Source organism: Clostridium sp. (genome assembly GCF_036643715.1).
Classification (GTDB): domain Bacteria; phylum Bacillota; class Clostridia; order Clostridiales; family Clostridiaceae; genus Clostridium.
Window position 1 is genome coordinate 1 of the sequence record NZ_JAVXRL010000013.1, and the last position, 56,402, is coordinate 56,402.

Below are 56,402 nucleotides of genomic sequence, written 5' to 3' on the forward strand. Positions count from 1 at the left end.
AAAGATACGGATTTTAAAAACTTAGAATTAAAAGAATCAATAAATTATTTAAGAAAAGATTATAAAATAGTTATAACACTATACTACATTATGGGATTTAGTATAAAAGAAATAAGTATGACATTAAATGAAAAAGAAGGAACAGTAAAATCAAGGTTAAGTAGAGCGAGAAATGAACTTAGAGACTATTATTCAATTACTAAGGGGGTAAAATAATTATGGATAATATAGAAAATAAATTATTAGAATTAAAAGACGATAATAATAAAGTTCCAGAAGTTGTTTTAAATAAAGTTAATGAAGCATTTAATGAAATTAGAAATGACAAATCAAAGGATAGTAATAGTAAGAAAATATTTCCTAAGAAATATTTTGCAGTAGCTGCAGGAATTATACTAATTACAACAATAGGATTCGGAAAGCCTGCAATAGGAGCAATGAAAAGTTTTATATTTAATTTTGGTAACAAAAGTATAGAAAGTGCGGTTAATAACAATTATGTTCAAAGCATAACTGATAAAAAAGTCAGTACTGAAAAATTTAATTTAGAACTAAAAAATGTTTTAGTTGATCAAAGCAATATAGCATTAGACTTTAATTTAGATATAAAAGACAATTCAATGACGAAGTGGGAAGAAATTGAGAATAATGATATTACTATGAATATCGCCTTTTTAAATGAGGATGGCAGTGTAAATAACAATATTAAAGAAAATATTAGTACTACATCATATGAAATTGATAAAAGTAATTTAAGTAACAATAAATTAGGTATAAAAGTTTTATTTCATTCATCTACTAATGAATTTCAGAAGATGAAAAATTTAAATGTTAAAATATCAAATATAACATTTTTAAAGTTAAAGACTGATGTAATATCAACAACTGATTTTGATTTTAATGTAAAATTAGATTTAAATGATAAATTATCTAATCCAACTACTATTAATTATAAGTCTAGTAGTGGATTAAAAAATATAATAATTAATAAAGCAACATTAAATCCTACAGGACTATTTGTGGATTTAAATTATAAAGGAATAGGATATGATGAAAATATTGTTATTCATACAAATTTAGTTGACACAAAAGGGAATAAATATAAAATGGAAGAGGCTTCATTAGGAACAACAATTGAGGGGTATTATCACGTATCAGGTTCATTCAAAGGAGTTAGTTCATTTGATAATATAGACACATTTATTTTGGAAATAGAAAATCCAGATGGAACAACAATAGATAGAATAAAATTAACAAAGTAGACTCTATAGTACAAGCGTTAACATTAGATTAACATAGCTTCTGATAATATGAAAATATAATTAATTATGAGGAGGCAAATTATGAAGGGTGAAAAAAATTACAAAGCTCCAAAGGGGACACTTATACTGAATATATTAGCAACTTTAATGGGAGCGTGCGCAGTATTTAATATATATACTTCAAATATATATATTAATAATTTAATTAAACAAGGATTAGATGTAAGTAAACAGTTAACTGATGTTATTAGTTATTACTTAAATGCTGTAACACCATATATTGTTTACTGCATATGTTTTGTAGCATTAGGCTACATAATAAATAAAGTTGTATATTTAACAGAAATAAAAGAGGTTAATGCAATATTAGAAAAATCTTTAGATAATAAATCATTAGAAGATGATGAAGGTGAAATAGATATACTTTTTGAAGGAATAGAAGAAAAATAATAGTAAAGAACTTGGTAATTTAAATATTAATTACCGAGTTTTTTTGTTTATAAATAAGCAAGTGTATAATTAAATTAATAAAAGTATGAAAGGTTATTAATTTAATTACGATTATAATAATGAGGGGATATAGATTAATAGAAGAAAGGGGGAAGAACATTGTCACACATATGTAAAAATAACTATATAAATGCTTTAAAGGAAAAAGATATAGATGGGCTTATTTTTATAATAGATTTATATTCTAATTTAATATTTAAAGTAGCATTTAATGTTTTAAATTCTAGAGAACTTTCGGAAGAGTGTATAAATGATGTTTTTCTAAAGGTATGGAACAATATAGATAGGTTTAATAAGGAAGATGATAAATTTAAAAATTGGATATGTACTATAACTAAGTATACTGCAATTGATATGTTAAGAAGTGAAAAGAAACATAATAATAATTTAAATATAGAGGATGATAGCATAACGGCAAGTGGAGAGATAGAGAAAGATTTTCAAAATGACAATGATTTAGAAATTATTAAAAAAGAAATTAATTCGATGGATATAAAAGATAGGGAAATATTCATAAGGAAATTTTATTATGGGGAAAAGATAAAAGATATAAGTAAAGCATTAGATATTACAGAAAATGCAGTGAATTTAAGAATACTAAGAGGAAGAAAAAGATTAAGTGAAAAAGTTGGAGAAAGGGGGGCTTAAAATGAATAAAGATTATTTTGATAAAATCGAAGAGTTTGATGAGGGGAATCTTCCAGATGTAGAAATGAGTATTGAAGAAGTAAATAGAGTGAAAAATAATGTAATTAAAATTGTAAAGTCATTAAAAGATAAAAATAAAAGATTAGATTTCAATATAACTTTAGAAGGAGCTTTAAAGCTAAAAAATGAATTAGGCGATAATGCAGATAAAGCAATATATGGTACAAAAAGCGCATTGCTTATGAGATCTATTATGTTAAAAACTATTGAAGAGAAAGAAGGCCTTAAGAAAGAAGAAATAGTTGATGAACTATTTAGAAATGTCCATGCTCCAACTTGGTGGTGGGGAGCTGCAGTTTGCTATAAAATGTTTTTAATAAAAGATAAGCTTATAATATATTCTTTTGATTCACACTATAAAATATTTAGTCATTATAAAGTAAATATAGATGAAGTAATAGAAGCTGGTAGAGCTGGTAAAGGAAAATGTATTATGGATGAAGATGAACAAATAATTGTATTAAAAGATACAAAAATAGTTTTAAGACCAGATTATGGTGGGAGCAAAGATGATTTACTACGATTTATGGAATCCTTAAGGACAATGGGAGTAAAAGATGTTGATAGAAGCGGATTTCCATGGCAAGATACTGTAATGAAAATTATGTGGGTTTTAGTAGCAATAGTAATTATATGTTTGATTATGACTTTAGTTAAATTTTAAATAGAAAAGTTACGCATACTAATTATAAAATGATCGTAGGTGGTAATGATGATGAAGAAAATGCTAATACCAGTAAGAGCGAGAATTAAGCCAAATGATGTAAGAGAGGAAATAGCTAAATTTGAATCAATAAATAAAAGTCCATACAGTGAAAGTTACTATAATACTGACGAAATAGATTGGAACTATAAGCCAGAAGGAAGCCTTAGAATATCAGACCATTGGAATTTTATGTCTCATGGAGAGAAGCATTGTATGCTAGATTATACTGAAGAAAAGATAGATAATAATTGGATATTAGCTAAATATATTCAAGGTAAGTATCATGTTATAAAAGAGTTTGGAGAAGGTGATTTAGGTTATAAATTCATTGAGGTTACTAAAGAAGAATTAGATATGCTTAAAGACTTATATAACAAAGGAGGAATAGCAAGTTCTAGAGAATGGTATAAAAAATATAAAGTAAGAACTAACTTAATTAAGGAAACTCATATTAAAAATAAAAAAATATTATCAAAAAAGATAAGTATTGAAAAGATTAAAGAGTTTAAGTTAGAAAACAAAGATGTAAAGAAAATAGTATATATAGAAGATTATTATATGGATAGTATTAAAATGGCTATAAAAATTTATGATAGTTTGAGTTTATATGAGGATCTTATAAAAGGGGAAACTTATAAATTAAATAATAATAACAATTTAGAATCATCAGAAAAGGTTATAATTTTAATTTTGAATAATGGTATGGCGCTTGACTTCAAAGTAGTTTAAAATAGTTAAAGTAATTATTTAAACTACAATATGGAGGAATACAAATGAACTTTATTGCTATAGATTTTGAGACTGCTAATGAGAAGAGGAATAGCCCATGCTCTATTGGTATCGTCGTTGTGGAAAAGGGGAAAGTTATAGAGGAAGTACATCATTTAATAAAACCAAAAGAAATGAGATTTATGCCAATTAACATAGGAATACATGGTATAAGACCAAAGATGGTTATAAATGAACTAGAATTCGATAAAGTATGGGATAAAATTAAACATTATTTTGATGAAGCCTTAGTAATAGCTCATAATGCTTCTTTTGATATATCAGTACTTAGAAATACATTAGATCTTTATGGAATTACTGCACCAACATTTAATTATATGTGCACTATGAAGCTATCAAGAAATTTTTATAGAAATCTTGATAATGCTAAATTAAATACAGTAAATGATTTTTTAGGATTTGAATTTAAACACCATGATGCATTAGCGGATGCACTTGCTTGTAGTAATATATTATTAAATATATCAGAGGAATTAAATACGAAAGATATTGAGAAAATATCCTCTGAAATTGGTGTTACAATTGGGTCTGTAAATTGTGATGGGTACAAGCCATCTTCAACAAAAGGGAGAGTATTAAAGATATCAAATAGGGAATGCGCAACAAATAAGCGAGATTTAAATGATAATTTAAATATGTGTGCATTTAAAAATGAAGTTATAGTATTTACTGGAGGATTAGGGTCAATGACGAGGGATAAAGCGGTCATGCTAGTTAGAAAGCTTGGTGGTTCAGTTGGGAGTTCAGTAACTAAGAAGACAACTTGTATAGTTACTAATATGAAAGATATAGATAAGTTAGATAGAGAAGAGATGAGTAATAAACTAAAAAGAGGAGTAGACTTACGATTAAAAGGTCAAAATATAAAGTTTTTAAATGAAGAGGAATTTTTAAAAAGGGTAAATGGATAAATGTTTTTAAAATAAAAATAATAAGAGCGGGAAATATCAAAAAAATGGAGAAAAATAATAAACAGTTTATAATGAATTTAAATAGTAAAAGTAATTATAATGCTCAGAATAAAGCTATAAATAATTTAGGAATTATATCTGAAGAGTTAACAAATGCAATGAAAATATATAGTAATGGTAACTTTAAAGTTAACGATGGTGTATCTTCAAGTGAAAAATATAAGTGTAACTGCAGGGCACTATTAAAATATTAATCCTACTAAGTAATTTAATTTACTTAGTAGGATTAAATTTTATAGAACTATATTGCATAGGAAGATAATGCTTATTAAAAGCAATAGGAAATTCACTATTTTTATAAAGTGCTTCTTCAACTAAATAAAATTGTTTTTCACAAGAAATAGGATGACTTTTAGTAACAAAGTTACCAGCTGTTGAGAATTTTATATCAACTAATGCATCTGAACACTTTTCGTAAATTCCTTCCTCAATAAATTCAAGAAGTTCTTCTTTATTATTTAAATCAAGATTGAAAGATGAAATAGCTTCAATTGGTACTATAGTAAATGTATAAGCGATAGAGTTATTGTTATGCATATACCATCTATCGATACCTACAGTTGCTACAGATTTAGTTCCAAGAATCTTAGTAAAATAATCTGATGGTGGCTGTATTTTAAAGTCAATTTCAACAGTATCTATAGGGTGTTCCATACACTTATAAACAACATGTCCTATCTTTTCTAAACCATTTTTTTTAATAGATGGTTCTTTAATTATGTAATTTCCTTTTCCACGAATATTTTTAATTAATCCATCATCTTGAAGCAATGACAATGCTTGTCTTAGTGTACTTCTACTTACACCAAGTTTTTTAGCAAGGTCTGGTTCAGATGGTAATCTACTATTTTCGTTAAAAGTTCCTTCGTTAATCATTTTAAAAAGTTTGTTATATACAGTAACATACCTAAGTTCTTTTGCAGTATCAATTATGTTAATATCAATATTATTCATTTAATCCACCTTTCGAATAAACAGACAAGTTTAAGACAAGTCATATAATTTAAAAATCTTTCTATATTATAAATTATAAAAGATTTTAGAAAATTAGCAAATAAAAAAAGAAAAAATATGTAAACGATTGACAAGTGCTAAAAGTACGTGGTATTATCTTTATATAGAAAACAGACAAGTAAATAGACAAGTTAAATGTTGTATAAAAAACTTTAGGAGGAATGAAAAATGATTTATTCACAAAATTCAAAAGAATATCATATAGACGTAGCAAAGGGTGAAGTAGGAAAGTACGTAATTATGCCAGGAGATCCAAAAAGATGTGCAAAGATTGCAAAGTACTTTGATAATGCAGAACTAGTTGCGGATAATAGAGAATATGTTACATATACAGGTTACTTAGATGGAGTTAAAGTAAGTGTTACTTCAACTGGTATCGGTGGACCTTCAGCTGCTATAGCATTAGAAGAATTAGTTAAATGTGGAGCAGATACATTCATAAGAGTAGGTACATGCGGTGGTATGGATCTTGATGTTAAAGGCGGAGATATAATAGTAGCTACAGGAGCTATAAGAGCAGAAGGAACTACAAGAGAATATGTTCCAATAGAATTCCCAGCAGTAGCTAATTTAGAAGTTATAAATTCTTTAGTACAAGCATCTAAGGATTTAAATGAAACTTATCATGCAGGTGTAGTTCAATCTAAAGATTCATTCTACGGACAACATTCACCAGAAACAAAACCAGTAGGATATGACTTACTTAACAGATGGGATGCATGGGTTAAGTGTGGATGTCTTGCTTCAGAAATGGAAGGTGCAGCTTTATTTATAGTTGGAAGTTACTTAAAAGTAAGAGTTGGAGCAGTATTCCTAGCAATAGCTAACCAAGAAAGAGAAAAAGCAGGTCTTGATAATCCTCAAGCACATGATACAGAAGGAGCTATAAAAGTCGCTGTAGAAGGAATAAGAAATTTAATAAAATTAGACAAAGAGAAAGAAACTAGAGTAAAATAGTATTAAAACATAAAAGGGAGTTTTAAATATGAGTAAATATAAAAGAGTTTTTACAATAGTAATAGATTCATTAGGTGTTGGAGCAATGCCAGATTCAAAAGAATATGGTGATGTTGATGTAGATACTTTAGGACATATTGCTGAATCAGTAGAAAGTTTTAATATCCCTAATTTGCAAAAAATGGGTATAGCAAACTTACACAAAGTCAAGCATGTTGATGAAGTTTCAAAACCATTAGGTCATCAAATGAAGATGAGAGAAGCAAGTGTTGGAAAAGATACTATGACAGGTCACTGGGAAATGATGGGACTACATATTACTAAGCCATTCCAAACATTCACTGATACAGGGTTCCCAAAGGAATTATTAGATGAATTAAGTAAAAGAACTGGTCATAAAATTGTAGGAAACAAAAGTGCTAGTGGAACTGAAATTCTAGATGAACTTGGTGAACATCAAATGAAAACTGGAGATATGATAGTTTATACTTCAGCGGATTCAGTACTACAAATTTGTGGTCATGAAGAAACATTTGGATTAGAAGAATTGTATAGATGTTGTGAAATTGCAAGAGAACTTACACTTAAAGATGAGTGGAAGGTTGGAAGAATAATTGCAAGACCTTATTTAGGAAATAAAAAAGGTGAATTCAAACGTACTAGCAACAGACACGATTATGCCTTAAAGCCATACGGAAAAACTGTTCTTAATGAATTAAAAGATAATAATTTTGATGTTATATCTGTAGGAAAGATTAAGGATATATTTGATGGAGAAGGAATAACAGAAGGATTTAAGTCAAAGAGCTCAGTTCATGGAATGGAACAAACATTAGAAATAATGGATAAAGATTTCAATGGATTATGTTTTGTAAACTTAGTTGACTTCGATGCTCTTTGGGGACATAGAAGAAATCCACAAGGTTATGCAGAAGAATTAGAAAAATTTGATGTAAGCTTAGGTAAAGTATTAGATAAGCTAAAAGAAGATGATTTATTAATAATTACTGCTGACCATGGAAATGATCCAACTTACAAAGGATCAGACCATACAAGAGAACATGTACCATTTTTAGCATACTCACCTTCAATGAAGGAAAATAGTATACTTGAAACAGCAGATAGTTTTGCAACAATTGGAGCAACAATTGCTAATAACTTTGAACTTAAAATGCCAGAAGGTACTATAGGAGAATCTGTTCTAGAAAAGCTTGTATAGTAAAAGATAATAAAAATTTTTATATAACCTAGAAAAATACCAAACTAACTTTATAGCTTAGTTTGGTATTTTTTTCTTTAACCATATTAACGTTACATTAACATTAAATATGATATAATCTATTAATTAAATTATTAAGAGGTGTAGTATGAGAGTGCTTATTATAGAAGATGATAAACAATTAGCAGAAACGATTAAAAAAGGTCTTGGAACCTTTGGATTTTATTCAGATATTGCAAACAATGGACTAGATGGAGACGAAAAAGCTTTAGTAAATAAATATGATGCAATATTATTAGATTTAAATTTACCAGATAAAGATGGTTTAGAAATATTAAAAGATTTAAGGGAAAGGGGAATTGTGACGCCTATAATTATCGTAACTGCAAGAGATGAAATAAAGGAGCGTACTATGGGATTAGACTTAGGAGCAGATGACTACTTAGTAAAACCTTTCGACTTAATGGAATTAAGAGCAAGGATACAAGCAGTAGTAAGAAGAATTTATGGAAGGGTAAATTCAGAAATAAAAATAGATGATTTAGTAATATATCCAAAGAGTAGAGTTGTAAAATATGGGTTAGAAGAAGTTAAATTATCAGCTAAAGAGTTTGATATTTTAGAATATATATGCAGTAAGCATCCAGAAGTTGTATCTAGCGAAGAGATTGCAGAACATGTTTATGATGAGTTTTTTGATCCATTTTCTTCTGTACTTAGAGTGCATATATGTAATTTAAAAAAGAAGCTTAAAAATGTTTCTAAAAGAGAAATGTTAATAACTTTAAAAGGTAAGGGATATAAAATATGGGAAGAAAATTAGATTATAAAAGTAAATTAAGTGTTCTTTTAATAAGTTATTCTTTTTTTATTACTATGATCGTGCTTGTTTTTGGGTTTATTATAATACAGAAAGTAGATAAACCAGCTAATACAGGGGAATATTTTGTTCCATATACTGCGAATGAAATAAATGATGGAATAACATCAGAAAAGCCCGCTATGACTATAGAAATAAGAAGTAAAGCAGTAAAAGCATCAGAAGTTAAAGGGAATTATAATCAAGCTTTAATTGAAAAGACATTATTAATAATGGTTAGTGTCGTTATAGTTGTTATGATATTGTCTTTAATATTAAGTAAGTTTATTAGTAAAAGGCTTATAGCACCAATAGAGAATATGACTTCTGCACTACCAAATATTATAAACACTAATAATGAAATATCACTAGATAACAAAATATTTACAGGAGAGCTAAGTGGAGTTAAAAATGCTTTAGAGAACTCTACAAATAAAATAAAATTATTACTGAATGAAGCAAATAATATAAATTCTTATATAACCCACGAACAAAAGAATACTTTATCTATTTTAAGAGCGAAGATTCAAATTGGGGAAAGGGATGAACTTATAAGTATAGTTGATAAAATGAGCTCTAGTTTAGATGATATTTTAGCTATAAATGCAACAGAAGATCTAAGTAATGGGGAAGATGTAGATTTAGCACTAGTATGTGCAGAAGCTATAGATTTATATAGTAAAAATTATAAAGACTTAGAACTTGAAATTGATGAGGAAGAATTTACAATCATAAAGGGAAGAAAGTTATGGATATATAGAGCTATATGCAATCTTATCGAAAATGCGATTAAGTATGGTAATGATTCTAAAATCAAAGTGAAAGTATATAATGCAAATAATAGTTCTATAATTTGTGTAGAAGATGGGGGGAAGGGAATAGATAAAAACATTATAGATAATATCTTTAATCATAAGTATAGAGGACAAAATTTGAAAAAGGATGGTAATGGAATAGGACTTAGCCTAGTGTCTCATATAACAAGTTTATGTGGTGGAATTGCTTTTGCAGAGAGTGAAGAAAATAAGGGAAGTAAAATTTATATGGTATTTAAGACATTAACAATAGATTAACATAACTTTTGATAATATGAGTACATAAAGTGAGTGGAGGTATGATTAATGTATGTTATAAAAAATGCTGTAAAAAATATATGGCGTAATAAAGGAAGGAATTTACTAGTTGGGGTAATAATCTTAGGGATAATAACTTCAGTGGTAGTTGCTTTTACAATTAATACTACTACAGGTGAAATTATAAAAGACTATAAAGCAAAGTTTGGATCAGAAGTAACTATATCACCTGATATGGATAAAATTATAAATGGCGAAGGTGAAAAAGATAAAGGTGGAATGGTTAAAATTCCAAATATAACAGCCGATCAATTCAAAGCTTTTGGAGAATCAGATTATTTACAGAAAGCTTTATTCACATCACAACTTGGAGCTACTTCAGATAAGTTAAAAGCTATTGATGAAGATATAGAAAAAGATAATGAGAAAAATGGAAGCGCAATGATTATGGAAAGTAGTGATAACAGTGGTAAAAAAATAGAGAGTCCAAAATATAGAATTATTGGGAATTCAAGTAGTGAATCATTAACCGAATTTAAGGATGGAAAGAGAAATATAGTAGATGGAAGATTATATGAGAGTAAAAATGAATGTATAATAAGCAAGGAACTAGCAGATAAGAATAAGATAAAAATTTCAGACTATATAAATTTAAAAAATCCTACTGAAGATGGAAATCAAACATATAAGTTAAAAGTAGTAGGGATTTATTCAGATGGTACTAACCCTTATAATGAAGGATTCTATAAAAGTGCATACATGAATAGAAGAAATGAAATATTATGTAACTTTGAAACTGCAACGGGAATGTCAAATGATGAATATACAAATATACAAGCTAAATATTTCTTAAAGTCACCAGATAAGGTAAAAGATTTTGAAGCAGAAGTTAGAAGTAAAGGGCTACCTGAAATATATAATGTATCTACTGATGAAGATAGTTACAATAGAATAGTTGGACCAGTTGAAGGTTTAGGTTCTATAACATTAATGTTTATATTTGTAGTTCTAGGTTTAGGTGCTGTAATTTTAATATTATTAAATACACTATCAATTAGAGAAAGAAAGTATGAAGTTGGAGTATTGCGTGCCATAGGTATGAAAAAATGGAAGGTAGCTATGGGCTTAATAACAGAGTCATTAGTAATAACTGCAATCTGTTTAGGAATTGGATTAGGTACAGGTTCTATAATATCTCAACCAGTATCAAACTCATTACTGCAAAAACAAATTGAGGCTCAGAAAGAAAGTAAAAATCCATCTAATGTGGCTATGAGTATTGTTTCAATTGATGGAGAACAAAAAGAAGATACAATTACAAATATTAAAGTGAAGATGGATGGAGAGACATTATTAAAGGTTACTGCAGTTGCAATGTTATTAGTATTAATAAGTAGTAGCGCTGGTGTAATGTATATTACAAAATATGAGCCAAGAAAAATTCTTACTGAAAGGAACTAGTGATTATGGGAATATTAAATGTGAAAAACGTATCATATGCGTATAGTGGAGCTAACAAAAATGTATTAAATGATATAAATATTGATTTTAAAAAATCAAAAATATATTCAATAATAGGTAAATCGGGTGCTGGTAAAACAACATTACTTTCACTTATATCAGGATTAGATATTTGTAATAAAGGTGAAATATTATATAACGGTAAAAACTTGAACAATATTGATAGAGATGAGTATAGAGCTAAAAGTATAGGTGTTATATTCCAAGGATATAACTTATTGAATAATTATACTGCTGTGGAGAATATAATATTATCAATGGAAATTAGCAATGTAGAGGTTAAATATAAAAGAGAATATGCTTATAATTTATTAAATAAAGTGGGAATTGATAAAGAGACAGCATCGAGAAAAGTTCTAACCTTATCAGGTGGGGAGCAGCAACGTATTGCAATCGCAAGGGCTCTTTCACATAATCCTGAAATTATAATTGCGGATGAACCAACTGGTAACTTAGATTCAGAGACTGAAGCAGATATATTAGATATTCTTAAAAATTTAGCTCATAATGAAGGTAAGAGTGTTATAATTGTGACTCATTCAAATAAAGTTGCCATACTTGCAGATGAAGTATGGGGATTAAAAAAAGGTGATTTATTATTTATTAGATAATAAATTTATAGTAAAAGGCTCACTATAATGGTGAACCTTTTTTTCTTTGTAATAATGTTTAGGTTTAGTTATAGTATAATAAATTAAATTAACTTGAGAAGGAATGATTAAGATGAATGTTTTAATTGCAGATGATGAAAAACAAATGGTGAAAATATTATGTGCGTATTTTGAAAAAGAAGGTTTTAATACATTTAAGGCATATGACGGAGAAGAAGCTTTAGAATTATTTCAGGCTAATAAAATAGATTTAGCAATTTTAGATTGGATGATGCCGAAAGTTACAGGGCTAGAAGCTTGTAAGTACATTAAAGAAAATGGAAATACAAAAGTTTTAATACTTACAGCAAAAGGACAAAATGATGATGAAATTGAAGCTTTAAATTGTGGGGCTGATGAATATGTAAAAAAACCATTTGATCCTAGAATACTAATAATAAGAGCTAAAAAGCTTATTAATGCAACTGAAGAAGTAAATATAAATAATATTAATATAAATTTAGAGAAGCAAAGAGTATATAGAAGTGGAGAAGAATTAAAATTAACTAAAATAGAATATGACTTATTAAATTCTTTTATAAAAAATAAAGGAATTATATTATCAAGGGATAAGTTAATAGATTTAGTGTGGGGAATAGATTATGAAGGTGATTATAGAACAGTAGATACACATATTAGAAGACTTAGAAGTAAAATCGGGGAAGATATTATTAAAACTTATAGAGGTATAGGATACAGTATAGAAGGTGAAGAAAATTAAAATAAATAAGAAGCTTACAATTAGTGCAGCGTCAGTTATGATAGTAGTAACATTAGTATCTATTGGTTTAAATTTATATTTTGTAAATAAATTTTATATTTATGAGAAAACAAAAATTTTAACTAAATTATCAGATGAAATGAGTCTGAAATCTTTTAAAGATATACAAAAAAACATAGATAATCTTGAAAAGGATAATGGTATAGTAATATCGTACACTGCAGATAATGGTAATTTAGATAAGATTAATTCTGATATTATTTATGGATTTGAATCAAAGAAGATTAAGTTAAATAAGTTTTGGATAACAGAAGATACATTAAATAAATTAAATTATGAAAGTGTAAATAAAATATATGATCAAGGTATTCAAAAGTATAAGGTTTTAACGAAGTTTGTTAAAGTTGATGGATATATTATTGCGATAGGAATGCCATTACCTTATATGAATGATGCAATATCTATAATCAATAAGTTTAATATATATTTAAATATATTTTCAATTATATTAATTATAGTATTAGTTAGTATTTTAGCTAAGAAAATAACGAATCCAATTCAAAATTTAAAAGTTTTATCAGAAGATATTTCAAACTTAAATTTTAGAAAAGAAGAAATTGATACAGGTGATGAGATTGAGGAACTTGCAGTGAGTATAAATAGTATGAGTGAAAGTTTAGAAGCTGCGCACAACAAAATAAATGATCAAAATGAAATGCTAAAGGAATTAATTTCTGATATATCTCATGAACTTAAAACACCGTTAGCTTTAGTAAAAGTATATAGTCAAGGAATTGAAGATGGGTTAGATGATGGTACATATATTCAAATAGTTCAAGAGAATATAGATAATATGGATAACTTAATTGAAAGGCTTTTATTTTGGGGTAAAATAGAAAAAAACGTGATTGAAAAGAAATATTTTAAAATTGATGATAAAGTAAGTAATTTATTAAATAAATATAGTATTTTAATTAATGAAGCAAATATAAAAGTATCATTAAATATAGATAAAGGCGAGGAGTATATTATTTTTGAAGATGAGGAAAGTATAGATGTAGTTTTAAACAATCTAATAACAAATGCAATAAAGTATACTAATAATAATGAAGTTAATTTAAATATTTATAAAGAAAATGGAAATATAATATTTAATATAAAAAATGGAATTGATAAAAAGAGTATAGATAAAATAGAAAACATATGGAGACCTTTTTATGTTCTTGAAGAGTCAAGAAGTAAGGAATTATCAGGTACTGGACTTGGACTTTCAATAGTAAAAAAAATATTAGAAAAAAATGATTTATTATATGGACTTAATATTGTTGATGAAAGTATTGAGATATATATAAAATTTGTAACATTCGTGTAACATAAATAACTTATTATCCTTAAAGAGGTGAAATAAGTGAAAAAAATAATTGCAATAGTTTTAATTGCAACAGCTACAACAACAATAGTTAGTGGATGTGCAAAAAATGAATTAACTACAAAAACAGAAAAAACAGAAGTGGAGAATTTAGATTTTAAATTTAAAGTAGATCCAGAAACATTTAAAATAACAGTAGATTCAAATGGGGTAAGTGAAACCGTATCTGAACCATTAGGGAAAAAGAAGGCATCTAATGTTAAAGATAATGGTGATGAAATATCTTGGAGCTATGATAATGAAAATATTGATGTAGATGTTAAAAAGGAAGAGAAATTTTTAGATGTAAAAATTAAATCGAATACTGATAAAGAAAATGATTTTGATTGGCCAAAAGTTAAAGGAGAAAGTTATATGATGCCTTTAAATGAAGGTAAATATATTCCAAGTAATGATACTACTTGGAAAGAATACTTAGATAATACAACCCTTAAGGGCATAGAATCTTTATCAATGCAATTTTTTGCAGTTAATAAAAAAGAGTATTCTTTATTATATATAATTGAAAATCCGTATAACAACAATATTAAATTTAATACTAAAGATAATATTCAGTTCACATTGAACCATGAATATCCAACAATTAATAAAGATAAAGAATATAGTTTTAGAATTTATTTGACTAAAAATAATCCGGTGGATATAGCAAAGACTTACAAAAACTACATAATTGAACATAATAATTTTAAAACTTTAGAAGAAAAAGCTAAAGAAAATGAAAATATTAAGAAACTTTATGGGGCACCACATGTATATTTCTGGGATAAGTCTATAATGTCGGAAGAGAATATAAAATGGAATAAGTTAAAAGATAATATATCAAAAGAATTTAAAAGTTGGATGCAAAGTTTATTAAAAACAAAAGTTGAAGATGGAGAAGAATTATCTAAAGCTTTTGATGATATACAAAGTGTAGATTATATTGATAAATATACTAAAAATAGAATATTAAAAGGATTTAATGAAGTAGCTAAATTAAAAGAATTTTATAATGAAAAAATATTTACAAATTTAGATTCAAAAAGTAAGGGATTATTGGATAAAGGTATAAATAATTTAAATGGAGTTGAATTAATAGAATTAAATAAAGAATTATTAAAATCGCAATTAAATGATGCAGTAGATCCAATTAATAAATGGGCAGATGCAAATACAACTGATGTACTTCAAGATATGAAGGATTCAGGAATTGACAATATGTGGGTTGGATTGGATGATTGGCAAGACGGATATATGAATCCAAAATTAGTTCAGAAAGCTAATGATTTAGGATATTTAGTTGGAACTTATGATTCATATCATTCAATTCATAAGCCAGGTGAAGAAAAGTGGAATACAGCTAAATTTACAGATAAAACACTATATGATAATGCTACTGTAACCGATAAGGATGGTAAGAAAATAGAAGGATTCCAAGGTGCTGGTAGAAAGTTAAATCCAACACTTGCAATGCCAAGCGTAAAAGAGAGAGTGGATTCTATTTTAAGTACAGGATTAAAATTTAATTCATGGTTTTTAGATACTGATGGAACTGGAGAAGTATTTGATGATTACTCAAAAAATCATCCTACAACAGAAGAGGAAGATATAAAGGCAAGGCTCGAAAGAATCGAATATCTTCAAAATGATAAAAATATGGTTGTTGGTACTGAGGGTGGAAATGATTTTGCAAGTAAAGATATAGCTTTTGCACATGGTATAGAAATGCCTTCATTTTCATGGATGGATGAAGATATGAAGAATAATAAGGATAGTAAATACTATGTTGGAAGATATTATTCAAGTACTGGAGGAGTTCCAGAACTGTTTGCAAAACAAATACCGGTAAAAGATAAATATAAAAAATTATTTATGGATGAGGCATATACTATCCCATTATATAAGTTAGTTTATAATGATTCAGTTATTACTTCATACTGGTGGGGATTCGGTTCTTTAAAAGTTGAAGATGAAGTCAAAAATAGAATGTTGTATGAAATATTATATAATGTACCACCACTTTATCATATTGATAAAAATGAATGGAATAAATATAAAGATATTATAGTAGACAATTACAAAGTATGGTCTAAGTTTAGTAAAAAAGTTATAAATGAAGAAATGACAGATTTTAAAGTTCTATCAGATAATAGATTAGTTCAAATGACAGAGTACGGAGATGACTTTAAAGTTATAGCTAACTTTTCAAATGAAGATGTAACAATAGATGGAAATAAAATTGAAAAGGGTTCTCTTATAATAATTGATGGAGATAATAAGACTAAATATACACCGTGATGTGAGTATATAAAGGATGGAAACAAATGAGGATAGTAAAAAAGATGTTTTTATGGTCAATAATTTTAGCAGTTCTTATTGCTATATATGCAACATGTATAGAAAGAAATTTACTAATAGCAGAAAAACACAATTTACAATTGAATAATAATGATAACGAGTCATTAAAAGTAGTTCAATTTACAGATACACAATTAGGTGAATTTTATAGTATTGATCAGCTTGAAAAAGCTGTACATAAAATAAATGAGCAAAATGCAGATATAGTTGTATTTACTGGTGATCTTATAGATAATGCTGCCTCTTATGAAGATATAAATAAGGTAGCAGGTGTACTAAGTAAGATTAAGTGTAACATTGCTAAGTATGCCATCTATGGAAATCATGATTATGGTGGTGGAGCAGTAAGATATTATAATAATATAATGACTAAAGGTGGTTTTACTGTTCTAAAAAATGATAATGATAGAATTAAGTTCAAAGGTAAATATATAAATATATTTGGAGCCGATGATGGATTATTAGGTAACAATGATATTAAGAATACTATGGGAAATATTAATGAAAGTGATATTAATATATTACTTTTACATGAGCCAGATTTGGCTGATAAGTATAGTAAATATCCAATTGATTTAATACTAAGTGGTCATAGCCATGGTGGACAAGTTTATATTCCGTTTTATGGACCACTTGTTAAAAATACATTATCAGAGAAATATACGAAAGGTTTTTATGATCTACAAAATAAAAGGAAAACAAAGTTATATGTTAATAGTGGTCTTGGTAATACAAAGGCTCCTTTTAGGTTCTTTAACATTCCACAAGTTTCTACATTTAATATAAAAATTTAATATAAGTAATAGTTTCTAGATTGCAATTATATACTAATTATAGAATTATAATTAGGAGGAATCCATGAAAAAACATAGATCAAAGAAAAAATATAATATGGATATGAAAGGTAAGTATATAACTAATAATGTTTCAGAACCTATAACAGATGATAGTAATTCAGTAACTGTAGGAAAAAATGGACCGGTTTTATTGCAGGATTTAGATTTAATTGAAAAGCTTGCAAGTTTTGATAGAGAAAGAATACCAGAGAGAGTTGTACATGCTAAAGGTGCAGGTGCAAAAGGGTATTTTGAGTTAACAAACTCAATGAAGAAGTATACTAAGGCAAAAGTGTTTAATGAAGTTGGAATTAAGACTCCTGTAGCAGTAAGGTTTTCAACTGTTATTGGATTTAGAGGGTCAGCAGATACTTTAAGAGATCCAAGAGGATTTGCGACTAAGTTTTATACAGATGATGGAAATCTAGATATAGTAGGAAATCATCTTCCAGTATTTTTTATAAGGGATGCTAAGAAGTTCCCTGATATGGTGCATGCATTTAAGCCTTCACCAGATAATAATGTAACAGATAAAAATAGGTTCTGGGATTTCATATCAAGTAGTCCAGAGTCAACAAATATGATAACATTTTTATTCTCAGATTTAGGAACGATTAAAAGTTATAGAACTATCGAAGGATTTGGTGTTAATACGTATGTATGGATAAATGAAGAGGGGAAGCGTGTATTTATAAAATATCACTGGGTTCCAGCACTTGGAGTTAAAACTATAAATAGAAATGAAGCTGAATTACTTGCAGGGTTAGATCCTGATGTAGCTACTAGAGATTTATTTGATACTATATCAGAAGGTATAGAAGTTCAGTATGATTTTAAAGTACAAGTTATGGAAATGGATATGGTAGATAAATTAGATTTTAATCCTTTAGATGCAACAAAAGTATGGCCGGAAGAAAAATTCCCACTTATAAATGTTGGGAAAATGATATTAAATGAAAATCCTAAAAACTTTTTTGGCGATGTTGAACAAATTGCATTTTGTCCTTCAAATTTAGTTTTAGGTATTGAACTTTCAAATGATAAGCTTCTTCAAGGAAGAAGTTTCTCATATAAAGATACTCAAAGGCATAGAATTGGAGCTAACTTTCAGCAATTACCTATAAATAGACCAAAAGTTGATCCAGTGAATAATACTCAAGATGGGCCTATGAGATATAAATATAATGAAGGAAGTATTAATTTTAAACCTAACTCTTTAAATGATAATGAGCCTATGGAATACCCAAAAGGTAAGGAAATCCCATCTTTTGTCCAAGGTAATATAACAAGTGAAGTTATAGATAAAGAAGAAAATTTTAAACAAGCAGGGGAAAGATATAGAGCTATGAGTGATAAGGATAAAGAGACTTTAGTTAGCAATATAGTAGCAGATATGTGGGAAGTTGACCTAAACATTCAGTTAAGAGCTATCGATAATTTCACTAAAGCAGACTCTAACTTTGGAAAGGAAGTAAGAAAAGGATTGAATATAAAATAATAGTAAAAGCCTAAAATGTTTTGTCATTTTGGGCTTTTTTATATTTTTATAAAGATAATGTATATATAAGAAATCTTTCTCTATTATCGTGTTTATATAAATTAGGTAATATAACTTCTTTAGATAAAGTAAATGAAGTTTTATTTTCTAAATAGTATATATAATCTTCAGATGGATAATAAAGAATTATATCAACTGATCTATTATGTTTTTCTAAAGATATTAAAATATTTTCTACAACTTTTGAAAATATTTGCACAGAAAATGGGTTGAAGAAATAAAATTTATTATCTTTATGATTTATATTATATTCTTGCGCAAAGCAATTTGAAAAATTAATGGGGCTCTTATTTTTTTTGTGTTTTTTAAAATAAGCTGCTCTATTTTCCATAGCTTCATGGTAGAAGTAGTTATCCATTTCTATACCAGTTACAGAAGCATTAAAATAGTAATGTATATAAAAATTAAGCCTACCTTTTCCACAACCAAAGTCTAATATACTATCACTATTATTAATAGTATATTGCTCAAATAAAGCATTAAGTGCTTCATATGAAGTAGGCTCATATCTATTGTAATGAATGGATTCATTAAATATTTTTTGAGTTCCTGATGTTTTTATATTAAGTAGTTTTTCAAAGTATTGTTCGTTCATATATTTATCCTTTCAAGTATTAAATGTTGTCTATATTATAATAAACTAAAAAATCTTTTAAATGAAGTGTAGTATAAAATTATTAGCATTAAAATATTTTTATATAGACAAGAATTAATTATAAAGGTATAATTGATAATAATTATCAATAAAGGAGGGGTTTTAATGAATAATGTATTATTAGCTTTTTTGCTTACATTAATTGCAGGATTAGCTACAGGAATTGGAAGTTGTATTGCTTTTTTTGCAAAGAAGACTAATACTAAATTTCTTTGTATTAGTTTAGGTTTTTCAGCTGGAGTTATGATTTATGTTTCAATGGTAGAAATACTCCAAGAAGCAAAAGTATCATTAATAGGGGCTATGGGTATTAAAACAGGTAGTTTAGTTACAGTAATATCATTTTTTGCGGGTATCGCAATAATAGCTATAATAGATAAATTAGTTCCAAGTGAAGAAAATCCCCATGAAGTAAAAACAATGGACGAAGTGGACAACACTAAGTTTAATGGAGATAAAAAACTTTTAAGAACAGGAATGTTCACTGCATTAGTAATTGCAATACACAATTTTCCAGAAGGGCTTGCAACTTTTGTTTCAGCACTTGATAATGCAAAGATTGCTATTCCGATTACAATAGCGATTGCAATTCATAACATACCAGAAGGAATATCAGTATCAGTACCTATATATTATGCAACTGGTGATAAGAAAAAAGCTTTTATATATTCTTTTTTATCAGGTATGTCAGAGCCTGTAGGTGCAATAATTGGGTATACATTACTTAGAAATATTTTAAATGATGCAACACTTGGTATATTACTTGCAGCAGTTGCTGGAATTATGGTATTTATCTCAATAGATGAATTATTACCTACTGCTAGAAAGTATGGAGAACATCATCTTTCAATTTATGGATTAGTTGCAGGTATGTTTGTAATGGCAATTAGTTTATTATTATTTGTTTAAAAATAGTTAACTGAATGTTCATAAATATGTTGACAATTTTCGACTTTGATGAAATAATATACGAAAAGAATAAAACGTATTGGTACCTTTAATTCAGTTCAGAGAAGCTGGCAAGGTTTAACGAATAGGATATTAATTATATAGACTGGAAAGGTCTATATTCCTATAGTAAAGCTTTCTACTTTGAATATCAGGTAGAGAGCTTTTTTTGTTAGGTACTAATAGTAATATAAAATTACTAGGAGGCAACAAGATGAAAGCAAAAAAACAACATGAAGATCACGATTTTTCACTAGAGGCAGTTAATGAAAGTAGTAAGAAGGGGTTTATGTCAATGCTAGTTGTAATGCTAGGTTTTACATTTTTCTCAGCAAGTATGTTAACAGGAGGAACTTTAGGATCAAGTTTAAAAATGAATGATTTCATATTAGCAGTATTCTTAGGAAATATAATACTTTGTATTTATACAGGACTTTTAGCATACATAGCAGGGGGGACTGGGCTTTCAACTCACCTTCTAGCAAGATATTCTTTCGGAGAGAAAGGTTCATATTTAGTTTCATTTTTACTTGGAGGAACACAAGTTGGTTGGTTCGGAGTTGGGGTTGCAATGTTTGCAATACCAGTTTCAAGAGTAACAGGAATAGATGTAGTTTGGCTTGTAGTAATATCAGGACTTTTGATGACAGCAACAGCTTACTTTGGAATGAAGTCATTAACAATACTTAGTATAATAGCAGTACCATCAATTGCAATACTTGGTTCAATATCAGTATTTAAAGCAATTGGAACAGTTGGAGGATTACAAGGATTACTTTTAATAGAGCCACAGCAAACAATGACTATAAGTGCTGCACTAGCATTATGTGTAGGTTCATTTATAAGTGGTGGGACACTTACACCTGATTTTACGAGATTTGCTAAGTCAAAGAAGACAGCAGTAATGGCAACAGGAATTGCATTTTTAATAGGTAATTCACTAATGTTCGCTTTCGGAGCTGTAGGATCAATGGCAACTGGACAAGGTGATATTGCGGAAGTGATGTTTACACAAGGATTAATAATACCAGCAATAATAATACTTGGTTTAAATATATGGACTACAAATGACAATGCATTATATGCATCAGGTCTTGGCTTTTCAAATATTACTAAGTTACCAAAGAATAAAATGGTTATAGTAAATGGAATAATAGGTACTGCATCAGCACTTTTCTTATATAACAACTTCATGGGATGGCTTGGATTCTTAAATTCATTCATGCCAGCTGTAGGAGGAGTAATAATTGCAGACTACTTCATATTAAATAAAGGTAAATATAAAGAACTTAGCGAAGTTAAATTTATAAATATTAATTTTATAGCTATAGTGGCATGGCTTGTTGGAGTAGTAGGTGCTATGATATTACCAGGTATTGCACCGCTAAATTCTGTTATAATAGCAATAATCGCACATGTTGTTATAACTAAAGTAGTACAGGCAACAAAAGTCAATGAAGAATTAGTAAACAGCTAGGAGGAATTTTATGTTAATAAAAAATGCTAGACTTAGAAATAGAGAAAATTTAGTAGATATATTAATAGAAAATGGGGAAATAACAAAAATAGAAGAAAATATAAATATTGATAATGATGAAATAATTGATGCTAATGGGAATTTAGCAGTACCACCTTTTATAGAGCCACATGTTCATTTAGACACTACATTAACAGCAGGTGAGCCAAAGTGGAATGAAAGTGGAACGCTTTTTGAAGGTATTGAGAGATGGTCAGAGAGAAAGCAATCTTTAACTATAGAGGATGTTAAAAAAAGAGCTAGAACTGCAATAAAGTGGCAGGTAGCAAGTGGTATTCAATATATAAGAACCCATGTTGATACAACAGACCCTGACTTAACAGCAGTGAAGGCTATGGTTGAGCTTAGAGAAGAACTTAAGGATTTTATAACACTACAAATAGTTGCTTTTCCACAGGAAGGAATACTTTCATATCCTAATGGACTAGAACTTCTTGAAGAAGCAGTTAAGCTTGGAGCAGACGTTATTGGCGCTATACCTCATTTTGAGTTTACTAGAGAATATGGTGTTCAATCTATAGAAGAAATATTTAAACTTGCTAAGAAGTATAATACTTTAATTGATGTTCATTGTGATGAAATTGATGATGAGCAGTCAAGATTTGTTGAAGTGCTTGCATGCAAAGCTTACGAAAATAATATGGGAGAAAGAGTAACAGCGAGTCATACAACAGCTATGCACTCTTATAATAATGCTTATGCATATAAGCTATTTAGGCTTTTAAAAATGTCTAATATGAATTTCGTAGCAAATCCATTAGTTAACATACATCTTCAAGGAAGATTTGATACATATCCTAAGAGAAGAGGAATAACTAGAGTTAAGGAAATGCTTGAAAATAATATTAATATTTGTTTTGGACATGATGACATATTCGACCCATGGTATCCTTTAGGAACAGGCAATATGCTTCAAGTACTTCATATGGGATTACATGTATGTCAAATTATGGGATATAGCCAAATTAATGAATCAATAGATTTAATTACAAACAATAGTGCAAGAACTTTAAATATACAAGATAAATATGGAATTGAAGAAGGTAAGGCTGGTAATTTAATTATTTTACCAGCTGAAAATCCATATGATGCAGTAAGAAGGCAAGTTCCAGTATTATACTCAATAAGAAATGGCAGAGTAATTGCAAGTACTAAAGTAAGTGAAACAAATGTATTTATAGATGGTACTGAGAAGATTGATTTTAAAAAGTAAATGATTATTATAAAGAGGAGCTTTTATATAAAGCTTCTTTTTTATATATAAATATTAATTAGTAGAACTTAATTGATTGTTTAAAAATACTTATATAAAGGAAGCATTATTTAATAGGGGTTGAAAAATTTTGGGGTTAATAAACAGAAATATACAACCATTTAACCCAACGGATGATGAAAGATATGAAATGATTAAGAGTACATTAATAGAGGATAACCATATTGAAGATTTTAATAATATAATTGAACTACTTTCTCCTCCAGAGGATATCGAGAAAGTAGGATCTAAGAAGAAATGTAAGGGAGTAAAGGTTGGTATAATAGGTGGTGGTCTCGCAGGTTTAGCGGCAGCTTTTGAACTTAGAAAATTAGGTTTTGATATTACTATATTCGAAATGAATAAGGAACGTATTGGGGGTAGAGTATATACTTATTATTTTGATAAAAAGAAAAAATGTTACGGCGAACTAGGGGCAATGAGAATACCAGTTAGTCATGAAACTACGTGGCATTACATTAACTTATTTAATTTAAATACTAGACCTTTTATTGAGTTTAATGAAAATGCGTTTCTATATGTAAGAAATATACGTGTAAGAAATGATTTTAAAGGAAAAAATGTTATGGAAAAGATATATCCTGAATTTAATTTAAATTCATGGGAGAAAACTATGCCTTGGAATGAATTAATAGATTATGCACTTGGCGGTCAGTTAATAAAATTAAGTCCACAAATAAGAAGAGAGATATTAGAAGCTAAAAGAGAGTATGCTAAAGAGATAGAGGGACTTGGAAGCTTAAGTATTAGAGAAGTTATGGAACAGATGAAACTAAGTGAAGGTGCTATACAACTAATTTCTTGTATAAATACTGTATTAAGTTATTTTTATTACAGTAGCTATATTGAAAATTTACAAGAAGAATATGTTGCAAATTATGAATACAGATATGAAGTGGTCGGTGGAATGTCAAATCTTCCATTATCATTTTATAATTCACTTATGGATAACGGTAAAGATAAAAATGAAAGTAAAGTATGCTTTAAGAGTGGGAAAACTGTAGTTTCTATAGAAAAATGTAATAAGAAAACAGTTAGATTAAATTATTGTAGTGAAAGGTCATCTGAAATTACAAGTGAGAATTTTGATTATGTTATTTGTACAATTCCATTTTCAAGTTTACGAAATGTAAATATAAATCCGGAATTTAGTACTGAGAAAATGCAAGCTATCAAAGAGTTAGGATATATATCAGCACAAAAAACACTTCTTATGTGTAAAGAATGTTTTTGGGAGAAGGGAAACAGTGATGAAATTATAATTGGTGGTTCATCTAATACTGATTTACCAATAGGTAGTATATGGTATCCGAATTATAAAAATAATTGTGATAAGAAAGAGGACGGGTATAAGAGAAAGGGAGTTCTTTTAGCATCTTATAATATGAATGAGGATGCAATAAGATTAGGTAATATGGAACCTAAAGCTCGTGTTGTTAAGGTTAAGAGAGATGTTGAGGCTGTACATGGACTTACTAATAATTATCTTGATTCAATCGTTGAAGAATATAAAACTATTAATTGGGATAGTGAGAAAGGATTTTATGGTGGTTTTTCAAACTTCATGCCAAATGGGCAAAAGCTTTTTGCTTATGCATCAGAGAAGCCGGAATATAATAATAGAGTCTATTTTGCAGGAGAACATGTTTCGTTAACTCATGGTTGGATGCAAGGTTCATTAAACAGCGCTATGAAGGTGGCAAATGATATAGCAAAACATTGTAAATAATATTATAAAATACTTTTGATAAATATTAATTTTAATTCTTTAAAATTTAATATTATATTAAATTTTAGTATGAAAAGGATATAGTTTTCAACAATTGTTAAAAATATAACGTTATATTTATTAATATTGCAATGAAAATGTTGACATAGTACAAGTGAGCGTTTACAATGAAAATGCAAGTAAATGCTTATATTAACAAAGGTATCATGGGTTTATTTTGATAATTTTGTAAAGTTATAGTGCTTACTGCAGTTTTGAAATTATATGAGTGGAGGGTATTATATTATGAATATACTTGTAATTAACTGTGGTAGTTCATCTTTGAAGTATCAATTAATTGATATGAAAAATGAAAAAAATATAGCTCAAGGAATAGTTGAGAGAATTGGAATAGAAGGTTCTAGATTAGTTCATAAAAGAAATGATGAAAAACACAGTATAGAATCAGTGGTTAATAATCACAAAGATGCAATAGGACTAGTTCTTAATGCATTAACAGATAAAAATATTGGAGTGATTTCAAGCTTAGATGAAATTACAGCTGTTGGACATAGGGTAGTTCACGGAGGCGAGAAGTATTCAAAGTCAGTTATAATAGATGGAGAAGTTATTGCATATTTAGAAGATTGTTCAAAGCTTGCACCACTTCATAATCCAGCAAATATAACTGGTATAAGAGCCTGTCAAAACTTAATGGGAGATACTCCTATGATAGCTGTTTTTGATACAGCATTCCATCAAACATTACCAGAAAAAGCGTATATTTATCCAATAGATTATATTCTTTATAAAAGTCATAAAATAAGAAAATACGGGTTCCATGGAACTTCCCATAAATATGTATCTCAAAAACTAGCAGATACAATGGAAAGAGACATAAAGGATTTAAAAATAATAACTTGCCATCTTGGAAATGGAGCAAGTATTGCTGCTGTAAAGAACGGTGAATGTATTGATACAACAATGGGTTTCACACCACTTGCAGGAATTCCAATGGGTACAAGATCAGGAAATATAGATCCATCAATAATACCATTCTTAGTTGAAGAATGTGGATATACTATTGAAGAAGTAAGTAAGTCTTTAAATAATGATTCAGGAGTACTTGGTGTTTCTGGAGTAAGTTCTGATTTTAGAGATATTGAAGATGCAGTAAAAGAAGGTAATAAAAGAGCTCAGCTTGCATTAGATATATTCCATTATAGAATAAGAGAGGTCATTGGTTCATATATTGTAGCAATGGGTGGAGTTGATGCAATAGTATTTACAGCTGGAGTTGGTGAAAATTCACCAGAAACTAGAGAAGAGTGCTTAAAGAATTTAGAATTCTTAGGAATTGAATTAGATACAGAAAAAAACAAAGTAAGAGGTAAACTTAGTGAAATCTCAAAAGAAGGATCTAAAGTAAAAGCTTACGTAGTTCCAACAAATGAAGAATTAATGATTGCTAAAGAGACAACAAATCTTTTAAAGTAATTTAAGCAAATTAGGGATGTTATAGGACATCCCTTTATGCATATTTGAAATCTTTTTGCAGTTGTAATTTAAGTTATATTAATATATAATGAAAAAAACAAATATAGAATGATAGGTTTCTAAAAAAACTATTTTAGAATTAAAAGGGAAAGTGGTTAGAGTCCACTACAGCCCCCGCTACTGTAATAGCAGATGAATCTCTATGTATCCACTGGTTTTTAACTGGGAAGGAAGAGAGGATGATGAAGCTTAAGTCAGGAGACCTACCTATTGTTAAGCCATACTTCGGAGGGAAGGTAAGGGATAATTTAAAAGTTATTCATTTAAAGTTGTGTTTAAAATAGGTTTAGTTAATTAAATTTATTAAATAACTTTAAAATTTTTGAATTTTCTAGCGTCCTCATGTGAGGACGCTTTTTTATTTGCCTAATTATAATTAGAGTAATAATTTAATAAGAGCTGTCAATTTATATGTTAAGGAGAATTTGTTATGAAAAAAGCAATCGTTGTAGTTAGCTTCGGGACAAGCTATGAGAGACCTTTAAAAAACTCAATAGAAAATATAGAGAATAAAATAAAAGAAGAATTTAATGAGTATGAAGTACATAGAGCATTTACATCACATATGATTATTAGAAAAATAGAAAAAGTTAAAGGTATCAAAATACCAACACCAGAAGAAAAATTACAAGAACTATATGAAAATGGAATTAAGGAAGTAATAATGCAACCACTTCATATAATTCCAGGAGAAGAATACGAATACATACAAAAAGTGCAAGATGATTTTAAAGATAAATTTGATGTTATAAAACTTGGAAGACCAATATTTTATTATCAAGGAGTAGAGGGAGTTCCAGAGGATTATACTTTGTTTATAAGATCAATTGAAAATGTACTTAAAGAAAATGAAAATATTGTTATGTTTGGACATGGAACATCACACCCAGCAGGAGCTGTATATGGATGTATCCAAGCAGTTCTTCAAGATGAAGGGTATGATAATGTTTTCGTAGGGACAGTAGAAGGATATCCAAGCTTTGACAATGTATTAACTAGATTGAAAAAAAAGAATATAAAAGAAATATTACTTATGCCGTTAATGGTAGTTGCAGGAGATCATGTTATAAATGATATGGCATCAGATGAAGAGGATTCATGGAAATCTTTATTTGAAGCTGAAGGGATAAAAGTTAATCTATATATGAAAGGTCTTGGAGAAATAGAGGAATTTAGTAAACTATATATAAATAGAGTTGATGATTTAATTAACGATAGGTATGTAGGCGTAGGACATACTAAAAAGGGGAGTAGAAATGAAGACACTAATTGTTTCGTCAAACTGTAGTGGTGGTGGAAAGACAACAGTTACTTTAGGATTAATGAAAGCTTTGAAAAATAGAAATTATGATATTCAAAGCTTTAAAGTTGGTCCAGATTATATAGATACAGGATTTCATAGTGAAATTACAATGAAACCTTCAAGAAATTTAGATATTCACTTAATGGGAGAAGAGGGCGTTAGAGCTTCTTTTTCTAGAGGATATGGAGATTTAGCAATAGTCGAAGGGGTTATGGGGTTATATGATGGAAAAGGTATTACAGATGAATGTTCAACTTATTCTGTATCAAAAACTTTAGATGATGCACCAATTATTTTAGTTATAACTCCAAAAGCGCAAAGTATTACTTTATGTGCAGAATTAAATGGAATAAAAGACTTTAGAGATGCAAATATAGTAGGAGTAATATTAAACTGTATAACACCAAGTTATTATGTTTTATTAAAAACATTAATTGAAGAAAATTGCAAACTTAAAGTTTTTGGATATATTCCAAAAGATGAAACTTTAAAACTAGAAAGTAGACATTTAGGATTAGTACAAAGTATAGAAATAGATAATCTTAAAGAGAAGATTGAACACTGCGCTAAATTAATAGAAGAGTTTGTTGATTTAGACTCATTAATAATGTCTTTTAAAGAAGTAAAAAAATGTGAGGATACATTCCATATAAATAATTATAATAAAAAAATAGGTATTGCTTTTGATGAAGCATTTAGATTTTATTATAAAGAAAACTTAGAACTTTTAGAAGAAGCTGGGGATGTTGTCTATTTTAGTCCTCTAAGAGATAAGGAATTGCCAAAGGGGTTAGACTTTATTTATATAGGGGGAGGATATCCTGAAGTATTTAAAGAAAAACTTAGTGAAAATAAAACCATGTTAAATAGTATTAAAGTCGCATTAGAAAATGGAACACATTGCTATGCAGAATGTGGTGGACTTATGTATTTAACAGAAAGTATAGATGAAGCACCAGTCGTTGGCTTTTTTAAAGGGAAGAGTATTATGACAGGAAAACTTAATAGATTTGGATATGCTAATTTATATTTTAATGATATTAAAGTAAATTGTCATGAATTCCATAAGTCAAAAGTAGAATCAGAAGAAGATACTATTTATAATATTGAAAAGCTTAATTATAAAGGTGAAATTAAAAGGTGGACTTGTGGATATAAGAAGAAAAATACATTAGCTGGATATCCTCATATACATTTCTTTGGGAACTTAGAGTTTTTAAAATATATTTTAAAGAAAGAAGATGAAATTTAATGGACTATATAAAGAATCCTATGGAGATAGAAAATAAGAGTTTTGAAATAATAGGAAACGAAATGGGAGAGCACAACTTTAATGAAGAACAATTAAAGATTGTAAAAAGAGTAATCCATACTACAGCAGATTTTGAATATGCAGATTTAATAGAAATAAGTAATGGAGCAATAGAGGCAGCAAAAGAGGCTTTTAAGCATAAGCCGACTATTTATACTGACACAAATATGGCTCTATCTGGAATAAATAAAATGGCACTTGGCAAATTAGAAGGAAAAGCTATTTGCTATGTAAACTTAGATGAAGTTCATAAGGAAGCAAAAGAAAAAGGAATTACAAGATCTATGGCAGCAGTTTCTAAAGCAGCTAGCGATAATGTTGATATCTTTGTTTTTGGAAATGCACCAACAGCATTATTTAAGTTAAAAGAACTTATTAAAGCTGGAAAAGTAGCACCAAAACTTATTGTAGCTGTACCAGTTGGATTTGTTGGAGCTGCTGAAAGTAAGGAAAACTTAGAAGAATTAAATATACCTTTCATAACTGTAAAAGGTAGAAAAGGTGGCAGCACTGTAGCTGCAGCAATCGTTAATGCATTAATGTATGGATCTGTTGAAAGGGGATAACAAAAATGTTAGACCTTTATGTTGAAAGTGGAGGTAAAAAGTTAAGATGCGGTTATACAACTGGATCTTGCGCCGCAGCAGCCTCTAAAGCAGCAAGTTTTATGTTATTTAATAATATTGATTTAGAATATATTGAAATAGATACACCTAAAGGAATTAAACTTAATATAAAGATTAATTCAATTGAGAGGGGAAAAGACTATGTAAAAGCTTCTGTTATTAAAGATGGTGGAGATGATATTGATGCAACAGATGGAATTGAAGTATTCTCTACAGTTCAAAAGACTGAAGAAGGCTATGAACTAACAGGTGGAATTGGAGTTGGAATTGTAACTAAAGATGGATTATCAGTTAAAAAAGGGGAATATGCAATAAATCCAGTTCCGAGAAAAATGATAAGAGAAGAAGTTATGAAAGTTATTCCGAAAGATTGTAGTGTTAAAGTTTCAATATCAATACCAGAAGGCATTTTATGTGCTAAGAAAACTTTTAATCCAAGACTTGGAATTGAAGGTGGAATTTCAGTTCTTGGAACAACTGGAATAGTATATCCAATGTCAGAAGATGCACTTAAAGAATCAATAAGAATAGAAATTAAACAAAAATCTATTGGAAGAGATAGGATTGTATTAACTTTTGGGAATATTGGTGAAAGATGTGCTAAAGGTTTAGGGTTTAAGGAAGAAGAAATTGTAATTATATCAAACTTCGTAGGATTTGCCCTTGAGTGTCTAGCAGCTTCAAATATTAAAAAAGTAATTCTTGTAGGGCATATAGGAAAAGTAAGTAAAATAGCTTACGGATGCTTTAATACGCATAGTAGAGTTAGCGATGTAAGACTTGAAGTTATGGCATTAGAACTTACACTGCTTGGATATGATTTAAAACTTGTTAATGAAGTATTAGAGCAGAAAACATCTGAAGGTGCAGTAGAATTTCTAGGTAGTGGATATGAAAGATTATATAAAAATATCGGAGAAAAAATAGTAAATAGAATGAAAATATATACTTATGATGAAATGGAATGTGATGCAATAATGTATCATGGATTCTCAGATTACACTGTTTTATATAATTCTTTAGAGGAGAAATAATATGATTTATATAGTAGGATTAGGTCCAGGAAATAAAGACTATATACTAAAAAAGGCAGAAGATATACTTAAAGGTAGCGATTTAATAATAGGATTTGATAGAGCTATTGATTCATTAGATTTTATAAATAATAAAAAAATCAAAATTAATAAATTAAAAGAAATTATTGAAATAGCTGAAAATTATGATGATAAGAGTAATTTAGCTATTGTAGCATCAGGAGATCCGATGTTTTATGGTATTTCTAATTATATTAATAATAATTGCACAAAAGAAATTAAAGTTATACCTGGTATAAGCTCATTTCAGTATTTAATGTGTAATATTAATAAGTCATGGAATAATGCGCATACAGGAAGTTTACACGGAAGAGAAGAGGATTTTATAAATAATGTAAAACAAAATGAAGTTAGTATTTGGCTTTGTGATAATAAAAATACCCCAAGTCTTCTTTGTGAAAAACTAGTCAATAATAATATTAACTGTTTAGTTACAGTTGGAGAAAATTTATCTTATGAAGATGAAAGAATAGTTGCTAACTATCCAGAAGTTTTAAAAGATATGGAATTTAATAACTTATCAATAATAGTAATAGAAAGAAAGTTATAGGTGTAGAAAATGATTTTAATTAAAGATAGTGAGTTCATTAGAGGCAATTGTCCAATGACAAAAGAAGATATAAGAGCACTTTCAATATGGAAGATGGATTTAAGAGAGGATTCTAAAGTTTTAGATATAGGGTCTGGAACAGGAACAATAACAGTACAATCCGCTAAAATTGCAACAGAAGGTAAAGTTTATGCAGTTGAAAAAGACTCAGATGCTTACGAAGTTTCAATGAAAAATATTGAAAAGTTTAATTGCAATAATATTGAACTTACAAAAGGTGATGCTAGAGACGTTTTAGATTTACATATAGAAAATAAATTATTATTTGATTCTATATTTATTGGAGGGTCAGGTGGTGGACTTTTAGATATTATAGAAAAAAGTGATAAGTTATTAAAAGAGAATGGAGTTATCGTTATGAACTTTATTACTTTAAATAATGCTTATAAAGGAATTGATAAAGTTAAGAGTTTAAACTATAAAACTGATATATCAATGGTTAATATAAGTAAAAACAAAGGTGAAAGTTATATGATGATAGCGAATAACCCAATTTATATAGTTAAATGTGTAAGAAAAGGGGATGAATAAAGATATGGCAACTTTATATGGAATAGGTGTAGGACCTGGAGATACTGAGTTAATAACTGTAAAGGCAGTTAGAATTATAAAAGAATGTGATGTTATAGTTGCGCCAAGTGCAATGGCAGGCGGAGTAAGCATAGCATTAGAAACTGTAAAAGAGTACATAGAAGATGGAACAGAAGTGGTAGTTAAACAATTCCCAATGGGAGGTAAAGATCAAGAGGCTAAAATTAAGGAAGCTTATGATTTTATTGAAGATAAGTTAAAGGAAGGCAAAAATGTATGTTTTTTAACAATTGGAGATCCATTTGTATATAGCACATATATATATTTATTAAACAATATGCAAAAAAAGCATTTTAATGTTGAGACTGTACCGGGTATTACATCTTTCTGCGCAGCTGCTAGTATTGTTGAAAGAACTTTAGTAATTGGAGATAACAGATTAACAATACTTCCAGCTTCAAAAGTTAATGAAATAACAGATGAAAAGTATGTTGTTATTATGAAGGTATATAAGAAGGAAGAAGAAGTTTTAAATCTTTTAGAAGAAAAAGGTTTTGATTATGTTTACGTAAGTAGAGCAGGTAGAGAAGGACAATTAACATTAACAGATAGAGAAGAAATATTAAACTGCAGAGACTATATGTCTCTAATTTTAGCAAGTAAGGAATAGAGGTAAAGATTATGGTTTATTTTATAGGAGCAGGTCCAGGAGATGTAGATTTAATTACAGTTAAAGGAAGAGATACTTTAAGTAAGGCTGACATTGTAATATATGCAGGCTCACTAGTTGCAAAAGAGCATATGGACTTTTGTAAAGAGGGAGTAGAAATATATAATTCAGCAAGTATGACTTTAGATGAAGTAATTGAAGTTATAAAAAATAATAAAGATAAGTTAGTAGTAAGACTTCATACAGGAGACCCTTCAATATATGGAGCAATAAAAGAGCAAATGGATGAACTTGATAAATTCGGATTAGAATATAAAGTTATACCAGGGGTAAGTTCTTTCGTTGCAGCAGCATCATCAATAAAGAAGGAATTTACACTCCCATCAGTAACTCAAACAGTTATATTAACAAGAGTTGAAGGTAGAACAAAAGTTCCAGAAACAGAAGATTTAGAAAGATTAGCCTCAATTGGAGCTTCAATGGCTTTATTTTTATCAATATCAATGATTGATAAAGTAGTAGCAAAACTTAGAAAAGGTTATGGAAGAAATGTTCCTATAGCTGTTATTGCAAGAGCTACTTGGGAAGATGAAAAGATAATAATTGGAACACTTGATGATATTTCAAAAAAAGTTAAAGAAGAAGGAATAAACAAGTGCGCTCAAATTTTAGTTGGAGATTTTATAGATTGTGAGTATGAAAAGAGTTTACTTTATGATAAGACATTTACACATATGTTTAGAGAAGGAATAAAGTAAAAATGATAAGCATAATTAGTGTTACTTTAAAAGGTGATCCAATTGCTTATAAAATTAAAGAAAAATTCGGAGGACATATATTTTCAAAGTCAAATAATGAAAGCTTTAGTTTAAATGATGTAACAAAGGAATCTTTTGAAAATTATGAAGCTATTGTATTTATAAGTTCAACAGGAATTGCAGTACGTGCAATATCTAAATATTTAGTGTGTAAAGATGTAGATCCAGCAGTTATTGTTGTTGATGTTTGCAATAATTTTACAATAAGTTTAGTGTCAGGACATTTAGGTGGTGCTAACAAATTAACTAATGAAATCTCAAAAGTGCTAAATAACGTACCTGTAATAACAACTGCTACAGATAATATGAGCATTATAGCACCAGATATTATGGCAAAAGATAATAATTTAGTAATCGAAGATTTAAAAAAAGCTAAGGTTATTGCAAGTAGACTTGTAAATAAGAAAGATGTTTATTTCAAAGATGATAACAATAAGATAAGTTGTCCAAATGGATATATTAAAACTGATGAAATAAAAGATAATACAGTTTGGATAACTAATAAAAGTGAAGAGAATAAAAATGTTTTAAAACTAATTAGAAAAGAAGTGGTTTTAGGAATTGGATGTAGAAAAAATACTGATTCAATAAAGCTTAGAGAGTTTGTATATAAAGTTTTAGAAGAAAATAATTTAGATAAGAGAAGTGTTAAGTTAATTACATCTATAGATATAAAAAAAGATGAAAATGCTATTTTAGATTTAGTAGAAGAACTTAATACAGAAAAAAGATTTTTTAGTAGTGAAGAAATAATGACAGTAGAAGAAAAATATGAAGGCAGTGACTTTGTAAAGTCTATAGTTGGAGTTAAGGCTGTGAGTGAACCAGTTGTTGAACTTTCAGGTGGACATATTATTATAGATAAAATCAAAAATAGTGGAATGACTTTAACTGTTGGAATATTAAATGAAGGAGATATATAGATGGGAAAATTATATGTAATTGGAATTGGTCCAGGAGGCCTTGAACATATGACTTTAAAGGCTAAAAAGGCTATTGAAGAAAGTGATGTAATTGTTGGATATACAAAGTATATTGATATGATAAAACCTCTTATAGAAGGTAAAGAAGTATTTATGACTGGAATGAGGGGAGAAGAAGCTAGATGCAAGGAAGCTTTAAGACTTTCTAAAGATAAAGATGTTGCACTAGTTAGTACTGGAGATTCAGGAATTTACGGAATGGCTGGACTTATATTAGAACTTAGAGTTGATGAGGATGTAGAAGTTATACCTGGATTAACAGCTTCAAGTGCAGCAGGTTCAGCAGTTGGTGCACCACTTATGCATGATAATTGTAATATTAGCTTAAGTGATTTAATGACTCCTTACGAATTAATTAAGAAAAGAGTTAAGATGGCAGCAGATGGTGACTTTATAATTTCATTATATAACCCAAGAAGTAAGGGGAGAGCTCATTATTTAAGAGAATGTATCGATATAATAAGAGAATTTAGAGACGATAATACTCCTGTTGCAGTAGTAAGACATGCACTTAGAGAAGGAGAAGATATAAAATTATTCAACCTTGGTAATTTTGATGATACAGTTGTTGATATGTTTTCTATAGTTATTATAGGTAACTCACAAAGTTATATTAAAGGGGATAAATTTATTACACCAAGAGGATATAAAATATGATAGGTTTCGTACTTGGGACATCTGAAGGTCATGAAATTTTATCTTCTATAAATGAATTTACAGAAGATATTTTTGTTTCTACTTCAACTCAGTATGGAGGCGACTTATTAAAGAACTATAAAATAAAACATTTAAATTGTAAGCCGTTAAATGAAGAGGAATTTAAGGCGTATATTAAAAGATTAAATATTAATATATTTGTTGATGGTTCACATCCTTACGCAAAGGAAGTTTCTAAAACTCTTATTAAAGTGTGCAAGGAATTAAATGTTAAGTACATAAGATATGAAAGAAAAAGTTATTTTGATTTAATAGAAAACAATGAAAATATAATTAAAATAGATGATTATAGTGAACTAGAGGAAGCACTAAAAAATATTGATGGTAATGTTTTAAATACTACAGGAAGTAATAATGCTTTAAATATAAATAATTTAAATTTAAAAAATAGAGTTATTCATAGAGTGCTGCCATCACCTTCAATATTGAAGAAGTTAGTAGATAATGGCATAAAACTAGATAATATAATTGCTATTAAGGGTCCATTTGGAAGGTATATTAATGATGGAATAATTAAAGAATATAATATTAAAGCTATTATAACAAAAGATAGTGGACTTGAAGGTGGAGTTTTAGAAAAGGTAGAATCAGCTTTTGAAAATAAAGCAAAAGTTATTCTTATAAACAAACCTAAAGTTAACTATAAAATAGCTTTTAATAATATAGATAAAATGATTAAATTTATAAAAAAAGAATTGGGGGAATTTTAAATTGAAAAAATTAAGTTTTGTTGTATTTGCATTTATGCTTGCACTTACCATTCCTATGAATGCTTATGCAATGCATATAGCTGAAGGTGCTATCTCACTAAATTGGTGTTTATTTTACTTCTTAGTTTCAGCGCCATTTATAATTTTAAGTATTAGAGAACTTAGAAAATTAATTAAGAAAAATAGTGATGTGAAAATGTTACTAGGGCTTATGGCGGCATATATATTTATGATGTCAGCTATGAAACTACCATCAGTTACAGGTAGTTCATCACATCCTACAGGAACAGGTCTTGGTGCTATTATATTTGGGCCGATTATTGTTGTTATTATTTCAGTTGTAGTTTTATTATTCCAAGCGCTATTATTAGCACATGGTGGAATAACAACTTTAGGAGCAAACGTGTTATCAATGGGTATTATAGGGCCTTTCGTAGCTTATGGTATTTATAGATTATTTAGAAAGAAAAATACAGAAGTTGCAGTATTTTTAGGATGTTTCCTTGGAGATTTAACAACTTATGTAGTTACTTCAATTCAGTTAGCTCTTGCTTATCCATCAGATATAGGAGGATTTGCAGCATCAGCTACTAAATTTATGGGAATCTTTGCTGTTACTCAAATTCCACTTGCAATAGTTGAAGGAATTGTATCTGTAATAATATTCAATTTTGTAAGAAAACACTGCAAACAAGAGTTATCAGAAATAGAGGAGGGATTATTATAATGAAGAAAAAAAATATACTTTTAATAATTTTATGTATAATTTTAGTTGTAATGCCCTTTGTAGTTAATAAAAATGGTGCTTTTGAAGGTGCAGATAGCCAAGCTGATGAATTAATAGGTGAAATAAATCCACATTATGAACCTTGGTTTGAAAGCTTCTGGACACCGCCATCAGGAGAAGTTGAAAGTTTCTTATTTGCTACTCAAGCTGCTATAGGAGCAGGATTTATAGGATATTTTGTTGGTAAGAAGAAGGGACAAAGTGATAAGGCTAATAAATCTTTATAGTAATAATAGCAAACTAGCTTATATACATCCTGTTGAGAAAATAATAATTGTATTATTTTCTCTAATAGGATGTAGCTATACAAAAAATATTTACATTATTATTGGAAATATTTTTTTGTTTTTATTATTAAATATAATTGCAAAAAATCCATTAGTTATAGTTAAGAAGTTTATAGGTGTAGCATTAGTTTTTACAGTGTTTACATCTATAACAATGTTTTGGCAAGGACAATCAATAAGCTTAATACTTTTAGTCGTATTAAGAGGAATTAACGGTGCTATTACATTAAGCTTTTTAGCACTTACAACTCCTATAAATCACATAGTAGCAGTGATTAGTAAATTTGAATACACAAGAGATATTGCAGATATAATAAATCAAATGGAAAGGTTTATTATGCTTTTAGAAGAAGATTTTAATTTAACATTTAAAGCTATTAGATGTAGAGGTGGATTCTCATCTTTTAAAAAAAGTGTGAAGGACTATGGACTTGGTTTTGGGATAATATTTAAAAACTTAATTTCTAGATGGAGAGAAATAAATATTTCTTTAAAGAATAGAAATTATAGAGGAAGACATAATTATAGTTTTAATTTTAAATTCAATAAGATAATTATTAGTTTAGTAGTACTTTACTTTATATTATTAGTTGGATTTATTATTGCGTTAAAGTAATTTAAGTGAGGTGCAAAGCATTGATTAATATAGTAAGAAAAGAAATAAAACCATTAGATTATGAAGTTATGGAAATAGTAAGAGATAAAGTAGATTCTTTAGCAAAGCCTATTGGCAGTCTTGGTAAACTTGAAGATATAGTAATTAAGTTATCGGGAATTACAGGAGAAATAAAGAATACTGTACATAAGAAAGGCATAATAATTATGTCAGCAGATAATGGAGTAGTTGAAGAGGGAGTTGCATCAGCACCTCAATATGTAACACTTGCACAAACAAAAAATTTCATAAGGGGAAAGACTGGCGTTGCAGCTTTATCTAAAGTAAATGATACAGACTTAATAGTAATTGATGTTGGTATAAATAGTGATGAAGTAATAAAAAATGTTATAAATAAAAAGATAAGAAAAGGAACAAGTAACATTTATAAAGGACGAGCTATGAGCTATGAAGAAGCAATAAGAGCTATAAATATTGGAATTGAAGCTACAAAGAAAGCTAAAGATGATGGATATGATGTAATTGGTGTTGGTGAAATGGGAATAGGAAATACAACAACATCATCTGCTGTGCTTTTATCTATGTTAGATTGTAACCTTGAAGATGTCGTAGGTAAAGGTGGTGGAATTACACTTACTTCATTTGAAAAAAAGAAGGAAGTTGTAAGAAAATCAATTGAAATAAATAATATAGATTTTAAAGACCCTATTGATATTGTATCTAAAGTTGGTGGATTTGATATAGCTGCAATGGCAGGAGTATTTTTAGGCGCTGCTTATTATAGAGTTCCAGTTGTAGTTGATGGTTTTATATCAGCAGTTGCAGCCTTGCTTGCAAGTAGAATAAATCCTTTAGTTAAAGGCTTTTTATTCCCATCTCATAAGTCAGCTGAAATAGGATATAATGCGATAATGGAAGACTTAGAATTAAGTCCAATGGTAGATTTGGATATGAGACTTGGAGAAGGTAGTGGATGTCCTATAGCTTTTTCAATAATGGAGTTTGCAATAGGAATGCTTAATAACATGGCAACATTTGAGGAAGCTAATATTGATGATAGCTATATAGAAGAAGTAAAAGGAAAAGAAAATTATATTGTTTAAGGAGAGAATGGTATGGAACTTGGTTTAATTCATATTTATTGTGGCGATGGGAAAGGAAAAACGACAGCGGCTATGGGACTTGGAATGAGAGCAGCTGGAAGAGAAAAGAAAGTATTATTAACTCAGTTTTTAAAAAGTAATAAAACAGGGGAATTAAAATCAATAGAGAAATTATCAGAGTATTTTCATGTTATAAAAGGAGAGCCTGCTAAAAAGTTTGTATGGAATATGAATGAAGAGGAAAAGGCAGCTGTTAAGAAAGAACATACTAAAAGATTCAAGTTTGTTACTAATAAAGCAGTAGAAGAAAATTATGACCTTTTAATATTAGATGAAATTATAGCAACAATAAATTTAGATTTTATAGAACTAAATGACATAATTAAATTTTTAGATAATAAACCAGTTGGATTAGAAGTTGTTATGACAGGAAGAAATCCAAAGGAAGAACTTATAGATAGAGCTGATTATGTATCAGAAATTCATGCAATTAAGCATCCTTATAAACAAGGTGTAAAATCAAGAGTTGGTATAGAAATATGATAATGTTCATTTCAGGTGGATCTAAAAGCGGAAAATCTAAAATAGCTGAATCTTGGGCAAGTAAATTAAGAAAAAGGGATGAGAGGCTTATATATTTAGCTACTATGAAGCCTTGTGATAGTGAAGACTTAAAAAGAATAGAAAAACATATAGAAGATAGAAAAAAGTATAATTTCAAAACCTTTGAAATTAATAAAAATATAGAAAAGATAGTAGATAGCATAAAAGCTACTGATACAGTTTTATTAGATAGTATTACTTCTTTAGTTACAAATGAAATGTTTTCTAAAGAGAGTATTAATCTTAATGTTTCAGGACATATATTAAATGGAATTAATAATATTTTTATGAAAGCTAAAAATTTAATTATTGTTTCTGATTATATATTTAGTGATAGTACAGTATACGATGAGTTTACAGAAAACTTTAGAAGAGAACTAGGACATATAAATACAGAAATATCAATTAAAGCAGATGTAGTCTGTGAAAGCTTATATAAAAATATTACGATATATAAAGGAGAGGAGCTTTTAAAATATGAAAAGCTTATTTAATTCAATTAATATGGCAATTGGAATGTTTACTATACTGCCGCCGATGAAAAAAGTTTGGTGTGAGAAATCAGCAAAACATATAATGAAGATTTTTCCTATAATTGGATTGATAATTGGACTTATATGGTACGGGGTAAGCTTAATATTAAGTAGATTTAACATTGGATCAATGCTTGGGTCAACTATATTAATGGTGGTACCTTTTATTATTACTGGATTTATTCATTTAGATGGATTTATGGATGTTTCAGATGCTTTACTTTCAAGAAGACCTAAGGAAGAGAAAGTAAGAATTCTTAAAGACTCAACTGTTGGAGCTTTTTCAGTTATATCATTAATTCTTGTATTTTTCATGCAATTTGCATCAATAAATACAATACTTACACGAAATGAAAATACAATATTTTTAATTTTAATTCCAATTGCATCAAGAAGTTTAGATGCATATTTTTTACTTACAAAAAAGGCTATAAAAGAAAGTTATTTTGGAAACTTATACAAAGAGGGAACTAGTATTGTAGATAGATTAGTATTAATTTTCACGTATATAGTAGTTCTTATAGTGAGTTTTCTTATAGGTGGAATAGGTGTTATGGTGAGTATATTATCTATTCTAATTATATGTGTATTGTTAGTTAAAAACTGTGAAAAAGAATTAGGTGGGATAAATGGGGATGTATCAGGATATATTATCACTTTATCAGAACTTGTTTCTTTAATTGTTTTAGCAATTATTTAGGAGTTGATTATTTTGAAAATTTACTTTGGTGGTGCTTACAATGGTAAGCTAAGTTACGTTAAAAATAAATTCGATATTGAAGACAGTGATATTTTTTACTGCAAAGATAGTGAAATTGATTTTTCTAAAAAAGTAATAAGTGGAATTGATAGACTTATATACTTTAATGCAAAAAATTATAATGAATCAACAAATTACTTTGAGAAAAATTTACATAAGTTCAAAGATAAAATAATTATTTGTGATGAAATCTCATCTGGAATAGTTCCAATGAAAAGAGAAGAGAGATTTTGGAGAGAAGAGACAGGTAAGGTTATGCAATTGTTAACTGAAGAAAGTAATTATGTATGTAAAATATTTTTTGGAATACCAATGGTTATAAAAGATGAGTAGTTTAAATTTATATTTAATAAGGCATGGTAAGACATATTGTAATGAAAGAAGATTATACTGTGGAAAAAGTGATATATCTTTAAGTTCTTTAGGTATAGAAGAACTTAATAAAAAAAAGACAAGCACTAAATATCCAAAGTGTAAATTGAATTTCACAAGTGGTGCTAAAAGAGCAAATGAAACATTTGAAATATTATATGGAAGTTTACATTATGAAGTGAGAAAAGGTTTTTTTGAATATGATTTTGGAGATTTTGAATTAAAGTGCTATGAAGATTTAAAAGAAGATAAAAGATACATAGATTGGATTATGGATAAATCCCTTAAAGTTGAGTGTCCAAATGGTGAATCAAAAATTCAATTTAGAAATAGAATAAAAAAGGCACTTAAAGAGTTGATTGTATCTTTAAAAGAAGAGAATGAAGAGGAGGCATTAGTTGTTTGTCATGGAGGAACAATTGGTATATTATTAGAACTCTTTTGTGATGATAAAAAGGATTTTTATATGCATCAACCAAGTTGTGGTGGTGGATATAAGGTTAAGGTTAATTATAATGATGAAGATTATGAAAAAATACAAATAAAAATATTAGAGGAGCTTTAAAATAGATGATGGCATTAACGATAGGTTTTATTTTAGATTGGATTATTGGAGAGCCAAATAATCCAGTTCATCCAGTTAGGATAATAGGAAATTTAGGAAGTTTTATTGAAAAGATATTTAGAAAGATTATGCCTAAAAATTTAAAGCTAGCAGGCTTTTTAAGTTGGATATGTATTATTGTACCAACATTTTTAGCAGGGTTAATAATTGTCCATTTTTCAAAATATATTAATGGAACTTTCGGAATTATAGTAGAAGGTATATTAATTTATTTTTGTATTTCATCAAAGGGGCTTAAGGCTGAAGGATTAAAAGTCATAAAGACTTTAAAAGATGGTAATATTAAAGAAGCTAGAGTGAAACTTTCTTATATAGTTGGTAGAGATACAGAAAATTTAGATGAAAAATCAATAGTTAGAGCAGTAATTGAAACTGTTGCTGAAAATATGTCAGATGGAATAATAGCACCTTTAATTTTTATTGGAATTGGTGGAGCTCCCCTTGGATTACTTTATAAGGCAGTTAATACTTGTGATTCAATGTTTGGATATAAAAATGATAGATATATTGATTTTGGATATGCTTCAGCTAAATTAGATGATATATTTAATTATATTCCAGCAAGAATTACAGCATATTTTATAATGATTGCTGCATTTATTTTAAGATTAGACTATAAGGAAAGTTATAATATATATAGAAGAGACAAGTATAATCATACTAGTCCAAACAGTGCTCACCCAGAGTCCGCAGTTGCTGGCGCACTTAATATTAGGCTAGGTGGAGAAAATTATTATTTTGGAAAATTAGTAGTTAAGCCAACTATAGGAGATTGCATAAAAGAAGCTAATGTGGATGATTTAATTAAGACGAATAATATTTTATTTGTAGTTAGTATTTTAGGATATTCTTTAGCTATGGTTTTAACTTATATTGAAGGAGTGATTTTATGACTTTAGGTCATGGTGGAAATATAGAAGAAATAGCTAGAACATATAATATAAAAGAAGATGAAATAATTGATTTTTCAGCAAATATAAATCCAGTGGGAATAAGTAATAAAGTACGAGAAGCTATGATTAAAGCTATAGATAAAGTAGAAAGATATCCAGATATAACTTATTATGATTTGAAAAATGAAATAAGTAAGTTTGAAAACATATCATTTGAAAATATTTTAGTTTCAAATGGTGCTGCAGAAGCTATATTTAACATTTCAAGAGGTTTAAAACCTAAGAAGGCATTAATTATGGCACCTACTTTCTGCGAGTATGAAGATAGTTTAAGATCAATTGACTGTGAAGTTAGCTATTATAATTTAAATAAAGAATTTACTTTAGATGATGATTTATTAAATAGTTTAAATAGTAATATTGACATAATGTTTATATGTAATCCAAATAATCCAACAGGTATTTTAACAAGCAAAGAATATATAAAAAAGGTTTTAAATATAAGTATTCTAAACAATATAACAGTAGTTATAGATGAATCTTTTTTAGATTTTGTAGAAGATAAAAATAAGTATTCAGTAATTGAACTAGTTAATGAGTACAAAAATTTAATTGTAGTAAAATCATTAACTAAAGTTTTTGCATTTCCAGGTATTAGAATAGGCTATTCACTTACTTCAAATAATGATTACATAGAGAAAATAAATAAAGTATCTGTGCCATGGTCTATAAATATAGTAGCAACATTAGGTGCAATTTCAGCTATGAAAGATAAAGATTATATAAGTAAAACTATTAAATATGTAAAAGAGGAAAAAGATTTTTTATATAAGGAAATAGTAAAGTTTGAAGATTTAACTGTATATAGGGGATCTGTTAATTTTATTTTATTTAAAGTTAATAAAGATATAGATTTGAAAAATGAATTATTAAAATACGGAATTTTAATAAGAAGTTGTAGTAACTATAATGGACTTGATTGCAATTATTATAGGGTAGCAGTTAGAAGAAGAGAGGAAAACATAAAACTTATAGATTCATTAAATAAGGTATTATAGTATGAAAGAAATTTTAATAATACTAGATGGATTAATGGAAGAAAGACTAGAAAATAAAGATTTAAAAAAAATGATATTAGGTGACTTTTCTAAATATGCTACTTTGAGCATGACAAATTACGTTACAGAAGGGAAACCTGTAGATAGTTTAAATTGTATATTTAAAATGCTAGGCTATTCTCCAAGTGAATATGAAATAGGTGATAGAGCCTACTATGAAGCACTTTCTATGGGAATAAAACTTAAAAAAGATGAGACTATATTAAGATGTAATATTGCTTTAGCTAAAGATAATAAGCTTTTGGATTTTACTGGTGGTAATTTAGGTAACAATTTAAATGAAAAACTTAGAGGAATTAATATTAAAGATGGAAAGTTTATTAATTGTGATAATTATAAAAACTTATTGATTTTAACAGACAAAGACTGTACCATTTTAAATAGTAAATGCTATGCGCCACATTTTAATGTTAGTAAGGATATAAGAGATATTTTACCTAATAATGAAAAGCTTAAAAGTATAATAGATACATCTAAGCTATATTTTAATGAAAATAATTTACGAAATAGAATTTTATGGCCATGGGGTCCATGTAAAAGTGTTGATTTAGAATCATTTAATAGTAAGCACAATAAGTCTGCAACATTAATCAGTGGAATTAATTTAGTACATGGTATGGGAATAGCTTTAGGAATGCATTCAATTAAGCCAAATACATGTAATGGATATTATGACACCTCTCTTTCTGAAAAACTTAATGTGGCACTAATTAGAGTGCTAGAAGATGATGTTGTAATTATACATGTAAATGGACTTGATGAACTATCACATAAAAAATGTTATGTGGATAAATTAAATTATATGGAAAAGATAAGGAAAGAGCTAATAATACCAATTATTAATAGTTTAAAAGGAAAGATTAATTGTAATATTAAAATTACATGTGACCATAGAACTGATTCATATACAGGTATGCACGATGAAAATAGTGTGCCTGAAATAATAATTGAAATTTAAAGGTTATGAATAGGAGAAATAAATATGACTAAAAAAATTATGCTGCTTGGAACAGCATCTTCTGTTGGAAAGAGTACTCTAGCTACTGCTTTTTGCAGATACTTTAAAGAAAAAGGATATTCTGTTGCACCATATAAGGCACTAAATATATCATTAAATTCTTTTGTAACAAAAGAAGGAGATGAAATAGGAAGATCTCAAGTAGTACAAGCGGAAGCTTGTAATATAGAACCAAAAGAGTATATGAATCCAATACTTATGAAGCCCAGTGGAAATTTTAAAACACAAGTTATAGTAAGAGGAAAAGTATACTGTAATATGGATGCTTACAAATATAAAGATTTAAATGTTTATTTAAAGAATCAAGCTAAAGAGGCTTTTTATGATATAAGTAAAGATCACGACTTAATTGTATTAGAGGGATCTGGAAGTTGCTCTGAAATAAATTTAAGAAAAACTGACATAGCAAATATGCATACAGCAAAGATGGCAGATTCAAATGTGGTTTTAGTAGCTGATATTGATAGAGGCGGAGTATTTGCATCAATTGTTGGAACTTTAAATATTTTAAGTGAAGAGGAACGTGCTAGAGTTAAAGGGATTATAATTAATAAATTTAGAGGGAAAAAAGAATACTTTGAAGATGCGATGAAGGAAATAGAAAAAATGACAGGAGTTAAAGTACTTGGAGTAATGCCACACTTTAGATTGGATATTGAAGAAGAAGATGGCGCTACAGACAATATAACAAATGTTAGAGGCGAGGGAGTAGATATTGCAGTAATAAGATTACCATATATGTCTAACTTTACTGATTTTAATTCATTAGGAACTATGGATAATGTAAATGTAAGATATGTAAATAATATAGAAGAATTAGAAGGTGCTAATATAATTATTATTCCAGGTAGTAAAAACACCATAGAAGATTTAAAATATATTAAAAAAACAGGCTTTGATCATGCAATAAAGTATTTTAAACATAGAGGTTCTATTATATTTGGAATATGTGGAGGATACCAAATTCTTGGTGATGTTATAAAAGATCCATTAGAAGTAGAGGGACCTGCATCAGAAGAAAGTGGTCTTGGACTATTAAATATGTCTACTTATTTTGAAAAAGATAAAATAACAAGACAAATAAATACAAAAGATATTTATGGAAATGAAGTATCAGGATATGAAATCCATAATGGAGTTAGTACTACAACTAATGAGGAAAGTATTTGGATTAAAGATAATAATGGAAATGTTATTGGAATGAAAAATGAGGATGATACTGTTTATGGAACGTACTTACATGGAATATTTGATGAAGGTAACTTTAAAATCAATTTAATAAATAAACTTAAATCAAAATTAAATGTAGAAGTAAAAGAAGAGATTAATTATGCAGATTATAAGTTAAAGCAATATGATGAATTATGTGAAATATTAAAAGAAAATATAAATATGGAATATGTTGAAACTATTATATAAATTAAAGAAGCTTAGAATTTCTAAGCTTCTTTTTTGGTTGCCATATTAAATTTAAGAGTTTTAATTAATGTGATCGCTTTGGAAGCCTTCTCTTTTAACTGAATGTTTCTTGTTTGTTCTATTATTATTTTTACCTTCTTCGCTAGTTAGTGGAGTTTGTGAGTTGCATTTTGCATTTCTTGAACTTTTCTTATCCACTTGACTGTCTTTTGCCATATTTTCACCTCCATTAATTAACTAATATTAGTATTAGTAATTAATAAGAAAAAAACACAAGAAAAGAAAGGTAAAAATATATTATCTTTTAAATAATTTTAACATTGTAATCTAAAAGCCAAGTATTCAATTGAATTAAATAGGCAATTAGCTGTGGGCCTGTCATAAGTTGACCATACCAAGGAACAGTATAAGATGATCCTTTAGAATCAACAATTTCTTTAACTTTTGTTTTATCAATGATACTTAAAATTGGTGAATTGCTATCATTTAGAATATCATTCATAAAAGAACATACAAGATCAGTATATAAAGGGTTGTGAGTTTTAGGGTATGGACTCTTTTTCCTATAAATAATATCATTTGGAAGTATTCCTTCAAGAGATTTTCTGAGTAACCCTTTTTCTCTACCGTCTAGTAATTTTATTTTACTTGGAATATTAAAAGCATATTCAACTAGTCTAATATCAGCAAAAGGTACCCTTACTTCTAAGCTATTTGCCATACTCATTCTATCTTTACGATTAAGAAGAGTAACCATAAACCATTTTATATTCAGATAAAATAATTCTCTCATTCTAAAATCTTCAAAAGATTCGTTTTCTAAATGGGGAACTTTATTCAAGGATGATAAGTACTGCTCATTTGAAAAGTCTTCTATTTTAAGAGATTTATAATCGTTATTTAAAATTGATTTTCTATCATTTATAAATCTAGACCAAGGGAAGGTATTTAAATATTTCATATCATTATTTGTATACCAAGGATAACCACCAAATATTTCATCAGCACATTCTCCAGATAATGCTATAACGAAATCTTTTTTTACTTCATTGCAAAATAAATATAGGGATGAATCAACATCAGCCATTCCAGGTAAGTCTTTAGCATGTACAGCATCTTCCAATGAAGTAACTAAATCTTGTTGCTTTAAAGTAACAGTTTTATGATTTGTATTTAAAAACTTAGACATTACTAAAGCCCAATATTGATCTGAAGTTGGTTGGAATAATGATGATTTAAAATATTTATAATTATCCTCATAATCAATTGAATAGGTAGTTAATTGTTGGTTTTTCTTTTTATATTCAGATGATGCAATTGCAGCAATTGCAGAAGAATCTAAGCCACCAGATAGAAATGTGCATAAAGGAACATCTGAAACTAGCTGCCTTTTAATAGAGTCTATTAAAAGCTCTCTAGTATGCATTATAATATCATCTAAGCTTTCTGTATTTTCTTTAGCTTCTAACTGCCAATATTCTTTTAGAGAAAAGCCACTATTATTAACAATTAAATAATTAGCAGGAGGGATTTCTTTAATGTTTTTATAAATCCCGCTGCCAGGTGATATAGAAGGACCAAGGGCGAATATTTCAGTTAAACTATCCTTATCAATTTCAGCATTAACCATGTTATGAGCTAGAAGAGTTTTTATTTCAGAACCAAATATAAAGTTGTTATCTTTCATAATATAAAAGAGTGGTTTAACACCCATAGCATCTCTTGCTAGAAATACTATTTCATTTTTTTCATCATAAATAGCAAATGCAAATATACCATTTAATTTTTTTAAACAATCTATTCCAAAACATATATAGGAAGTAAGAAGTACTTCAGTATCAGAGTAGGAATCAAAAGTGAAGCCTTTTGCCATAAGTTCAGATCTAAGATCTTCTGTATTATATAATTCACCGTTATAAACTAAAGTATATTTATATCCACCAACTGTTTTACTCATAGGTTGAAGTCCACCTTTAGGATCAACTACAATAAGCCTTCTATGACCTAGGCATACATTATTAGAATAATAGTATCCGGAGGCATTAGGGCCCCTTTTAACTAAAGTGTTAACCATATTTTCTAAAGAATGTTTTTCATTACATATATTTTTATGGAAGTTTATAATACCTGCAATTCCACACATATATAAATACCTCTTTTCAAAATTAAATTTATTTTTTATAAGTTAAAATATGATAAATTATTATAAGAAGTTACACTAATATGTAACTTCTTATAATATATTTTAATTAAAAAGGACATAAAGATATGAAATAAAAATCGCATATCTTTATGTCTTTATAAATAGTTAATCTATTTGTTTTATAAAAGATTTTCTTCCTTGAGTAATCCATAATAGAAGACTAATTGAAGAAATAATTAAATACATAGCACCTATTGCTACTATTTTATTTCCTACGTTTAAAGTAATAATAATCATTCCGATACTTCCCATTATTGTATTTGAAAAACTAAGAAGGGAAGAAGCAGAACCTATATTATCATTTTGCTGGGCTAGTATTAAATTTGTACTAGGTGGCTTTAACATATTACCACAAAACATTGCTGGTATTAATGATAATGAGAAAGCTAGTGGTGATGTATTACCAAATATAATTAGTATAATCCCACTTGCTATTAAAACTATAAAACAACAAGTCATAATAATATTACTTTTAAATTTATTAGATAATTTTATATAAAACATAGGACCAAGTACTAAGAATATTGCAGTAAATGAATAATATTTAGTATAAGTTTGATCCGTTAAATGGAAACCATCTATGTATATATAAGATGAAGTACTTATATAAGCCATTAATGGAAGGGCTGTAATTGTAAATATAAACACTAAAAGTGAAAATGATGGATTTTTAGAAACTACTTTTAGTTTACTAAATACTTGAATAATAGTACCTGTACTAAATGTATCTAAAGTTTCTTGAAGTAGGAAACCTCCAATTAATGCAATTAAGCTTACTACCGTTAAAACCCAAAAGATTCCGTGCCATGATGTGTACTGCAATATAAACGAACCTAATGAAGGTGCAATTACAGGAGTAGTCATAGCAATTGATTGAACTAAAGCTAACATAGATGTTAACTTTTTACCAGTATATAAATCTTTCATCATTGCAGTTGAAATTGATACTGAGGCACCACTTCCAATTGCTTGAACAATACGTGAAACTATAAGAAGTGGTACTGTATCTGATAAAGCACACATAAGACTTCCTATGAAGTAGAAGCATGTTCCTATAATAAGAATTTTTCTTCTTCCATACTTATCGCTTAAAGGACCCCAAAATAGCATACCAATTGCATAAAAAACAAAAAAGAATGTTATGGTTAAATTCAAAATTTGTTCAGTTGTATGAAAATCATTTAACATACTTGGTAATGCGGGTAAATATAGATCAGTTGACATTGGAACAAAGGCACTTAAAAATCCTATAAATATAATAAAGCCTTTGTTACCTAAAAATTTTTGTTTGTTAATTGAATTATTATCTTTCGTGTTCATTAAAATCTCCTTAATTAAATAAGTTAAAAAGCATATTAAATTAAAACATAAGCATTACAATATTAAATTTTAGCATAAGAAAATGATAATATTAAATAAGCATTAATGTCAATGGAAGCAAAAGTATGTTGGATTTATTGTAGTTTTATGTAAATAAATGCAATTAATTTACATAAAGTGCGAATAAAATGTAATTTTATTATCAAAATATATTTATAGATAGAGAGTTTTGATATATACTGTTATGTGTCTAAACTTTTTATAATTAAGATATTATATAAAATAATTGAAAAGGGGAGAAAGAAATGAGTGAATTTAATCATGAACTTGGAATAATAGCATTAGAAAGTTGTAAGGAATTAGGTAATGCTGTTGACAAGTACATTCAAAATAAAAGAAATTTTGAAAAGTCATTTTTAGTACCAACAAATGAAGTGAGATTTTCTAACGGAGAAGGAAAGGTTAAAATTTCTGAAACAGTTAGAGGAAAAGATATTTACATATTATGTGATGTTGGAAACTACAGCTGTAAGTACAAGATGTTTGGTTTCACGAATCATAAAGGACCGGATGAACATTTCCAAGATATTAAAAGAACAATATCAGCTATAAAAGGAAAGGCTGCAAGAATAACTGTAATAATGCCACTTTTATACGAATCAAGACAACATAGACGCAAGGGAAGAGAGTCTCTAGACTGTGCATTAGCACTTCAAGAACTTGAAAGATTAGGTGTTGATGAAATAATTACATTTGACGTTCACGACCCAAATGTACAAAATTCAGTTCCTTTACTATCATTTGAAAATATATACCCAACATATGATATCGTAAAATCACTTATTTCTAATGAAGCCACTTTAGAATTAGATAAAGAAAAATTACTTGTTATAAGTCCTGATACAGGAGCAATGGATAGAGCTATTTATTATTCAAGTGTTTTAGGTGTAGATGTCGGATTATTCTACAAGAGAAGAGATCATTCATTAGTTGTTAATGGTAAAAATCCGATTGTAGAACATGAATACATGGGAAGAGATGTAGCAGGTAAAGACGTTCTAATAGTTGATGATATGATAGCATCAGGAGAGTCAGTATTAGATATAGCAGTAGAATTAAAAGAAAGAAATGCTAGAAACGTATATGTTGCAACTACTTTTGCATTCTTTACAGAAGGTCTTGAAAAGTTTAATGAATTCTTCGAAAAAGGAATAATAACAAAAGTTTATTCAACTAATTTAACATATGTACCAAAAGATTTAAATAATGCAAAATGGTTTGATGCTGTTGATATGTCAGAGTTCTTAGCTAGAATCATTAATAGATTAAATCACGGTCAATCAATCGCTAAGTATATGGATGCGACTGAAGTAATAAACAAATTATTAAAAGAATAATATCTTTAAAACTATTAAAGACACGGAAACTATTTTCGTGTCTTTATTTTTATATAAAACATTATAATTTTCTTTTAATAGAAAAATTTAGTATACTTTATATGAGGGATTTATTTTAAAGGAGTGTATTAAAAAACGTATGGGGAAGAAAAAAAGAATAGGGAAATACATAATAATAGTTATAGTCATTATAATATGTATTGGCAGTATTATTTTTGTATTTGAATTTAATAATAAAAAAGTAAAATCTGATAGTCTAAGAAGTACATTAGAAGAAATAAATTTAGTAAGTAATAGTGTGTTTGATGATATAGAAGATAGTGAAAAGAAGTATTTGGATTTAATGTCAAAGGCAGAGGATCCATTAGAGAAGGGGATGTACGCCTCTGCATTAGTTCAAATTAGTGCAATAAAAAGTAACTATGACGATATTAAAAAATACTATGAAATTGCCATTGAAAATTATAAAAAAGTTGATGGTGGAGAGTTTTACATAATTGCTGAAAAGAAGCATATGGCATGGGTTATGCTTAGAATGGGAAAACATTCAGATGGTTTTATTATAGCAAATGAATTATTAGAACTTATTAATTCTAGTAAAAATAATTTGTTAACAGAAGAAGAAATTAAAAATACTGAAGCATTAGTTTATTCAATATTTTTAAACATATATTCTGAATATAAGTTAAAGGAGAACGCAAAAGAGTATTATAATAAATTAAATGCTATTGATATGTCAGAAGAATTAAAAAATACTTTAGGAGATAAAATAGCATATAGTAATATGCTTTATGCAGAACTTATAGAAGATTATAGTCTTATGAAACAATATGCAGAAGAATGTTATGAAATAAGTTTAAAAAATGACAGGCTTAGAGGTACAAGCACTTCAGAAGGATTAATACTTAATATTGCAATAGCTAATATAAATTTAGGGAATCTTAATACAGCTTTAAATGAATTAAAGGTATCAGAACAATATGCAAATGATAATAAAGATAGGCATGCATTAGCTTCAACCTATTTTTCATATGCTAAGTATTATGAAAAAGTTAAAGATAATGAATTAGCTACAAAGTATTATAAAAAAGCAATAGAACTTTATAGTGAATTAGATGATAAAAGTAGATTGATAAAAACAGTGAATAATTTTATAAAGTTCTGTGAGGGAAATAATGTTAAAATAAATTTGAATGAATATTATAAACTTTATTATAATGCAAGTAATGATATAGGAAAAATGTGGGATTTTAATAATTTCCTAGAAAATAGCTTAAAAGTAAATGATAAGTTAAATGCAAGTATTGTTGAAAATTTAAGACGAGAATCTGAAAGTGTTAAAAAGAGCAATATGATATTTTTTATTATGATAATAGTGTTAATTTCATTATTAGCAAGAATGATGCAAATACTAAAAAAGAAAAATATAAGTGAAAATAAGCTAAGAGAAATAGCTAATAAAGATTATTTAACTGGAGTAAAGACAAGATCATATGGATATAAACTTTTATCAGATTTAATAAATAAGAAAGTAGAATTCTCTTTAGGAATTTTAGATATAGATGATTTTAAGTATATAAATGATAAATATGGACATATTTTTGGAGATGAAGTTTTAAAAGTTTTAGCTAGAACATTAGAAGATAGACTAGAAATAAAAGATATAATTATAAGGTTTGGTGGAGAAGAATTTATTATAGCTTTTGTTGGTATTGATGAAGAAAAATCAAAGATAGTTTTAGATAGTATAAGAGAAGAGTTAAATAGCAAATACTTTAAAAGTAAGGTTAGAATATCATTTAGTGCAGGAATTGCATCCTGGAATGGTGAATCAATAGATGAAATAGTGAATAAGGTAGATGAGTTACTTTACGAAGCAAAAAGAAATGGTAAAAATAGAATTCTAATTAAAGATAATTAAAAAAAGGTTGTATCAAATTAGTTTGATACAACCTTTTTTAATTAGATCTAAAGTAGGGAAGTTTGTTTAAGTGCTGTATCATATAATTAGCTGACAAGCCTACAAAAATTCCAGTACCAATACCAGCTATTGAAAGTACAGGTAAGTATAAAAATACCCCTATATTTTTAAGGATAATTGATGCAACAGCTAATTGACCTATATTATGAAATACAGCAGCTGCAGCACTAACACCTATAATAGAAACATATTTTCCTCCGAGTTCTTTTACTATAACAATTATAATAAAACTCAAAATACCACCAGCTGCGCTATACATTAATGTAGAAAGGCTACCGCCAACCATTGTTGATATTAATAGTCTTAAAATTAATACAGTAAATGAATCCTTATAACTATCTAAAGTGTAAACTGAAACCATAATAATGAGATTTGCAAGTCCAAGTTTCGCACCAGGTGTTATAAATGGCACAGGTATCATATTTTCAATTATAAATAATATTAAAGCCATAGATACAAGCAATGACATATAAACAATTTTATTAGTTTTAGTAAAATTCATAATATTTAATGTGAAAGTATAATATCATCACTATTACTTTCATCTCCTTTAATTTCTATTATTAGTTCATGAGGTAAACATACTAATGATTGAGAAACTCTAGAAATTGTGCCTTGTTTAACACAAAGCTCATCAGTACAATCAGCTTCAATTATATGAACTGTATTATCTTTTATTAATAGTTTATTACTCCCATGAGGTGTATCTATAGTAATTGTTTTTTCACCTTTAAAAGATGAAAGTGGTATATTATCATAAAGATTCCCAGAAATTTTAATACTAGCATATGTAGAAGAATAATTTTTATAAATCTTACTGCCTAATATAAAATGGGGAGTAAATGATAAAATAACAAGAAATACTATAATAACAATATCCAACTTTTTAAAAAGCTTCATCCAATATTTCTCCTAAAAAATGTAATTATAGCTTTTTTAAAGCTATGCCTTGATTTTAAATTATATAAAAAAAAAGGGGTAATAGAAAAAAGTTATACTGTATAAAAAATATATATTAATATTAATAGGCGATTTCGTTGTATAATCCATTTTGAAATGATTAATTTTTAAATTATATATCTTTAGGAGGATGAATTTATGAAAAGAAGATTAGTAGCAATACTATGTACAGCAGTTTTATCATTATCACTTGTAGCTTGTGGTTCAGGTGAAGAAAAGAAGGATGCACCAAAAGAAGGAAGCACAGCATCAGAATTCAAAGATGGTACTTACGAAGCTGAAACAAAGGAAGCAGATGAAAAAGGCGGAACAGCTTTAGCAAAGGTTACTGTTAAAGATGGAAAAATAACAGAAGCAACTTATAATGAGAAGACAAAAGACGGAAACAAGAGAGAAGACGAAAGTTACAATAAGATGATGAAGGAAAAAGCTGGTACAAGCCCTTCAGAATATGAAGTTGAATTAGAAAAGAAGGTTGTTGAAAAGCAATCAGCAGATATAGATACTGTAACAGGAGCTACTTCTTCATCAGCGAAAGCTAAAGAATTATTTACAGCAGCTGTAAATAATGCAAAAGAAGGAAAAACAGAAAAAGCTTTAGTAGAAATTAAAGCAGCAAAATAGTTTTTAAAACATTAGCCCCTTAACATAGGTTACTATGTTAAGGGGCTTTTTTTACAAAAAATATAGTTAAAAATTTAACTAAGTATTAAAAATACCAAAAAAAGAAATAAAATTGTTGTATTTTAGCAAAAAAACATATAAAATATAAAATAAGTATGAACAATATTAATAAAGTATAAATAAAATTAATAACAAAATGGAATTAAAAGGAAAGTTTGCGTACAGAGGAGAAGGGTATTATGAATAAAAAAATTATTGCTTTTTTTGTAACATTAATGCTAGTCGTTGGGATTGTAGGGTGTGGAGAGAAGAAATCAAAAGATCCTATAACAAGAACAGAGCTATTTATGGGAACTGCAATAAAAGTTACGATTTATGATAAAAGTAATGAGAAAATTTTAGATAAGGCTTTTAAGAGGGTTATAGAAATTGAAGATTTAGTTAGTATTAATAAAGAGGGAACAGAGCTAACTGAATTAAATAATAACGCAGGTATTAAAGGAGTCAAGCTTAGTGATGATAGTTTTAATATAGTTAAGAAAGGACTTGAATATTCAAAACTTTCAAATGGTGGATATGATTTAACTATTGGACCATTAGTAAAGCTTTGGAGTATTGGACTTCCAGAAGCTAAAGTTCCTAATAAGAATGAAATTATAGATGCTATAAAGAAAATAGATTATAAAAATGTAAATATTAATGAAGATACTAAAGAAGTTTTTCTAACAGAAAAAGGTATGATGATAGACCTTGGAAGTATAGCAAAAGGCTATGCAGCTGATGAAATAGTTAAATTACTTAAAGAAAATGGAGTGAAAGAAGCAATTGTTGATTTAGGTGGAAATATATATGCGTTAGGTCTAAAGGAAGGGGACAAGGAGTGGAAAGTTGGAATTCAAGACCCCTTCACAGATAGAGGAAATGTAGTTGGAAGTGTTAAAGTTTCAAATAAGTCAGTTGTTACAACTGGTATATATGAAAGATTCATAGAAAAGGATGGAGTTAAGTATCACCATATATTAAACCCTAAAGATGGATATCCATATAAAACAGAACTTGCAGGGGTGTCTATTATTGCAGATGAGTCAGTAGATGCAGATGGATTATCTACTTTAGTATTTACTAAAGGACTAGATGAGGGAATCAAATTCATTGAAAGCTTAGATGGCGTGGATGCTGTATTTATAACAGAAAATAGAAATGTATATACAACTGATGGAATAAAAGATAATTTTAAAATGATGAATGAAAGTTTTAAACTTTCAAATTAAATTAGGGGATGAATACATGCAAATAGATAGTTTAAAGTATTTTTATGAAGTAGCTGAATTAAAGAGTATTTCAAAAGTTGCAAATAATTCACATATATCTCAACCAGCGCTAAGTCATCAATTATCTAAGCTAGAAAAAGAGCTTGGTGCTAAGTTATTTGAAAGAAGTAACAGAGGTGTTGAACTTACATCTCAAGGAGAAATTTTGTATAACTATGCGAAAGAAATAATTCTATCTCATAATAATTTAGTTGAAGAGATAAATGCAAATAGTTTGAATAAAAGTGAAATCGGAATAACAAACTCAAGTATATATGCTAATTTTTTAGTTGCTAATATG

At 28.0% G+C, this 56,402-nt stretch carries 60 protein-coding genes and 1 riboswitch; of the genes, 53 read left to right on the forward strand and 7 right to left on the reverse strand.

The annotated features are described in order from the left end of the window. The 8 genes from RSF37_RS05540 to RSF37_RS05575 form a co-directional block, all read left to right on the forward strand. A partial coding sequence (locus RSF37_RS05540; protein WP_332563404.1) for an RNA polymerase sigma factor occupies positions 1 to 216 on the forward strand: 216 nt, incomplete at its 5' end. A gap of 2 nt (positions 217 to 218) precedes the next feature. After that, the gene (locus RSF37_RS05545) at positions 219 to 1,262 is read left to right on the forward strand and encodes a hypothetical protein (RefSeq protein ID WP_332563405.1); all 1,044 of its coding nucleotides are present in this window, start codon (positions 219 to 221) and stop codon (positions 1,260 to 1,262) included. Positions 1,263 to 1,343: 81 nt separating this feature from the next. Further along, positions 1,344 to 1,712: a hypothetical protein gene (locus tag RSF37_RS05550; protein WP_332563406.1), complete on the forward strand. Its 369-nt coding sequence runs from the start codon at positions 1,344 to 1,346 to the stop codon at positions 1,710 to 1,712. Positions 1,713 to 1,871: 159 nt separating this feature from the next. Beyond that, the gene (locus RSF37_RS05555) at positions 1,872 to 2,420 is read left to right on the forward strand and encodes a sigma-70 family RNA polymerase sigma factor (protein ID WP_332563407.1); all 549 of its coding nucleotides are present in this window, start codon (positions 1,872 to 1,874) and stop codon (positions 2,418 to 2,420) included. Position 2,421: 1 nt separating this feature from the next. Then, the gene (locus tag RSF37_RS05560) at positions 2,422 to 3,144 is read left to right on the forward strand and encodes a hypothetical protein (RefSeq protein WP_332563408.1); all 723 of its coding nucleotides are present in this window, start codon (positions 2,422 to 2,424) and stop codon (positions 3,142 to 3,144) included. Between the two features lie 51 nt (positions 3,145 to 3,195). Further along, positions 3,196 to 3,915: a hypothetical protein gene (locus RSF37_RS05565; protein WP_332563409.1), complete on the forward strand. Its 720-nt coding sequence runs from the start codon at positions 3,196 to 3,198 to the stop codon at positions 3,913 to 3,915. A gap of 44 nt (positions 3,916 to 3,959) precedes the next feature. Then, entirely contained in the window at positions 3,960 to 4,886 is a 927-nt protein-coding gene (locus RSF37_RS05570) for an exonuclease domain-containing protein (protein WP_332563410.1), read from the forward strand. 44 nt (positions 4,887 to 4,930) lie between these two features. Further along, positions 4,931 to 5,140: a hypothetical protein gene (locus RSF37_RS05575; protein ID WP_332563411.1), complete on the forward strand. Its 210-nt coding sequence runs from the start codon at positions 4,931 to 4,933 to the stop codon at positions 5,138 to 5,140. 19 nt (positions 5,141 to 5,159) lie between these two features. On the opposite strand, the gene RSF37_RS05580 is transcribed toward RSF37_RS05575, so the two are convergent. Then, complete coding sequence (locus RSF37_RS05580) at positions 5,160 to 5,900, reverse strand: GntR family transcriptional regulator (RefSeq protein ID WP_442878709.1); 741 nt, start codon at positions 5,898 to 5,900, stop codon at positions 5,160 to 5,162. 228 nt (positions 5,901 to 6,128) lie between these two features. Between RSF37_RS05580 and udp the strand changes: the two genes are divergently transcribed. The 11 genes from udp (at position 6,129) to RSF37_RS05635 (ending at position 19,060) form a co-directional block, all read left to right on the forward strand. Then, complete coding sequence (udp, locus tag RSF37_RS05585) at positions 6,129 to 6,917, forward strand: uridine phosphorylase (RefSeq protein ID WP_332563412.1); 789 nt, start codon at positions 6,129 to 6,131, stop codon at positions 6,915 to 6,917. Between the two features lie 28 nt (positions 6,918 to 6,945). Continuing rightward, on the forward strand, positions 6,946 to 8,136 hold the full coding sequence (locus tag RSF37_RS05590; RefSeq protein ID WP_332563413.1) for a phosphopentomutase: 1,191 nt from the start codon (positions 6,946 to 6,948) through the stop codon (positions 8,134 to 8,136). 148 nt (positions 8,137 to 8,284) lie between these two features. Next, complete coding sequence (locus RSF37_RS05595) at positions 8,285 to 8,959, forward strand: response regulator transcription factor (protein WP_332563414.1); 675 nt, start codon at positions 8,285 to 8,287, stop codon at positions 8,957 to 8,959. Further along, positions 8,944 to 10,068: a sensor histidine kinase gene (locus RSF37_RS05600; protein WP_332563415.1), complete on the forward strand. Its 1,125-nt coding sequence runs from the start codon at positions 8,944 to 8,946 to the stop codon at positions 10,066 to 10,068. Before RSF37_RS05595 ends, RSF37_RS05600 begins: the two co-directional genes overlap by 16 nt. A gap of 48 nt (positions 10,069 to 10,116) precedes the next feature. Continuing rightward, a complete protein-coding gene (locus RSF37_RS05605) occupies positions 10,117 to 11,529 on the forward strand; it encodes an ABC transporter permease (RefSeq protein WP_332563416.1) in 1,413 nt (470 codons plus the stop codon). Positions 11,530 to 11,534: 5 nt separating this feature from the next. Next, positions 11,535 to 12,200: an ABC transporter ATP-binding protein gene (locus RSF37_RS05610; protein ID WP_332563417.1), complete on the forward strand. Its 666-nt coding sequence runs from the start codon at positions 11,535 to 11,537 to the stop codon at positions 12,198 to 12,200. Positions 12,201 to 12,312: 112 nt separating this feature from the next. Further along, positions 12,313 to 12,960, forward strand: a complete 648-nt coding sequence (locus RSF37_RS05615; RefSeq protein ID WP_332563418.1) for a response regulator transcription factor — start codon at positions 12,313 to 12,315, stop codon at positions 12,958 to 12,960. Next, a complete protein-coding gene (locus RSF37_RS05620; protein WP_332563419.1) occupies positions 12,947 to 14,332 on the forward strand; it encodes a HAMP domain-containing sensor histidine kinase in 1,386 nt (461 codons plus the stop codon). Before RSF37_RS05615 ends, RSF37_RS05620 begins: the two co-directional genes overlap by 14 nt. Before the next feature lie 36 nt (positions 14,333 to 14,368). Further along, positions 14,369 to 16,666, forward strand: coding sequence for a glycoside hydrolase (locus RSF37_RS05625; RefSeq protein WP_332563420.1), 2,298 nt, complete (start codon positions 14,369 to 14,371; stop codon positions 16,664 to 16,666). A gap of 26 nt (positions 16,667 to 16,692) precedes the next feature. Further along, the gene (locus tag RSF37_RS05630) at positions 16,693 to 17,520 is read left to right on the forward strand and encodes a metallophosphoesterase (RefSeq protein WP_332563421.1); all 828 of its coding nucleotides are present in this window, start codon (positions 16,693 to 16,695) and stop codon (positions 17,518 to 17,520) included. 64 nt (positions 17,521 to 17,584) lie between these two features. Continuing rightward, positions 17,585 to 19,060, forward strand: a complete 1,476-nt coding sequence (locus RSF37_RS05635) for a catalase (protein WP_332563422.1) — start codon at positions 17,585 to 17,587, stop codon at positions 19,058 to 19,060. 46 nt (positions 19,061 to 19,106) lie between these two features. On the opposite strand, the gene RSF37_RS05640 is transcribed toward RSF37_RS05635, so the two are convergent. Further along, positions 19,107 to 19,715 (reverse strand): class I SAM-dependent methyltransferase, encoded by a 609-nt coding sequence (locus RSF37_RS05640; RefSeq protein WP_332563423.1) that lies wholly within the window; start codon positions 19,713 to 19,715, stop codon positions 19,107 to 19,109. A gap of 165 nt (positions 19,716 to 19,880) precedes the next feature. On the opposite strand from RSF37_RS05640, the gene zupT reads away from it, so the two are divergent. The 29 genes from zupT to RSF37_RS05785 all read left to right on the forward strand — a co-directional run bounded on the left by zupT (position 19,881) and on the right by RSF37_RS05785 (position 46,306). Further along, complete coding sequence (gene zupT / locus RSF37_RS05645) at positions 19,881 to 20,684, forward strand: zinc transporter ZupT (protein ID WP_332563424.1); 804 nt, start codon at positions 19,881 to 19,883, stop codon at positions 20,682 to 20,684. Positions 20,685 to 20,937: 253 nt separating this feature from the next. Then, a complete protein-coding gene (gene codB, locus RSF37_RS05650) occupies positions 20,938 to 22,200 on the forward strand; it encodes a cytosine permease (protein WP_332563425.1) in 1,263 nt (420 codons plus the stop codon). 10 nt (positions 22,201 to 22,210) lie between these two features. Next, on the forward strand, positions 22,211 to 23,473 hold the full coding sequence (locus RSF37_RS05655; RefSeq protein WP_332563426.1) for a cytosine deaminase: 1,263 nt from the start codon (positions 22,211 to 22,213) through the stop codon (positions 23,471 to 23,473). 190 nt (positions 23,474 to 23,663) lie between these two features. Further along, entirely contained in the window at positions 23,664 to 25,262 is a 1,599-nt protein-coding gene (locus RSF37_RS05660; protein WP_332563461.1) for a flavin monoamine oxidase family protein, read from the forward strand. A gap of 285 nt (positions 25,263 to 25,547) precedes the next feature. Then, positions 25,548 to 26,738 (forward strand): acetate/propionate family kinase, encoded by a 1,191-nt coding sequence (locus RSF37_RS05665; RefSeq protein ID WP_332563427.1) that lies wholly within the window; start codon positions 25,548 to 25,550, stop codon positions 26,736 to 26,738. A 96-nt stretch (positions 26,739 to 26,834) separates the two neighbouring features. After that, positions 26,835 to 27,023, forward strand: a riboswitch (cobalamin riboswitch). A 205-nt stretch (positions 27,024 to 27,228) separates the two neighbouring features. Further along, positions 27,229 to 28,086, forward strand: coding sequence for a sirohydrochlorin cobaltochelatase (locus RSF37_RS05670; protein WP_332563428.1), 858 nt, complete (start codon positions 27,229 to 27,231; stop codon positions 28,084 to 28,086). Continuing rightward, the gene (locus tag RSF37_RS05675) at positions 28,055 to 29,353 is read left to right on the forward strand and encodes a cobyrinate a,c-diamide synthase (RefSeq protein WP_332563429.1); all 1,299 of its coding nucleotides are present in this window, start codon (positions 28,055 to 28,057) and stop codon (positions 29,351 to 29,353) included. The genes RSF37_RS05670 and RSF37_RS05675 overlap by 32 nt, the downstream gene beginning before the upstream one ends. Continuing rightward, the gene (locus RSF37_RS05680; RefSeq protein WP_332563430.1) at positions 29,353 to 29,979 is read left to right on the forward strand and encodes a precorrin-8X methylmutase; all 627 of its coding nucleotides are present in this window, start codon (positions 29,353 to 29,355) and stop codon (positions 29,977 to 29,979) included. The genes RSF37_RS05675 and RSF37_RS05680 overlap by 1 nt, the downstream gene beginning before the upstream one ends. A gap of 5 nt (positions 29,980 to 29,984) precedes the next feature. Next, on the forward strand, positions 29,985 to 31,073 hold the full coding sequence (cbiD, locus tag RSF37_RS05685) for a cobalt-precorrin-5B (C(1))-methyltransferase CbiD (RefSeq protein WP_332563431.1): 1,089 nt from the start codon (positions 29,985 to 29,987) through the stop codon (positions 31,071 to 31,073). 1 nt (position 31,074) lies between these two features. Next, positions 31,075 to 31,683 carry a precorrin-6y C5,15-methyltransferase (decarboxylating) subunit CbiE gene (gene cbiE, locus RSF37_RS05690; RefSeq protein WP_332563432.1) on the forward strand — a complete coding sequence of 203 codons (609 nt, stop codon included), beginning with the start codon at positions 31,075 to 31,077 and terminating at the stop codon, positions 31,681 to 31,683. 9 nt (positions 31,684 to 31,692) lie between these two features. Then, positions 31,693 to 32,274, forward strand: a complete 582-nt coding sequence (cbiT, locus tag RSF37_RS05695) for a precorrin-6Y C5,15-methyltransferase (decarboxylating) subunit CbiT (RefSeq protein ID WP_332563433.1) — start codon at positions 31,693 to 31,695, stop codon at positions 32,272 to 32,274. Between the two features lie 4 nt (positions 32,275 to 32,278). Further along, the gene (locus RSF37_RS05700) at positions 32,279 to 32,944 is read left to right on the forward strand and encodes a cobalt-factor II C(20)-methyltransferase (protein WP_332563462.1); all 666 of its coding nucleotides are present in this window, start codon (positions 32,279 to 32,281) and stop codon (positions 32,942 to 32,944) included. 11 nt (positions 32,945 to 32,955) lie between these two features. Next, positions 32,956 to 33,702 carry a precorrin-4 C(11)-methyltransferase gene (gene cobM, locus RSF37_RS05705; protein WP_332563434.1) on the forward strand — a complete coding sequence of 249 codons (747 nt, stop codon included), beginning with the start codon at positions 32,956 to 32,958 and terminating at the stop codon, positions 33,700 to 33,702. Between the two features lie 2 nt (positions 33,703 to 33,704). Further along, positions 33,705 to 34,685 carry a cobalt-precorrin 5A hydrolase gene (gene cbiG, locus RSF37_RS05710; protein ID WP_332563435.1) on the forward strand — a complete coding sequence of 327 codons (981 nt, stop codon included), beginning with the start codon at positions 33,705 to 33,707 and terminating at the stop codon, positions 34,683 to 34,685. After that, complete coding sequence (gene cobJ / locus RSF37_RS05715) at positions 34,686 to 35,402, forward strand: precorrin-3B C(17)-methyltransferase (RefSeq protein WP_332563436.1); 717 nt, start codon at positions 34,686 to 34,688, stop codon at positions 35,400 to 35,402. After that, positions 35,399 to 36,172 carry a cobalt-precorrin-6A reductase gene (locus tag RSF37_RS05720; RefSeq protein ID WP_332563437.1) on the forward strand — a complete coding sequence of 258 codons (774 nt, stop codon included), beginning with the start codon at positions 35,399 to 35,401 and terminating at the stop codon, positions 36,170 to 36,172. Before cobJ ends, RSF37_RS05720 begins: the two co-directional genes overlap by 4 nt. Position 36,173: 1 nt before the next feature. Continuing rightward, positions 36,174 to 36,899, forward strand: a complete 726-nt coding sequence (locus RSF37_RS05725) for an energy-coupling factor ABC transporter permease (RefSeq protein ID WP_442878516.1) — start codon at positions 36,174 to 36,176, stop codon at positions 36,897 to 36,899. Next, positions 36,899 to 37,186 carry an energy-coupling factor ABC transporter substrate-binding protein gene (locus RSF37_RS05730; RefSeq protein ID WP_332563438.1) on the forward strand — a complete coding sequence of 96 codons (288 nt, stop codon included), beginning with the start codon at positions 36,899 to 36,901 and terminating at the stop codon, positions 37,184 to 37,186. The genes RSF37_RS05725 and RSF37_RS05730 overlap by 1 nt, the downstream gene beginning before the upstream one ends. Further along, positions 37,161 to 37,862, forward strand: coding sequence for an energy-coupling factor transporter transmembrane component T family protein (locus RSF37_RS05735; protein ID WP_332563439.1), 702 nt, complete (start codon positions 37,161 to 37,163; stop codon positions 37,860 to 37,862). The genes RSF37_RS05730 and RSF37_RS05735 overlap by 26 nt, the downstream gene beginning before the upstream one ends. A 20-nt stretch (positions 37,863 to 37,882) precedes the next feature. Continuing rightward, complete coding sequence (gene cobT, locus RSF37_RS05740) at positions 37,883 to 38,965, forward strand: nicotinate-nucleotide--dimethylbenzimidazole phosphoribosyltransferase (RefSeq protein ID WP_332563440.1); 1,083 nt, start codon at positions 37,883 to 37,885, stop codon at positions 38,963 to 38,965. Positions 38,966 to 38,977: 12 nt separating this feature from the next. Continuing rightward, a complete protein-coding gene (locus RSF37_RS05745; RefSeq protein WP_332563441.1) occupies positions 38,978 to 39,508 on the forward strand; it encodes a cob(I)yrinic acid a,c-diamide adenosyltransferase in 531 nt (176 codons plus the stop codon). Beyond that, a complete protein-coding gene (locus tag RSF37_RS05750; RefSeq protein WP_332563442.1) occupies positions 39,505 to 40,062 on the forward strand; it encodes a bifunctional adenosylcobinamide kinase/adenosylcobinamide-phosphate guanylyltransferase in 558 nt (185 codons plus the stop codon). Before RSF37_RS05745 ends, RSF37_RS05750 begins: the two co-directional genes overlap by 4 nt. Beyond that, entirely contained in the window at positions 40,046 to 40,801 is a 756-nt protein-coding gene (locus RSF37_RS05755; protein ID WP_332563443.1) for an adenosylcobinamide-GDP ribazoletransferase, read from the forward strand. The genes RSF37_RS05750 and RSF37_RS05755 overlap by 17 nt, the downstream gene beginning before the upstream one ends. A gap of 12 nt (positions 40,802 to 40,813) precedes the next feature. After that, complete coding sequence (locus tag RSF37_RS05760; RefSeq protein WP_332563444.1) at positions 40,814 to 41,194, forward strand: bifunctional adenosylcobinamide kinase/adenosylcobinamide-phosphate guanylyltransferase; 381 nt, start codon at positions 40,814 to 40,816, stop codon at positions 41,192 to 41,194. Next, positions 41,187 to 41,798 (forward strand): histidine phosphatase family protein, encoded by a 612-nt coding sequence (locus RSF37_RS05765; RefSeq protein ID WP_332563445.1) that lies wholly within the window; start codon positions 41,187 to 41,189, stop codon positions 41,796 to 41,798. The genes RSF37_RS05760 and RSF37_RS05765 overlap by 8 nt, the downstream gene beginning before the upstream one ends. Before the next feature lie 5 nt (positions 41,799 to 41,803). Next, complete coding sequence (gene cbiB, locus RSF37_RS05770) at positions 41,804 to 42,751, forward strand: adenosylcobinamide-phosphate synthase CbiB (protein WP_332563446.1); 948 nt, start codon at positions 41,804 to 41,806, stop codon at positions 42,749 to 42,751. After that, the gene (cobD, locus tag RSF37_RS05775; RefSeq protein WP_332563447.1) at positions 42,748 to 43,809 is read left to right on the forward strand and encodes a threonine-phosphate decarboxylase CobD; all 1,062 of its coding nucleotides are present in this window, start codon (positions 42,748 to 42,750) and stop codon (positions 43,807 to 43,809) included. The genes cbiB and cobD overlap by 4 nt, the downstream gene beginning before the upstream one ends. 1 nt (position 43,810) lies before the next feature. Further along, complete coding sequence (locus RSF37_RS05780; protein WP_332563448.1) at positions 43,811 to 44,827, forward strand: hypothetical protein; 1,017 nt, start codon at positions 43,811 to 43,813, stop codon at positions 44,825 to 44,827. Between the two features lie 24 nt (positions 44,828 to 44,851). Then, positions 44,852 to 46,306: a cobyric acid synthase gene (locus tag RSF37_RS05785; RefSeq protein WP_332563449.1), complete on the forward strand. Its 1,455-nt coding sequence runs from the start codon at positions 44,852 to 44,854 to the stop codon at positions 46,304 to 46,306. A gap of 60 nt (positions 46,307 to 46,366) precedes the next feature. Here RSF37_RS05785 and RSF37_RS05790 read toward each other — a convergent pair whose 3' ends face one another. From RSF37_RS05790 to RSF37_RS05800, 3 genes are all read right to left on the reverse strand, one after another. After that, positions 46,367 to 46,522, reverse strand: coding sequence for a hypothetical protein (locus RSF37_RS05790; protein WP_332563450.1), 156 nt, complete (start codon positions 46,520 to 46,522; stop codon positions 46,367 to 46,369). Between the two features lie 88 nt (positions 46,523 to 46,610). After that, complete coding sequence (gene asnB / locus RSF37_RS05795; protein WP_332563451.1) at positions 46,611 to 48,449, reverse strand: asparagine synthase (glutamine-hydrolyzing); 1,839 nt, start codon at positions 48,447 to 48,449, stop codon at positions 46,611 to 46,613. A 165-nt stretch (positions 48,450 to 48,614) separates the two neighbouring features. Beyond that, on the reverse strand, positions 48,615 to 49,829 hold the full coding sequence (locus RSF37_RS05800; protein ID WP_332563452.1) for a multidrug effflux MFS transporter: 1,215 nt from the start codon (positions 49,827 to 49,829) through the stop codon (positions 48,615 to 48,617). A gap of 305 nt (positions 49,830 to 50,134) precedes the next feature. Between RSF37_RS05800 and RSF37_RS05805 the strand changes: the two genes are divergently transcribed. Together RSF37_RS05805 and RSF37_RS05810 are read left to right on the forward strand one after the other, a co-directional pair. Further along, on the forward strand, positions 50,135 to 51,226 hold the full coding sequence (locus tag RSF37_RS05805; protein WP_332563453.1) for a ribose-phosphate pyrophosphokinase: 1,092 nt from the start codon (positions 50,135 to 50,137) through the stop codon (positions 51,224 to 51,226). A 139-nt stretch (positions 51,227 to 51,365) separates the two neighbouring features. Beyond that, positions 51,366 to 53,147: a tetratricopeptide repeat-containing diguanylate cyclase gene (locus tag RSF37_RS05810; RefSeq protein WP_332563454.1), complete on the forward strand. Its 1,782-nt coding sequence runs from the start codon at positions 51,366 to 51,368 to the stop codon at positions 53,145 to 53,147. A 37-nt stretch (positions 53,148 to 53,184) separates the two neighbouring features. Here RSF37_RS05810 and RSF37_RS05815 read toward each other — a convergent pair whose 3' ends face one another. After that, positions 53,185 to 53,658 carry a Gx transporter family protein gene (locus tag RSF37_RS05815; protein ID WP_332563455.1) on the reverse strand — a complete coding sequence of 158 codons (474 nt, stop codon included), beginning with the start codon at positions 53,656 to 53,658 and terminating at the stop codon, positions 53,185 to 53,187. A 56-nt stretch (positions 53,659 to 53,714) separates the two neighbouring features. Then, positions 53,715 to 54,107: a NusG domain II-containing protein gene (locus RSF37_RS05820; protein WP_332563456.1), complete on the reverse strand. Its 393-nt coding sequence runs from the start codon at positions 54,105 to 54,107 to the stop codon at positions 53,715 to 53,717. Between the two features lie 198 nt (positions 54,108 to 54,305). On the opposite strand from RSF37_RS05820, the gene RSF37_RS05825 reads away from it, so the two are divergent. The 3 genes from RSF37_RS05825 to RSF37_RS05835 all read left to right on the forward strand — a co-directional run. Beyond that, on the forward strand, positions 54,306 to 54,791 hold the full coding sequence (locus tag RSF37_RS05825) for an FMN-binding protein (protein WP_332563457.1): 486 nt from the start codon (positions 54,306 to 54,308) through the stop codon (positions 54,789 to 54,791). 239 nt (positions 54,792 to 55,030) lie between these two features. Then, entirely contained in the window at positions 55,031 to 56,062 is a 1,032-nt protein-coding gene (locus tag RSF37_RS05830) for an FAD:protein FMN transferase (protein ID WP_332563458.1), read from the forward strand. A 16-nt stretch (positions 56,063 to 56,078) separates the two neighbouring features. Continuing rightward, on the forward strand, positions 56,079 to 56,402 hold a 324-nt coding region (locus RSF37_RS05835), incomplete at its 3' end, for a LysR family transcriptional regulator (protein ID WP_332563459.1).

What these genes read in the sequence shown, in the direction of transcription:
- RSF37_RS05545 (WP_332563405.1), top strand. Translation starts at nt 219, where the DNA reads ATGGATAATATAGAAAATAAATTATTAGAATTAAAAGACGATAATAAT.
- RSF37_RS05550 (WP_332563406.1), top strand. Translation starts at nt 1,344, where the DNA reads ATGAAGGGTGAAAAAAATTACAAAGCTCCAAAGGGGACACTTATACTG.
- RSF37_RS05560 (WP_332563408.1), top strand. Translation starts at nt 2,422, where the DNA reads ATGAATAAAGATTATTTTGATAAAATCGAAGAGTTTGATGAGGGGAAT.
- RSF37_RS05565 (WP_332563409.1), top strand. Translation starts at nt 3,196, where the DNA reads ATGAAGAAAATGCTAATACCAGTAAGAGCGAGAATTAAGCCAAATGAT.
- RSF37_RS05570 (WP_332563410.1), top strand. Translation starts at nt 3,960, where the DNA reads ATGAACTTTATTGCTATAGATTTTGAGACTGCTAATGAGAAGAGGAAT.
- RSF37_RS05575 (WP_332563411.1), top strand. Translation starts at nt 4,931, where the DNA reads ATGGAGAAAAATAATAAACAGTTTATAATGAATTTAAATAGTAAAAGT.
- RSF37_RS05580 (WP_442878709.1), bottom strand. Translation starts at nt 5,900, where the DNA reads ATGAATAATATTGATATTAACATAATTGATACTGCAAAAGAACTTAGG.
- udp (WP_332563412.1), top strand. Translation starts at nt 6,129, where the DNA reads ATGATTTATTCACAAAATTCAAAAGAATATCATATAGACGTAGCAAAG.
- RSF37_RS05590 (WP_332563413.1), top strand. Translation starts at nt 6,946, where the DNA reads ATGAGTAAATATAAAAGAGTTTTTACAATAGTAATAGATTCATTAGGT.
- RSF37_RS05595 (WP_332563414.1), top strand. Translation starts at nt 8,285, where the DNA reads ATGAGAGTGCTTATTATAGAAGATGATAAACAATTAGCAGAAACGATT.
- RSF37_RS05600 (WP_332563415.1), top strand. Translation starts at nt 8,944, where the DNA reads ATGGGAAGAAAATTAGATTATAAAAGTAAATTAAGTGTTCTTTTAATA.
- RSF37_RS05605 (WP_332563416.1), top strand. Translation starts at nt 10,117, where the DNA reads ATGTATGTTATAAAAAATGCTGTAAAAAATATATGGCGTAATAAAGGA.
- RSF37_RS05610 (WP_332563417.1), top strand. Translation starts at nt 11,535, where the DNA reads ATGGGAATATTAAATGTGAAAAACGTATCATATGCGTATAGTGGAGCT.
- RSF37_RS05615 (WP_332563418.1), top strand. Translation starts at nt 12,313, where the DNA reads ATGAATGTTTTAATTGCAGATGATGAAAAACAAATGGTGAAAATATTA.
- RSF37_RS05630 (WP_332563421.1), top strand. Translation starts at nt 16,693, where the DNA reads ATGAGGATAGTAAAAAAGATGTTTTTATGGTCAATAATTTTAGCAGTT.
- RSF37_RS05635 (WP_332563422.1), top strand. Translation starts at nt 17,585, where the DNA reads ATGAAAAAACATAGATCAAAGAAAAAATATAATATGGATATGAAAGGT.
- RSF37_RS05640 (WP_332563423.1), bottom strand. Translation starts at nt 19,715, where the DNA reads ATGAACGAACAATACTTTGAAAAACTACTTAATATAAAAACATCAGGA.
- zupT (WP_332563424.1), top strand. Translation starts at nt 19,881, where the DNA reads ATGAATAATGTATTATTAGCTTTTTTGCTTACATTAATTGCAGGATTA.
- codB (WP_332563425.1), top strand. Translation starts at nt 20,938, where the DNA reads ATGAAAGCAAAAAAACAACATGAAGATCACGATTTTTCACTAGAGGCA.
- RSF37_RS05655 (WP_332563426.1), top strand. Translation starts at nt 22,211, where the DNA reads ATGTTAATAAAAAATGCTAGACTTAGAAATAGAGAAAATTTAGTAGAT.
- RSF37_RS05660 (WP_332563461.1), top strand. Translation starts at nt 23,664, where the DNA reads ATGATTAAGAGTACATTAATAGAGGATAACCATATTGAAGATTTTAAT.
- RSF37_RS05665 (WP_332563427.1), top strand. Translation starts at nt 25,548, where the DNA reads ATGAATATACTTGTAATTAACTGTGGTAGTTCATCTTTGAAGTATCAA.
- RSF37_RS05670 (WP_332563428.1), top strand. Translation starts at nt 27,229, where the DNA reads ATGAAAAAAGCAATCGTTGTAGTTAGCTTCGGGACAAGCTATGAGAGA.
- RSF37_RS05675 (WP_332563429.1), top strand. Translation starts at nt 28,055, where the DNA reads ATGAAGACACTAATTGTTTCGTCAAACTGTAGTGGTGGTGGAAAGACA.
- RSF37_RS05680 (WP_332563430.1), top strand. Translation starts at nt 29,353, where the DNA reads ATGGACTATATAAAGAATCCTATGGAGATAGAAAATAAGAGTTTTGAA.
- cbiD (WP_332563431.1), top strand. Translation starts at nt 29,985, where the DNA reads ATGTTAGACCTTTATGTTGAAAGTGGAGGTAAAAAGTTAAGATGCGGT.
- cbiE (WP_332563432.1), top strand. Translation starts at nt 31,075, where the DNA reads ATGATTTATATAGTAGGATTAGGTCCAGGAAATAAAGACTATATACTA.
- cbiT (WP_332563433.1), top strand. Translation starts at nt 31,693, where the DNA reads ATGATTTTAATTAAAGATAGTGAGTTCATTAGAGGCAATTGTCCAATG.
- RSF37_RS05700 (WP_332563462.1), top strand. Translation starts at nt 32,279, where the DNA reads ATGGCAACTTTATATGGAATAGGTGTAGGACCTGGAGATACTGAGTTA.
- cobM (WP_332563434.1), top strand. Translation starts at nt 32,956, where the DNA reads ATGGTTTATTTTATAGGAGCAGGTCCAGGAGATGTAGATTTAATTACA.
- cbiG (WP_332563435.1), top strand. Translation starts at nt 33,705, where the DNA reads ATGATAAGCATAATTAGTGTTACTTTAAAAGGTGATCCAATTGCTTAT.
- cobJ (WP_332563436.1), top strand. Translation starts at nt 34,686, where the DNA reads ATGGGAAAATTATATGTAATTGGAATTGGTCCAGGAGGCCTTGAACAT.
- RSF37_RS05720 (WP_332563437.1), top strand. Translation starts at nt 35,399, where the DNA reads ATGATAGGTTTCGTACTTGGGACATCTGAAGGTCATGAAATTTTATCT.
- RSF37_RS05730 (WP_332563438.1), top strand. Translation starts at nt 36,899, where the DNA reads ATGAAGAAAAAAAATATACTTTTAATAATTTTATGTATAATTTTAGTT.
- RSF37_RS05745 (WP_332563441.1), top strand. Translation starts at nt 38,978, where the DNA reads ATGGAACTTGGTTTAATTCATATTTATTGTGGCGATGGGAAAGGAAAA.
- RSF37_RS05750 (WP_332563442.1), top strand. Translation starts at nt 39,505, where the DNA reads ATGATAATGTTCATTTCAGGTGGATCTAAAAGCGGAAAATCTAAAATA.
- RSF37_RS05755 (WP_332563443.1), top strand. Translation starts at nt 40,046, where the DNA reads ATGAAAAGCTTATTTAATTCAATTAATATGGCAATTGGAATGTTTACT.
- RSF37_RS05765 (WP_332563445.1), top strand. Translation starts at nt 41,187, where the DNA reads ATGAGTAGTTTAAATTTATATTTAATAAGGCATGGTAAGACATATTGT.
- cbiB (WP_332563446.1), top strand. Translation starts at nt 41,804, where the DNA reads ATGATGGCATTAACGATAGGTTTTATTTTAGATTGGATTATTGGAGAG.
- cobD (WP_332563447.1), top strand. Translation starts at nt 42,748, where the DNA reads ATGACTTTAGGTCATGGTGGAAATATAGAAGAAATAGCTAGAACATAT.
- RSF37_RS05780 (WP_332563448.1), top strand. Translation starts at nt 43,811, where the DNA reads ATGAAAGAAATTTTAATAATACTAGATGGATTAATGGAAGAAAGACTA.
- RSF37_RS05785 (WP_332563449.1), top strand. Translation starts at nt 44,852, where the DNA reads ATGACTAAAAAAATTATGCTGCTTGGAACAGCATCTTCTGTTGGAAAG.
- RSF37_RS05790 (WP_332563450.1), bottom strand. Translation starts at nt 46,522, where the DNA reads ATGGCAAAAGACAGTCAAGTGGATAAGAAAAGTTCAAGAAATGCAAAA.
- asnB (WP_332563451.1), bottom strand. Translation starts at nt 48,449, where the DNA reads ATGTGTGGAATTGCAGGTATTATAAACTTCCATAAAAATATATGTAAT.
- RSF37_RS05800 (WP_332563452.1), bottom strand. Translation starts at nt 49,829, where the DNA reads ATGAACACGAAAGATAATAATTCAATTAACAAACAAAAATTTTTAGGT.
- RSF37_RS05805 (WP_332563453.1), top strand. Translation starts at nt 50,135, where the DNA reads ATGAGTGAATTTAATCATGAACTTGGAATAATAGCATTAGAAAGTTGT.
- RSF37_RS05810 (WP_332563454.1), top strand. Translation starts at nt 51,366, where the DNA reads ATGGGGAAGAAAAAAAGAATAGGGAAATACATAATAATAGTTATAGTC.
- RSF37_RS05815 (WP_332563455.1), bottom strand. Translation starts at nt 53,658, where the DNA reads ATGGCTTTAATATTATTTATAATTGAAAATATGATACCTGTGCCATTT.
- RSF37_RS05820 (WP_332563456.1), bottom strand. Translation starts at nt 54,107, where the DNA reads ATGAAGCTTTTTAAAAAGTTGGATATTGTTATTATAGTATTTCTTGTT.
- RSF37_RS05825 (WP_332563457.1), top strand. Translation starts at nt 54,306, where the DNA reads ATGAAAAGAAGATTAGTAGCAATACTATGTACAGCAGTTTTATCATTA.
- RSF37_RS05830 (WP_332563458.1), top strand. Translation starts at nt 55,031, where the DNA reads ATGAATAAAAAAATTATTGCTTTTTTTGTAACATTAATGCTAGTCGTT.